At 69.0% G+C, this 57,671-nt stretch carries 49 protein-coding genes and 1 tRNA gene (2 of these 50 only partly in view); 16 read left to right on the forward strand and 34 right to left on the reverse strand.

Annotated features, from left to right (window positions below; genetic code table 11):
- From ABFX18_RS13010 to ABFX18_RS13045, 8 genes are all read right to left on the reverse strand, one after another.
- Positions 1-531 carry the start of a DUF58 domain-containing protein gene (locus ABFX18_RS13010; RefSeq protein WP_090146666.1) on the reverse strand. The gene continues 837 nt to the left of window position 1, outside the view, so 531 of the gene's 1,368 nt are visible here — the first part of the coding sequence; its start codon is at positions 529-531; the stop codon falls past the left edge of the window.
- Positions 528-1,520 (reverse strand): AAA family ATPase, encoded by a 993-nt coding sequence (locus ABFX18_RS13015; protein WP_090146664.1) that lies wholly within the window; start codon positions 1,518-1,520, stop codon positions 528-530. The genes ABFX18_RS13010 and ABFX18_RS13015 overlap by 4 nt, the downstream gene beginning before the upstream one ends.
- 49 nt (positions 1,521-1,569) lie before the next feature.
- The gene (locus tag ABFX18_RS13020) at positions 1,570-7,731 is read right to left on the reverse strand and encodes an Ig-like domain-containing protein (RefSeq protein ID WP_346058546.1); all 6,162 of its coding nucleotides are present in this window, start codon (positions 7,729-7,731) and stop codon (positions 1,570-1,572) included.
- On the reverse strand, positions 7,728-8,864 hold the full coding sequence (locus ABFX18_RS13025) for a protein kinase domain-containing protein (protein WP_090146660.1): 1,137 nt from the start codon (positions 8,862-8,864) through the stop codon (positions 7,728-7,730). Before ABFX18_RS13025 ends, ABFX18_RS13020 begins: the two co-directional genes overlap by 4 nt.
- Positions 8,865-9,051: 187 nt before the next feature.
- Positions 9,052-9,741: a 50S ribosomal protein L1 gene (gene rplA / locus ABFX18_RS13030; protein ID WP_090146657.1), complete on the reverse strand. Its 690-nt coding sequence runs from the start codon at positions 9,739-9,741 to the stop codon at positions 9,052-9,054.
- A gap of 12 nt (positions 9,742-9,753) precedes the next feature.
- Positions 9,754-10,182 carry a 50S ribosomal protein L11 gene (gene rplK, locus ABFX18_RS13035; protein ID WP_090146655.1) on the reverse strand — a complete coding sequence of 143 codons (429 nt, stop codon included), beginning with the start codon at positions 10,180-10,182 and terminating at the stop codon, positions 9,754-9,756.
- A gap of 187 nt (positions 10,183-10,369) precedes the next feature.
- The gene (locus ABFX18_RS13040; protein ID WP_428833685.1) at positions 10,370-10,963 is read right to left on the reverse strand and encodes a molybdopterin-dependent oxidoreductase; all 594 of its coding nucleotides are present in this window, start codon (positions 10,961-10,963) and stop codon (positions 10,370-10,372) included.
- A 398-nt stretch (positions 10,964-11,361) separates the two neighbouring features.
- Positions 11,362-12,303 carry a GlxA family transcriptional regulator gene (locus ABFX18_RS13045; protein ID WP_087136509.1) on the reverse strand — a complete coding sequence of 314 codons (942 nt, stop codon included), beginning with the start codon at positions 12,301-12,303 and terminating at the stop codon, positions 11,362-11,364.
- Between the two features lie 107 nt (positions 12,304-12,410).
- Here ABFX18_RS13045 and ABFX18_RS13050 point away from each other — a divergent pair, with 107 nt between their 5' ends.
- Together ABFX18_RS13050 and ABFX18_RS13055 are read left to right on the forward strand one after the other, a co-directional pair.
- The gene (locus ABFX18_RS13050) at positions 12,411-12,722 is read left to right on the forward strand and encodes a putative quinol monooxygenase (RefSeq protein ID WP_033107114.1); all 312 of its coding nucleotides are present in this window, start codon (positions 12,411-12,413) and stop codon (positions 12,720-12,722) included.
- A 107-nt stretch (positions 12,723-12,829) separates the two neighbouring features.
- On the forward strand, positions 12,830-14,155 hold the full coding sequence (locus ABFX18_RS13055; protein ID WP_346058547.1) for an ISL3-like element ISPfr2 family transposase: 1,326 nt from the start codon (positions 12,830-12,832) through the stop codon (positions 14,153-14,155).
- Here the strand turns inward: ABFX18_RS13055 and ABFX18_RS13060 are convergent.
- The 4 genes from ABFX18_RS13060 to ABFX18_RS13075 all read right to left on the reverse strand — a co-directional run bounded on the left by ABFX18_RS13060 (position 14,121) and on the right by ABFX18_RS13075 (position 16,517).
- Positions 14,121-15,191, reverse strand: coding sequence for a molybdopterin-dependent oxidoreductase (locus ABFX18_RS13060; RefSeq protein WP_346058548.1), 1,071 nt, complete (start codon positions 15,189-15,191; stop codon positions 14,121-14,123). The two genes, ABFX18_RS13055 and ABFX18_RS13060, sit on opposite strands and share 35 nt — an antisense overlap.
- 67 nt (positions 15,192-15,258) lie before the next feature.
- A complete protein-coding gene (nusG, locus tag ABFX18_RS13065; RefSeq protein WP_090146651.1) occupies positions 15,259-16,071 on the reverse strand; it encodes a transcription termination/antitermination protein NusG in 813 nt (270 codons plus the stop codon).
- Positions 16,072-16,117: 46 nt separating this feature from the next.
- Entirely contained in the window at positions 16,118-16,390 is a 273-nt protein-coding gene (gene secE / locus ABFX18_RS13070; protein ID WP_090147422.1) for a preprotein translocase subunit SecE, read from the reverse strand.
- A gap of 51 nt (positions 16,391-16,441) precedes the next feature.
- Positions 16,442-16,517, reverse strand: a tRNA-Trp gene (locus tag ABFX18_RS13075).
- 242 nt (positions 16,518-16,759) lie between these two features.
- Between ABFX18_RS13075 and ABFX18_RS13080 the strand changes: the two genes are divergently transcribed.
- The gene (locus tag ABFX18_RS13080) at positions 16,760-17,962 is read left to right on the forward strand and encodes an aminotransferase class I/II-fold pyridoxal phosphate-dependent enzyme (protein WP_090146649.1); all 1,203 of its coding nucleotides are present in this window, start codon (positions 16,760-16,762) and stop codon (positions 17,960-17,962) included.
- A gap of 30 nt (positions 17,963-17,992) precedes the next feature.
- On the opposite strand, the gene ABFX18_RS13085 is transcribed toward ABFX18_RS13080, so the two are convergent.
- On the reverse strand, positions 17,993-18,778 hold the full coding sequence (locus ABFX18_RS13085) for a lytic murein transglycosylase (RefSeq protein WP_346058549.1): 786 nt from the start codon (positions 18,776-18,778) through the stop codon (positions 17,993-17,995).
- A 99-nt stretch (positions 18,779-18,877) separates the two neighbouring features.
- Here ABFX18_RS13085 and ABFX18_RS13090 point away from each other — a divergent pair, with 99 nt between their 5' ends.
- The 3 genes from ABFX18_RS13090 (at position 18,878) to ABFX18_RS13100 (ending at position 21,364) form a co-directional block, all read left to right on the forward strand.
- Positions 18,878-20,065 (forward strand): CE1758 family FMN-dependent luciferase-like monooxygenase, encoded by a 1,188-nt coding sequence (locus ABFX18_RS13090; RefSeq protein ID WP_346058550.1) that lies wholly within the window; start codon positions 18,878-18,880, stop codon positions 20,063-20,065.
- Between the two features lie 85 nt (positions 20,066-20,150).
- On the forward strand, positions 20,151-20,606 hold the full coding sequence (locus tag ABFX18_RS13095) for a MarR family winged helix-turn-helix transcriptional regulator (RefSeq protein WP_211650064.1): 456 nt from the start codon (positions 20,151-20,153) through the stop codon (positions 20,604-20,606).
- 47 nt (positions 20,607-20,653) lie between these two features.
- A complete protein-coding gene (locus ABFX18_RS13100; protein WP_346058551.1) occupies positions 20,654-21,364 on the forward strand; it encodes a CE1759 family FMN reductase in 711 nt (236 codons plus the stop codon).
- A 286-nt stretch (positions 21,365-21,650) separates the two neighbouring features.
- Here the strand turns inward: ABFX18_RS13100 and ABFX18_RS13105 are convergent, their stop codons facing one another.
- The 15 genes from ABFX18_RS13105 to ABFX18_RS13175 all read right to left on the reverse strand — a co-directional run bounded on the left by ABFX18_RS13105 (position 21,651) and on the right by ABFX18_RS13175 (position 38,130).
- A complete protein-coding gene (locus tag ABFX18_RS13105; RefSeq protein ID WP_346058552.1) occupies positions 21,651-23,093 on the reverse strand; it encodes an ATP-binding cassette domain-containing protein in 1,443 nt (480 codons plus the stop codon).
- The gene (locus ABFX18_RS13110) at positions 23,086-23,970 is read right to left on the reverse strand and encodes an energy-coupling factor transporter transmembrane component T family protein (protein ID WP_346058553.1); all 885 of its coding nucleotides are present in this window, start codon (positions 23,968-23,970) and stop codon (positions 23,086-23,088) included. The genes ABFX18_RS13105 and ABFX18_RS13110 overlap by 8 nt, the downstream gene beginning before the upstream one ends.
- A 2-nt stretch (positions 23,971-23,972) precedes the next feature.
- Positions 23,973-24,827, reverse strand: a complete 855-nt coding sequence (locus ABFX18_RS13115; RefSeq protein WP_346058554.1) for a histidine kinase — start codon at positions 24,825-24,827, stop codon at positions 23,973-23,975.
- Positions 24,811-26,001, reverse strand: coding sequence for a nucleoside hydrolase (locus ABFX18_RS13120; RefSeq protein WP_346058555.1), 1,191 nt, complete (start codon positions 25,999-26,001; stop codon positions 24,811-24,813). The genes ABFX18_RS13115 and ABFX18_RS13120 overlap by 17 nt, the downstream gene beginning before the upstream one ends.
- Before the next feature lie 62 nt (positions 26,002-26,063).
- Positions 26,064-27,428, reverse strand: a complete 1,365-nt coding sequence (locus ABFX18_RS13125; protein ID WP_346058556.1) for an MFS transporter — start codon at positions 27,426-27,428, stop codon at positions 26,064-26,066.
- Positions 27,429-27,452: 24 nt separating this feature from the next.
- Positions 27,453-27,914: a MarR family winged helix-turn-helix transcriptional regulator gene (locus ABFX18_RS13130; RefSeq protein WP_336661190.1), complete on the reverse strand. Its 462-nt coding sequence runs from the start codon at positions 27,912-27,914 to the stop codon at positions 27,453-27,455.
- A gap of 156 nt (positions 27,915-28,070) precedes the next feature.
- Positions 28,071-29,393, reverse strand: a complete 1,323-nt coding sequence (locus ABFX18_RS13135) for an aldehyde dehydrogenase family protein (RefSeq protein ID WP_346058557.1) — start codon at positions 29,391-29,393, stop codon at positions 28,071-28,073.
- A complete protein-coding gene (locus tag ABFX18_RS13140) occupies positions 29,390-31,048 on the reverse strand; it encodes a thiamine pyrophosphate-dependent enzyme (RefSeq protein ID WP_346058558.1) in 1,659 nt (552 codons plus the stop codon). Before ABFX18_RS13140 ends, ABFX18_RS13135 begins: the two co-directional genes overlap by 4 nt.
- Positions 31,049-31,111: 63 nt before the next feature.
- The gene (locus ABFX18_RS13145; protein ID WP_346058559.1) at positions 31,112-32,224 is read right to left on the reverse strand and encodes an ABC transporter substrate-binding protein; all 1,113 of its coding nucleotides are present in this window, start codon (positions 32,222-32,224) and stop codon (positions 31,112-31,114) included.
- 66 nt (positions 32,225-32,290) lie between these two features.
- The gene (locus ABFX18_RS13150; protein WP_090146621.1) at positions 32,291-33,139 is read right to left on the reverse strand and encodes an ABC transporter permease; all 849 of its coding nucleotides are present in this window, start codon (positions 33,137-33,139) and stop codon (positions 32,291-32,293) included.
- Entirely contained in the window at positions 33,136-33,972 is an 837-nt protein-coding gene (locus ABFX18_RS13155) for an ABC transporter ATP-binding protein (protein ID WP_346058560.1), read from the reverse strand. Before ABFX18_RS13155 ends, ABFX18_RS13150 begins: the two co-directional genes overlap by 4 nt.
- Complete coding sequence (locus ABFX18_RS13160) at positions 33,969-34,964, reverse strand: dipeptidase (RefSeq protein ID WP_346058561.1); 996 nt, start codon at positions 34,962-34,964, stop codon at positions 33,969-33,971. Before ABFX18_RS13160 ends, ABFX18_RS13155 begins: the two co-directional genes overlap by 4 nt.
- Positions 34,965-34,979: 15 nt before the next feature.
- A complete protein-coding gene (locus ABFX18_RS13165; RefSeq protein ID WP_346058562.1) occupies positions 34,980-35,675 on the reverse strand; it encodes a hypothetical protein in 696 nt (231 codons plus the stop codon).
- Positions 35,676-35,704: 29 nt separating this feature from the next.
- Positions 35,705-36,451, reverse strand: coding sequence for an IclR family transcriptional regulator (locus ABFX18_RS13170; protein ID WP_090146613.1), 747 nt, complete (start codon positions 36,449-36,451; stop codon positions 35,705-35,707).
- Positions 36,448-38,130, reverse strand: a complete 1,683-nt coding sequence (locus tag ABFX18_RS13175) for a hypothetical protein (RefSeq protein ID WP_346058563.1) — start codon at positions 38,128-38,130, stop codon at positions 36,448-36,450. Before ABFX18_RS13175 ends, ABFX18_RS13170 begins: the two co-directional genes overlap by 4 nt.
- 119 nt (positions 38,131-38,249) lie before the next feature.
- Here ABFX18_RS13175 and ABFX18_RS13180 point away from each other — a divergent pair, with 119 nt between their 5' ends.
- Both ABFX18_RS13180 and ABFX18_RS13185 read left to right on the forward strand, forming a co-directional pair.
- Entirely contained in the window at positions 38,250-39,704 is a 1,455-nt protein-coding gene (locus tag ABFX18_RS13180; protein WP_346058564.1) for an FAD-binding oxidoreductase, read from the forward strand.
- 22 nt (positions 39,705-39,726) lie between these two features.
- Positions 39,727-40,122 (forward strand): RidA family protein, encoded by a 396-nt coding sequence (locus ABFX18_RS13185; protein ID WP_346058565.1) that lies wholly within the window; start codon positions 39,727-39,729, stop codon positions 40,120-40,122.
- 77 nt (positions 40,123-40,199) lie between these two features.
- Here ABFX18_RS13185 and ABFX18_RS13190 read toward each other — a convergent pair whose 3' ends face one another.
- Together ABFX18_RS13190 and ABFX18_RS13195 are read right to left on the reverse strand one after the other, a co-directional pair.
- On the reverse strand, positions 40,200-41,588 hold the full coding sequence (locus ABFX18_RS13190; RefSeq protein WP_200330149.1) for an aspartate aminotransferase family protein: 1,389 nt from the start codon (positions 41,586-41,588) through the stop codon (positions 40,200-40,202).
- 13 nt (positions 41,589-41,601) lie between these two features.
- Positions 41,602-43,086 carry a CoA-acylating methylmalonate-semialdehyde dehydrogenase gene (locus ABFX18_RS13195; RefSeq protein ID WP_346058566.1) on the reverse strand — a complete coding sequence of 495 codons (1,485 nt, stop codon included), beginning with the start codon at positions 43,084-43,086 and terminating at the stop codon, positions 41,602-41,604.
- Between the two features lie 184 nt (positions 43,087-43,270).
- On the opposite strand from ABFX18_RS13195, the gene ABFX18_RS13200 reads away from it, so the two are divergent.
- Complete coding sequence (locus tag ABFX18_RS13200) at positions 43,271-44,965, forward strand: PucR family transcriptional regulator (protein ID WP_346058567.1); 1,695 nt, start codon at positions 43,271-43,273, stop codon at positions 44,963-44,965.
- 15 nt (positions 44,966-44,980) lie between these two features.
- Here ABFX18_RS13200 and ABFX18_RS13205 read toward each other — a convergent pair whose 3' ends face one another.
- On the reverse strand, positions 44,981-45,628 hold the full coding sequence (locus tag ABFX18_RS13205; protein WP_090147413.1) for a Maf family protein: 648 nt from the start codon (positions 45,626-45,628) through the stop codon (positions 44,981-44,983).
- Positions 45,629-45,978: 350 nt separating this feature from the next.
- Between ABFX18_RS13205 and ABFX18_RS13210 the strand changes: the two genes are divergently transcribed.
- The 6 genes from ABFX18_RS13210 to ABFX18_RS13235 all read left to right on the forward strand — a co-directional run bounded on the left by ABFX18_RS13210 (position 45,979) and on the right by ABFX18_RS13235 (position 53,010).
- Positions 45,979-46,251, forward strand: a complete 273-nt coding sequence (locus ABFX18_RS13210) for a GlsB/YeaQ/YmgE family stress response membrane protein (RefSeq protein WP_090146600.1) — start codon at positions 45,979-45,981, stop codon at positions 46,249-46,251.
- A gap of 71 nt (positions 46,252-46,322) precedes the next feature.
- Complete coding sequence (locus ABFX18_RS13215; protein ID WP_346058568.1) at positions 46,323-47,669, forward strand: class I SAM-dependent RNA methyltransferase; 1,347 nt, start codon at positions 46,323-46,325, stop codon at positions 47,667-47,669.
- 70 nt (positions 47,670-47,739) lie between these two features.
- The gene (locus ABFX18_RS13220) at positions 47,740-48,696 is read left to right on the forward strand and encodes a LysR family transcriptional regulator (RefSeq protein ID WP_090146598.1); all 957 of its coding nucleotides are present in this window, start codon (positions 47,740-47,742) and stop codon (positions 48,694-48,696) included.
- A gap of 89 nt (positions 48,697-48,785) precedes the next feature.
- A complete protein-coding gene (locus tag ABFX18_RS13225) occupies positions 48,786-50,216 on the forward strand; it encodes an MFS transporter (RefSeq protein ID WP_090146597.1) in 1,431 nt (476 codons plus the stop codon).
- A complete protein-coding gene (locus ABFX18_RS13230) occupies positions 50,213-51,499 on the forward strand; it encodes a M20 family metallo-hydrolase (RefSeq protein ID WP_346058569.1) in 1,287 nt (428 codons plus the stop codon). Before ABFX18_RS13225 ends, ABFX18_RS13230 begins: the two co-directional genes overlap by 4 nt.
- A 17-nt stretch (positions 51,500-51,516) precedes the next feature.
- Positions 51,517-53,010 (forward strand): amidase, encoded by a 1,494-nt coding sequence (locus ABFX18_RS13235; RefSeq protein WP_346058570.1) that lies wholly within the window; start codon positions 51,517-51,519, stop codon positions 53,008-53,010.
- A 16-nt stretch (positions 53,011-53,026) separates the two neighbouring features.
- On the opposite strand, the gene ABFX18_RS13240 is transcribed toward ABFX18_RS13235, so the two are convergent.
- From ABFX18_RS13240 to ABFX18_RS13250, 3 genes are read right to left on the reverse strand one after another with little or no spacing between them, the layout of a single operon-like run.
- Positions 53,027-53,413 carry a cupredoxin domain-containing protein gene (locus tag ABFX18_RS13240; protein WP_211650037.1) on the reverse strand — a complete coding sequence of 129 codons (387 nt, stop codon included), beginning with the start codon at positions 53,411-53,413 and terminating at the stop codon, positions 53,027-53,029.
- A 12-nt stretch (positions 53,414-53,425) separates the two neighbouring features.
- Complete coding sequence (locus tag ABFX18_RS13245) at positions 53,426-54,865, reverse strand: NAD(P)H-quinone dehydrogenase (RefSeq protein WP_090146593.1); 1,440 nt, start codon at positions 54,863-54,865, stop codon at positions 53,426-53,428.
- A 39-nt stretch (positions 54,866-54,904) separates the two neighbouring features.
- Complete coding sequence (locus tag ABFX18_RS13250) at positions 54,905-55,399, reverse strand: SIP domain-containing protein (protein WP_346058571.1); 495 nt, start codon at positions 55,397-55,399, stop codon at positions 54,905-54,907.
- Between the two features lie 222 nt (positions 55,400-55,621).
- On the opposite strand from ABFX18_RS13250, the gene ABFX18_RS13255 reads away from it, so the two are divergent.
- A protein-coding gene (locus ABFX18_RS13255; RefSeq protein ID WP_346058572.1) for an aminotransferase class I/II-fold pyridoxal phosphate-dependent enzyme crosses the window boundary here: on the forward strand, positions 55,622-57,671 show its 5' portion. Its footprint extends 761 nt past the window's final position; only the first 2,050 of its 2,811 coding nucleotides appear in the window; the start codon lies at positions 55,622-55,624; its stop codon lies beyond the right edge, outside the window.

Raw genomic sequence — 57,671 nt, forward strand, 5'->3', positions numbered from 1 at the left:
CACCGGCACCGCTGCGGTGGCGTGCGGCCCGATGAATGGGATCGGAATCTCGCGGAGCGCTTCTCCGACGGGCAGTTCAGCCGTGGCCGGCAGCGCAGGGCGCGCACCGGCGTTCTCGACCTCCACGCGAAGCGCGACCTCGCCGCCCACGACCACTCTCAGCCGATCGACGGTGATGCGGATCAGGTAGGCCCGCGAACCGAGGAGAAACGGCAGGCCGACCAGCAGCAGCACGCCGAAACCGATCGCGACGAACCAGGCCTCGACCCAGCCGAGCGTCGCGCCGAGCACCGCCGAGAGCACCGCGACCCCGAGCACGAAATAGCCCGTCGGCGTCACCGTCTCACGCACGCGGCGCCACTGACGGCGAAGACGACGGCGATTGCGACGCCACCAGCGTCGGGCCGCGCGACGCCGACGCGTGACACCGCGGCCGGTGCCCTGCACGGTGTCGCCGAACCGCGTGGCGGTGCCGCCACGCGTTCCCGTTCCGGTGTTCGAAACCGGGGCGCGCGAGGTGTCGAGGCTCACGCGGTGCCGTTCTCCTGGGGCGCTGCGATATCGAGCATGATCTGACCGAGAATCTGGGCCGCGGTGACCCCGTCGAATTCGGCCTCCGGCTCGAGCACGAGGCGATGGGTCAGCACCGGCATCGCGAGATCGCGCACGTCATCGGGCGTGACGTAGTGCCGCCCACTCGCCGCCGCCCACGCGGAGGCGAGGCGCACGAGCGCCAGCGCTCCGCGCACGCTCGCGCCGAGACGTACCTCGCTCGCTCGCCGCGTCGCCTCGACCAGACGCACCGCGTAGTCGGCGACGAGCGGGCTGACGTGCACGCGACTGATGAGTTCCTGCGCCTGGGTGACCATACCAGTGCTCACCACCGGCGCAAGCGGGTGCTGCTGCAGGCGATCACCCTGCAGGATGCGCGTCATCGCGGCCTGATCGGGGTAGCCGATCGAGGTCTTCACCATGAAGCGGTCGAGCTGCGCCTCCGGCAGCCGATACGTGCCGGCCTGCTCGACCGGGTTCTGCGTGGCGATCACCAGGAAGGGACTGCCGACGTCGTGACTGGTGCCGTCGACGGTGACGCGCCCCTCCTCCATCACCTCGAGCAGCGCCGACTGCGTCTTCGGGCTCGCCCGGTTGATCTCGTCCGCGAGCACGACGTTCGCGAAGATAGGACCGGGATGGAACTCGAAGGCGCCCACGCGCTGGTCGAATACGGTGATGCCGGTGATGTCGCCGGGCAGCAGGTCGGGGGTGAACTGCACCCGTGAGGTGGTGCCCTGGATCACTTGACCGAGCGCTCGTGCGAGCGCCGTCTTTCCCGTCCCGGGCACGTCTTCGAGCAGCACATGGCCGCCGGCGAGCGCGCAGGCGATCACGAGCTCGACCACCCGGCGCTTGCCATGAATCGCCTGTTCCATCGCGTCGGCCGTGGTGGCGAACAGCTGCGCGACCCACTGCGCCTGATCGGGCGTGATGGCGTGGGTTGAGGTCTGCGGCTGGGAGGTCATGCGGCTCCTTCGGCGGGGCGGGTCGAAACGTGGTGCGTGCGGACGAGAACTACGGGGTCTGCGGCGGAGTCTCCGGGTCGGGATCGCCGCCCGGGTCCGGCGGTGTTGGCGCTGCGCATATTGGGACGTTGATGGTCGCTGCGTTGAGCTGGTAAGGATTGCTCCAGCCGCCCCAGGAGATTGCGACAGGCATATTCGTGCCCGTCGCGGTGCCCGCCTGCGGCCGGGCGTACTGCTGGTCTGCACCGGTGAAGGTGAACATCTCGCGCAGCTCTGATTCGTTCGGCGGATTCGACGCGTCGTAGCAGACGCCCGGGTCCGGCTTGAGCTGAACAGTGATCGGGTTCGGCGCATTCCGCCACTGAACTGCGGAGCTCGACGAGCAGCTGCCGCCGTCGTTCGGGTCACCGGCGCACTGCATCACGGTCATCCCGGGTTCGAAGACGAACCTCGCATCACCCGTGTTGCTGAAGCGCAGTTCGGCTCCATCAGCTTTCGTGATCTCGAGCGCGATCTCATCTCCGTTCTTCACGAAATCGTACGTCGCCGTCGTACCGCTCACCACCGGGTCCTGAGCGATGGTGAATCGCACCGTGGGGGCGTCCAATTCGCGACCGATGATCGTTCGGCCTGTCTCCGCGACGCTCACTCCGTATTCGCTCTGCATGCACACTCTCGCGTGGTACCAGCGATACTTCTGCAATCCCGTGAAGTTCGGGGAGTTCTGGCCGCCGTCCGTGCAGCTGCCGATGCTCTGCGACGCCCGCGCGATCGCATATTTCGTGGTGACGGCTTCTCCGGTGTGCGCACCGGCCGCGTCGACGCCGACGGCGGCGGACGTGTCGCCGGTGCTCGTGAGAGTGGCGCTGTTCAAGCGCGGAGCACCGATGACGAACCCGTCGCCCTGCGCCGCGGCGCCCGTGTTCGATCCGCCGCCGATCTCGGGAACGTCGAACTTGGTCGTCGGGGTGACCGTGAACGAGATCGGCCCGACCGAGAGCCCGGGGTAGTCCCGGCTCCCCTGCGAGCCGTCGATCGTGCCGCCGTCGACGCCCCGGTATGAAACGGCGAACTGCCTGGTGTCGTTCGAGCCCGAAACCGAGAGTCGCACTCCACCGGTCGACTGATCCTGGTTCCCCGGGTTCTTGATCGACTCGACCGTGACCTTCGGGGCGGCAGGGGCTGCGTACGCCCACGCGGTCACCGAGGTGGATGCTGCGGACGAGCCGACGCCGTTCACTGCGACGGCGGTGAACTCGTGCTTCTCGCCGTTGGCGAGCCCGGTGGCGACGCACTGGAACGAGGAGCCGCCGACCGCGTTGCAGCTCGTCGAGCCACCGCCCGAGAGGGTGACGCCCGACACGTCGGGGTGCGCCGCCCTGCCGCCGAGCGTCACCGTGAAGCTGGCGCTATCGGCCGTGTATCCGGTCTGCTGGATGCTGGGCCGGCTCGGGATCCCCTGCGCGTCGAACTCGATGACGCCTTCGCCGGTGCGCCCCTGGGCGTCCACCACGGTGAAGCCGACGCGGCACGTGCCGCCGATCTCGGGGCCTCCCGGCCACGACACCGAGACGCCGGAGTCGCCGACGCGCGTGAAACTGCCGTACGAGCACCCGGCACCGCTCACTGCGGCCAGTTTGAGCCCGCCGCCGCTCTTGCCCGCGAAGGGGTCGTGCTCCCCGGAGACGCCGACGAGCTCGGCGCGGCAGTCGCTCCCGACGGTGCACTGCAGCGCGACGGTCGCGCCCCTCGGCAGATCGCGCGGCGCCTGACCGACGCGCAGCGTCAACGGGGCGCGCGATTCTCCGGCGCCGCTCACCGACACCGAGAGCGACTCCTGACTCCCGGGGACCGCGTCGGCACGGGCCTCGACCGCGAGCGATGCCCCGCTCTGCGACACCGTGAACAAGGAGCTGCCGCCCGACACGTCGAATTTCAGCTTCGACACGTCGCCTTCGCGGCCGCCCTGCCACGTGATCATGTCGGCCAGTTCGATCTTCGCATTCGCGCCGGGGTCGATGGTGCGCGTCAGCGGCGCTGCCTGCACCGACGGTTCGTCGGGCACGACGACGACGGGTACGGGCAGCGTCGTCCACGCTTTCTGTCCGACGAGTCGCGCCTGCATGAGACACGTGTCATTCCACGGAGCTTCGCGACCGGCCGAGTATCGCAGGCGGTCGCTCGATACCGCCTCGCAGGTGGCCTGCGCACGCCCCACAGCGAACGGCTCGCGGCGCAGCTCGACGCGATCGCCGGATCCGATGTCGACGAGGTCGCCGACGGCGGCCTCCCGTTGCTCGTTCTCATCGACTTTGATGGGCTGCAGATCGGGCTTGAGCGTGAGCCGCAGCTCGTCGAGCGGAGGCATGATGAGGAGCCCGTACGATGCGACGTCCTGGCCGGTCGCGTCGGTACCCGACAGTTTGAAGACCACCGTGTCACCGCTCGCCCGGTACTCGCCCGAGATCTTCGAACCCGAGACCCGGTAGCCCTCACCAGAGCCAGCCCACAGCGACATCCGCAGGGTGGACACGTCGCCGGTCGCCCAGCGCACCTTGTCGGTGATGACGTCGACGCCGCCGGCCGCGAGCTCCGCGCGATCGCGCACGTTCAGCACCGTGTCGCTGATGGTCGGCGCCTGCGCTCCCACGCGTTCGGACGTGTGCACGACGATGAGACCGTCGGCGGTGCTCTTCGTGGTCTCCGAGCGAATCGTGTACCGGTAGGAGACGGCGCCCAGATCGTCGCCGGGCTGCACGGATACGCGCCCCTCCGAGAGCTTCGAGAGGTCGAGTCGTTTGGCCAGCTGCTTCGCTTCGCTGCTGTTCGCGCCGCCTGCGACATTGGGCACGACCGACTCGATCGTGAGCTTGCCGCCGGACGGATCGATGTCATTGTCGAGCGGTCGCACCACCGCTGGGTCGCTCTTCGGTGTCAGACGGAGGTAGTCGGTCGACGCGACGATCGCGCTGGATTCCGCGGACGGCACGATGATCACCGTGAGCACGCCGGTGCCAGATCCTCCCTGCGCATCACGGACGGTGTACGAGAGCTGCGCGGAGCCCGCGGTCGCACTCGCGAGCGCCGCGATGTCGAATCCGTTGCCCGCCGAGTTGACGGTCGCCGATACGGCGGCCTCGGCGTCGGTGTCGACCGCGACGAGACGCACTCGGTCTGCGTCCGGGTCGACCCCGGAGAGCGGCACGCGCACCTGCGTCGTCGAGCCAGGGCTGACGCGCGCCTTCACCGCGGCGGGCTCGGGATCGCGGTTCGAGCCGTCGGGCAACACTGTCACGATCACAGAGCCCACGTCTCCTGCAGCCGGATCGCTCGCCCCGTACGCGGTGTAGCTCAGTCGATAGGTGCCCGGCTGCTTCGGTGCGAGATATCGCAGCACGTTGCCCGAAGCGAATGCGAGCTCCCCCTTCGTTCCAGACCCGACGATCTCGGGGTCGAGCAGCAGGCGCTCTCCGGGGGCCGCCACGTCGTTGTCGAGCACACGGATGTCGACGACCGAACCGGCGCGGACGGTAGCAGAGTCTGCCACCGCGATCGCACCGGTGGCGCCCGTGTCCGGAACCTGGAACACCGTGAGCTTGCCTTTCGCCCGCGCCTCTCCCTCGGCGACGGTGACATCGACGGAACCGATCCGGCCGGCACCGCCATCCGCGGTGCTGCCCGCGACGCGCACCTGCGCATGATCGATGATGTCGGCCTGCAGGTCGCCGTCGGCGATGTCGGCGCCGGCCACCGAGAGCGACCGAGAGGCGGCACCGGGGATCGCATCGAGTATCTCCACCGTCGCGTCGGTGAGCGGTCGCACGAACGCGCGCAGTGCCGGCAGCGCGAGTGGTGGTCCGGCGGGAGTGGCGGTGACGCGCAGCTGCCCGGTGACCTCGCCGCCGGTAACGGTGTCGCGCACGGTCACGGTGACGGCCGCGGTACCCGCTGCGGCCGCCTTGATCTCGACCGCGCCGCTGGCCGGCTGCGGCGCGACCTGGACGGTGCCACTCGGGTCGGTGGCGTCGAGCAGCGCGAACGAACCCGACCCGCCGGCAACCCGGTCGAGCGGTCGCACGGTCGCGGTCCGGCCCACCTGAATGGTCGTCGCCGTCGCCGTGAACTCGGGTGTCGCACTCGGGTCGACGGCGAGGGTCAGCTCCCGCTGCGCTTCTTCACCACGGCCGTCGCGCACGGTGACGCGCAGGGCGACGTCGGAGGCGCCGGCATTCGGATCCGTGTGCCGAATGCCGAGACGCCCGTCGGCGGTGACGATCGCGCGCACGGGATCCTCCGACCGCGCAGCCTCGGCCGCAGCCAGCGTCATGACATCGCCTTCTGGGTCGACCCAGCCCTCCAGAACGGGGTACACGAGGGTGCCGCCCGGGGCCAGCGACGGCACGCGCCATTCGCGCTGGCAGCCTTCCACCGGGCACCATGCGGGCGCCGTGTTGACGTCTTCGTCTGCGACGGTGAGGGTGACGGTCGCCGGCTCAGACACGAGCCCGCCGTCAGTCACCCGATAGGTGAAGGTCGCACTGCCGCTCGCGTCGGCGGCGGGCTGCACGGTGAGCGACTGCCCGTCCGGCATGAGCTGCAACGCACCGAACGACTCGGGAAGACCCTGCTCGCCGATCGATTCCGGCACAATCGTGAGCACATCGCGCTTGTTCGCATCGAAGTCGTTCAGCAGCACGGGGAGCGGGGCCGGCTCCCCCGCGCGCACTCCGAATGCGTCGTCCACAGCGGTCGGGGGCACCTGCTCGGTCACGTCTTCCACGACGACCGTGCCGCGATCCTCTTTCGGCGGATCTGAGATGGTCCACTGCGAAAGCGGGATCAGCTCGCCTCCTGGCAGCGTCCACAGCATGCCAGTGCGCATCTCATTGAGCACGCCGCGTTCACCGTTCGAGCGGATCACCGGCAGCAGGTCGCCCGATTCCCGTGCCGAATCGTCGAGCACGAGCGGCTTCTCCCCCTCGTCGGTGGTCCAGAGCGCTCCCGAGTTCTGCCCGATCCACGCCGCATAGGCGGTCTCCCCGATGTACACGGGCTGCGCCGGCGTACCGGTGGTCTCGACGACGCGCTCCGCGGCCCCCTCGGTGTCCACCGCGGTGAGGCCGCTGGTGTCGGCGATCAGCACCGTGCGGCCCTCCCGGGTGCCATCGCCACCGCTGGCCTGCAACCTCGCCGAGCCATCGAGCTCGAGGGTCGCCGCCGGGGCGCCCTCGCGCCACAGTTCACCGTTCTCGGGGTCGAGCAGCACCCAGTCCCCGCTCACCAGGGCGAGTTGGGGTGCAGGGGCGTCACCGGCTGCAGCAGGCACTTCGGCTGCACCGCCGACGAACTCCCGACGCGAGACCTCGTATTCCCGCACGGCGTCCTCGTCGCTCGAGAAGAGCGCCATTCGGCCCGAGTCGGTCACGGCGATCGCGGCGGCGCGGTACGACGAGCCGCCGTCGACGCTCTCGGCGTCGGTGTCCGCCTCCGCATCGCCGCCCGCATCGTCTGCTCCCTCGTTCACGAGAGGATCAACGCGTTCGAGCGACGTCAAGCGGGACTCGAGATCGGCGAGTGCGCGGTCATCACCGGAGAGGTCGGCGGCTGAGCCGCCCGGCCCGCCGATCGCGGTCATCGACGGGTCGGCGATGAGCTCACCGGCGTAGACGGCGCCGGATTCGGTGCGCACCGCGACGAACCGCCCGGCGCTCACCACTTCCCGCGTGCCGTCGGGCAGGCGCACCGCCGCTGCCGCGCCCTCCGATGCCGCGTCGTCGGCGGCTTCGCTGTCGGAGACCCGAGAGGCAGTCGCCCCGTCATCGTCAACGCCGGCAGCTTCGGCATCATCGGTCGCGGCATCCTGGCCTGCTCCGGCGCGGTCCCCGAGGTCTACGGGGTCTCCTGCGTCGAGCGGCCACGCGCGACCATTGCCGTGCGACAGCACGGCGGCACTCGCCCCCGACTGCAGCACGCCGCTCGGGTCGGCCACTTTGCGTACGACGTCGATCTCACCCGTGTCGGTGTTGACGCGCGCATACTGCCCGGCCTCGCGAGCCACCCACACGCCGGGCTCTGCGCGAGGGGTCTCACGGGCGTCGTACCCGTTCGCGATCACCGCAACCGTGGCGATGAGCGCGCACGAGACGACGCCGGCGATCCACCACTGCAGCCGCCGAAATCTCTCGCGCCCCTCGCTCGGCGCCGCACTCACCCGGCACCGCCGCTCATCGCCCAGATGACACTCCCGGCGCCGGCGACGACGGCGAGGGCCACTCCGGCTCCGATGAGTCCAGCGCGCCAGGGTGATGCCGGTCGATCGAGGATCAGCCCGTCGTCGTCCGTGCCTCGACGCTGCGCGAGCATCTCAGCGCGCGCCTCGGCGCGCGTCACGCGGCCGACGGTGCTCACGACGGGGCCGCGAGTGCCGGCCGGCACCGCTTCGGCGCGCGGCAGCCAGGCCTCCGCGACGATCTCGAGCGGCGTCACGTCGTAGCCGAACGTGCGCTGCAGCTGCTGCAGTGCCTCACCGAACTCCGCCATCGAGGCGTATCGCTCGTGCGGGTTCTTCCGCAGCGCCTTCGCGATGAGTTCGTCGAAGCGCTCGTAACCCTGCGCACCGGGAATCGCCTGGTACAGCGCCTTCGAAATGCGCTCGGTGAGCTTCGAACGGGAGTTCTGCGAGCGATCCGCGAGCTCGAACGGCGACCGGCCCGCGGCGAACGAGTAGAGGGTCGCGCCGAGCGACCACACCTCGGTCGCGACGCTGCCGGTGCTCTGCAATCCGACCACCTCGGGGGCCGACCAGGGGATCGACATCGCCATCTCCCCGTCGAGTTCGCGCCTGCCCAGTACCTGGGCGATGCCGAAATCGGAGAGCGCCGGGCGGCCGAGCGTCGTGAGCAGCACGTTCGAGGGCTTGATGTCGCGGTGCAGCACACCGGCTCGATGCGCCGTCTCGAGCGCCCCCGCGATGCGCACACCCGCGTCCAGCACGTCGCGGAGTCGCGCCGGCTGCCCTTTGGTGAGCGCCCCCATCGAAGCGGGGCAGAACTCCATGGCGAGATACGGGTGCCCCTCGAGCGAAATGCTCGCCTGGTAGATCGAGACCACCGAAGGGTGGCTGCTCAGGCGTGCCATGACGTCGGCCTCGCTCTCGAAGACCTCCCGCAGTTCTTCGACGGCTGCCGATCCCTTCGCAGCGCCGTTCAGCACCTTCACCGCCACGAGGCGGCGCGGCATGTCCTGCTCGTACAGGAACACCTGCGCGAAGCCGCCCGACCCCAGCGGACGCACATAGCTGAACCCCGGGATCGAGGGCGCGCCGACTGGGGCGCGCTCAGGCACGAGCCGCCCCTGCGGCAATCGGCCTGCACTGCATCGGCGCGCGTCGGTGCGCTGCAGCGGCTGGGGAGCAGTGTGTCACGTGAATATCCTAATCGAGGCGAAGCGCACGGAGGACCTTATCCACAGCGGCGGAGACACGTCAGCCCCCGACCGCTGTGCGGCCGGGGGCTGACGTGAACGGTTCTGCTTACAGACCCGAGACGTCGAGCGGGATGCCCGGGCCGAAGGTCGTCGAAACGGCGCCCTTCTGCACGTACTTGCCCTTTGCGGACGACGGCTTCAGACGCGAGATCTCGTCGAGCACCGAGTTGATGTTGTCAGCGAGCTGCTCGGCCGTGAACGATGCCTTGCCGACGATGAAGTGCACGTTGGAGTGCTTGTCGACGCGGAATTCGATCTTGCCGCCCTTGATCTCGGTCACAGCCTTGGCTGCGTCCGGGGTCACGGTGCCGGTCTTCGGGTTGGGCATGAGGCCGCGGGGGCCGAGCACCTTACCCAGACGACCGACCTTGCCCATGAGCTCGGGGGTCGAGACAGCCGAATCGAAGTCGGTGTAGCCTGCGGCCACCTTCTCGATCAGCTCGTCGCCGCCGACCTCATCGGCGCCGGCAGCGATTGCCGCCTCAGCAGCAGCGCCCACCGCGAACACGATGACGCGCGCGGTCTTGCCGGTGCCGTGGGGCAGGCTCACGGTGCCGCGAACCATCTGGTCCGCCTTGCGGGGATCCACACCGAGCTTGACGGCGACCTCGACGGTCGTGTCGGTCTTGGTGGAACCGGTCTCCTTCGCCAGGGCGACTGCCTCAGCGGGAGTGTAGAACTTGTCTGCCTGAATCTTCTCGGCAGCGGCGCGGTACGCCTTCGACTTCTGTGCCATGTCCGATGCCCCTTACTCGACCGTGATGCCCATGGAGCGAGCGGTGCCCGCAATGATCTTCGCCGCAGCGTCGATGTCGTTCGCGTTGAGATCGGCCTGCTTCTGCTCGGCGATCTGGCGAACCTGCTCTGCGGTGACCTTCGCGACCTTGACGGTGTGCGGAGTGCCGGAGCCCTTCTGCACGCCTGCCGCCTTCTTCAGCAGCTCGGCTGCCGGCGGGGTCTTGAGCACGAACGTGAACGAACGGTCCTCGTACACGGTGATCTCCACCGGAACGATGTTGCCGCGCTGGGATTCCGTTGCAGCGTTGTACGCCTTGCAGAATTCCATGATGTTGACACCGTGCTGACCGAGCGCCGGACCCACGGGAGGTGCGGGGTTGGCTGCACCGGCCGGGATCTGAAGCTTGATCAGACCGGTAACCTTCTTGACCTTAGCCATGATTGTTTCCTTTCCATCGAGCTCGCACGGCAGTGCGAGCTCTCCCGCGAGTCCGGCCGTTCCGGATGCGGTACTCGTCCGCATCGACGCACGCCAGGGGCGTTCGCAGACGCAAACCAGTCAAGTCTACCCGATGAAACAGGATCGCGCACCTGGGGGCGCGGGACGGTTGGGGGAACCACCCGGGTCACACGGTGAACTCGACCGAGTCCCAACCCGTCGCACCGTTCGGTGCGGGCGGCGCCGTTGCCGCGGTCTGCGTGTAGCCCGATCTGTCGGTCGCCCGCACGCGCGCCGTATGCCGCCCCGGGCTCGACGGCCAGGCGAGCGTCCACTGCACCCACGTGTCGTCCGAGATCGCTGAGGCCAGCGTCGCCTGCTGCCACTCGCCGCCGTCGACCTGCACTTCGACCCGGTCGATACCCGTGTGCTGCGCCCATGCCACTCCCGCGATCGCGATGGTATCGCCCGATGCGTTCGCGCCGGAGCGCGGGGTGTCGATGCGCGACGCCGTCTTGATCGGCCCCAGTTCCGACCAGCCGCGCGGGGTCCAGTACCCTTCCGCGTCGGCGAACCGCGTCACCTCTAGACGCGTGACCCATTTCGTCGCGGAGACGTATCCGTACAGGCCGGGAACGATCAGGCGCGCGGGGAACCCGTGCTCGGCCGGCAGCGGCTCGCCGTTCATCCCGACCGCGAGAAGCGCATAGCGGTCGGGGTCGGTGAGCGTCTCGAGGGGCGTGCCGGCCGTGAAGCCGTCCGGCCCGGAAGACAGCACCATATCGGGCTCTTCCCAGATGAAGGTGTAGGTCGGTCGGGCGCGTCGGTCCGCAGATAGACGTCGAGGTCTCCCGACGATGGAGGTTCCTACGCCATCCATCGGTAAGACCTCGACGTGCCCGACGCTACCCCGCCGGCCGGCTTCGGCCGCCCTGACCTAACCGCCTTCGTGGCTCATCCCAATCGGCTCTGATCGGGTCTGCTGACCCTCTCGACGAGAACGCAGCGACATCACAGCCACCCAACCCCGACCGTCCGGGAAGCCGGGGCACGTCACATGGGCTGTGCTGCGGGCGTGTCGAGTGGGTAGTCCAGGGGCGACGCAGGAGCGTCGACGCGACGTGCTGAGAGGTGGTTCCAACCGAGCGCTAGGACACAAGGTACAGGCATGGCGATAGGTCAGGAACGGCGTCGCTCCCTGCGCAGGAGGGAGCGCAGAGTCTCGGCGTTTGCGTAGCCGACCCGTAGCGCGATCTCGGCGGAGGTGAGGTCCGTGGTTGCTGAGAGGTGTCGAGCTCGTTCGGTGCGAAGCCGTTGGACGAAGCCGAGCGGAGTGAGGTTGAGCGCCGCACGGACTCGTCGTTCGAGGGTGCGCCGGCTGGTGCCGAGCGACTGCGCGACGAAGGCGACGTTGAACGGTTCGTCCAGGCGGGCGCGCACGAAGCGTTCGAACTCGACGACGATCGGGTCCTCGTGCCGGAGATGTTCGTAGGCGACGAAAGCCGCCTGCGACGGGCGCTCGTCGATGATGAGGAGCTTGGCGACATGTTGGGCCAGGTCGGGGCTGATCGATCGCACGAGTGAGAGCGCGAGGTCGATGTGGGCGAAGGCGGCGCCGGCGGTGACGAGGTTCCCGTCGACCACGACCATGGTGTCGAGATCGAGGGCGACGGTCGGATAGCGCTTCCGGAACTCCGGCCCCAGGAACCAGCTGGTCGTCGCCCGCCGATGATGCATCCGTCCTGTCTCGGCGACGGCGAACACGCCGGTGCACGCCGCGGCGATCCGGGTGGTCGCGTCGTCGAGGCGCCCGAGTGAGGCGATGACCGAACGAGCATCTCGACTCTGGAGGGCGTCGTGGGTCGCGGCGGCCGTGAGGGTTCCAAGCGCAGGGACGACGACCACGTCGAACTCTCCGGACTCCGGCAGCGGGTGGTCCACCGACAGGGTCATCGATGCCGTCGTGGTCACTCGCCGTTTCGGTCCGAGGATGGCGAGTTCGATCGGGTCGATCCGCGGGTCGACATCGCCGCGGGCTCCGTCGGCCACCCGCACGATGTCGATGATCGACGCGATAGCCGAACCGAAGCAGCCGTCGATCGCGATCAGTCCGATACGCATGACGTAAACAATAGCAATACTGCCGTATACGCCACTCCCCACCGGCCCTCGCTCGTCATACGCTGAACTCGTCCAACGAAGAACCCCGACGTCAAGGAGAACCCCTCATGTCCACACCCGCATCACTTCCGTATGCCTTCGTCGCCAAGATCGTCGCGGCCGATGGACAGCACGACGCGGTCGCCGATCTGCTCGCCGGCGCTGTCGCACTCGCCAACGAAGAAGTAGGAACGATTGTCTGGTTCGCGGTCAGGACCCACGCCGACACCTTCTGGATCTTCGACGCATTCCCCGACGAAGCCGCTCGCGACGCCCACGCCAACGGCGCCATCGTCGCAGCCCTGATGGCCAACCAGCACCTCCTCGGCGCAGCACCCGAGATCCTGGCGGCCGACGTCCTCGCGTCCAAGCTCCCGTAGTCCGCCAACGCACGAGACGATCGCGCCCCGCCGAGTCGGTCCGCAGATAGACGTCGAGGTCTCCCGACGATGGAGGTTCCTACGCCATCCATCGGAAAGACCTCGACGTGCCCGACGCTACCCCGCCGCCCGGCTTCGGCCGCCCTGACCTGACCGCCTTCGCTCGACTCGACGGCCTCGGTCTGAGCGTGATCGGGCAACGACTTGAACCGGATCGTGCGGTCCTCGCGTGCCGCGTGGTGGAACCAGATCAGTGGTGCCGACGGTGCGGCAGCGAAGGCGCCGCTCGTGACACCGTGATCCGGCGGTTGGCCCACGAGCCGCTGGGCTGGCGACCGACCGTGCTGGAAGTTGTAGTGCGCCGCTACCGCTGTGCAGACTGCGGACACGTGTGGCGCCAAGACACCAGCGCCGCGGCGGAGCCACGCGCGAAGCTCTCGCGCACCGGGCTGCGGTGGGCGCTGGAAGGGATCGTGGTCGCACACCTCACCGTCGCCCGTGTCGCCGAGGGACTCGGGGTCGCGTGGGACACCGCCAACAACGCGGTCCTGGCCGAAGGCAAGCGGCTGCTGATCAACGACCCCACGCGGTTCGAGGGCGTGAAGGTGATTGGCGTCGATGAGCACGTCTGGCGCCACACCAGGCGTGGCGACAAGTACGTCACCGTGATCATCGACCTCACCCCGGTCCGCGATGGCGCCGGCCCAGCAAGGCTGCTGGACATGGTCGAGGGCCGGTCGAAGGCGGCGTTCAAGACCTGGCTCGCCGACCGCGACGACGCCTTCCGTGACGCGGTCGAGGTGGTCGCGATGGACGGCTTCACCGGGTTCAAGACCGCCGCTGCGGAGGAGATCCCGGACGCGGTCACGGTGATGGATCCCTTCCACGTCGTGCGCCTGGCCGGTGACGCCCTCGACAGGTGCCGGCGCCGGGTCCAACTCGCGATCCACGGGCACCGTGGGTTCAGGGACGATCCGCTCTACAAGTCGCGGCGCACGCTGCACACCGGCTCGGACCTGCTCACCGACAAGCAGAGCGACAGGCTACGCGCGCTGTTCGTTGATGACGCTCACGTCGAGGTCGAGGCGACCTGGGGTGTCTACCAGCGGATGATCGCCGCCTATCGCCACGAGGACCGGCAACGCGGCCGCGAGCTCATGGAGAAGCTGATCACCGACCTCAGCGCCGGCGTCCCCAAGGTGCTCACCGAGCTCACCACCCTGGGCCGGACCCTGAAGAAGCGAGCCGCCGACGTGCTCGCCTACTTCGAACGACCCGGCACCAGCAACGGGCCGACCGAGGCACTCAACGGACGGCTCGAACACCTGCGCGGCTCCGCACTCGGGTTCCGCAACCTGACCAACTACATCGCCCGAAGCCTGCTCGAGACCGGCGGCTTCAGACCCCAACTCCTACACCCCCGATTGGGATGAGCCCCATATCGGCGTCGCGCGAGACCCCCGCGCGTTCGAGGAGCTCGCGAATCGGATACCCGAGCCACGTCGCCGTGCCGATGAGGTCGCCGCCGACGGTGTTCGACACGCACGCGATCGTGGTGATGTGCTCCTCGAGCGGGAGCGCGAGAAGCTCGTCGTAGGTGATGGTCATCGGGGTGTCGACGAGGCCGCTGATCTCGAGCCTCCAGGCGGAGGGGTCGATCCTCGGCACCTGCAGCGCGATATCGATGCGATAGAAATCCGCATTCGGAGTGATCAGCGGGCTGATTCCTGGTACATCGAGTTGCGCGCCCGCCTGGACCGCCGGGGCCGCCGTTGCCGGGGCCGGAAGCCTGATCGCCGATCGCGCCGCGAGATATGCGGCGCTGCCGGCGTTCTTCACCCGAGCACCGACGCCGACGATCAGGGCGGCCGCCGAGGTCGCGCCGACGAAGACCAGGAAGCTGCGCCTCTCGAACTTCGCACTGCGCTGCTTCGGGTGCACGACTCCGGCCGACCGATGCGGCCCCGGCTCGTCTCGCAGGGCAGCGGGCGCCGATTCGGCGTTCCGGGAGACGACTGCGGCGCGCCACGCGACAGCCTTCGGTCGGCCGCGATGCAGCACCCAGAGTCCTGCGATCGTCCCGAGCCCCGTCGGCAGCGCCCACAGCGGCGTGGCCTCCGCGCGCGTCAGAATCGCCAGCAGCGCGACGGCGGAGACCCCGATCAGGACCACCATCCCGAACCCGCGCCAGGCCACCTCCACCGCACCTGCCACGATGGCGAGCACCAGCAGCACGACGCCGAGGATGACGAACAGCGCCACCTTGTCGGCGGTGCCGAAGAGGGAGATCATGCTGTCTTTCACCCAGCTCGGCGCGAGGTCGATCGCGAGCGACCCGACGGCGAACACGGGTGACGAGCGGGGGTTCACGAACGCGGCGACGAGTTCTGCGACGCCGAGCACGGCGAGCGCCGCTGCGATTCCGAGCACAGCGCCGCCTGCCCGTGTTTCAGCTCCGCCCGTGTGCATGGGCTCACCGTAACGAGGCAACATGCAAAAAGCCCCGCCGAAGCGGGGCTTTCCTGCAGTTTGGGGGTTAGACCATCTTGGTGACCTGATCGAAGCTCAGCTCGACCGGGGTCTCGCGCTCGAAGAGCGAGACGAGCACCGTGAGCTTCCCAGCAGCGGGGTTGATCTCACTGATCGTGCCGGGCAGCCCCTCGAAGGAGCCCGACTTGATCGTGATGGTCTCGCCGACCTCGAAGTCGATCTCGACGTTGCCCTGAGCTGCGGCGTTCGCGGCGGCCTTGCCCTTCGCCGTGGCGGCGGGCTCGAGCTCGACGGTGCTCTTGAGCATCTCGAACGCTTCGTTGATGCGCAGCGGGACGGGGTTGTGAGCGTTGCCGACGAAGCCCGTGACCCCGGGGGTGTGGCGCACGACGGACCACGTGGTCTCGTTGAGATGCATGCGAACGAGCACGTAGCCCGGGATGCGCACGCGCGTCACCATCTTGCGCTGGCCGTTCTTGACCTCCATGACCTCTTCCATGGGGACCTGGATCTCGAAGATGTCGTCGACCGCGCCCATCGTCTCGCGACGGTTCCAGAGGTTCGACTTCACCTTGCGCTCATAGCCGGCGTAGGTGTGGATCACGAACCACTTCCCGGGACGGCGGCGCAGATCCTTCTTGAAGGCCTTGTAGGGATCGACGGCGGTCTCGCCGTCTTCATCGGTCTCTTCTTCCGACTCCTCGTCGACGATCGCGCTGGCGGCAGCCTCGGCCTCTTCAGCGCTATCGATGTCGAGCGCGTCCTCCACGGCAGCGTCCACATCGGGGTCCGTCGACTGCACCAGTGCGTCGAGTGCCGCGTCGAGGTCTGCCTCGGGGGTATTGTTCTCGCTCGTCATCTCTACTTGCTTTCCTTGCTCTACGGTCGGTTCGTTCGGCGGCTGATCAGCCGAGCGTCGTTCCGAATAGGAAGACCGTCACGAATCCGAACGCCTGGTCGAGTACCCACACCAACGCCATCATGATCAGCACGAAGGCGATCACGACGAGGGTGAAGTTGATGAGTTCTTTGCGGGTCGGGGTGACGACCTTCTTCAGCTCGGCGATGACCTGCTGAATGAACAGAATGATGCGGCTGAACCAGTTGCGCTTCGCGGCGCGATCGGCTTTGGCGCGCTCGACAAGGCCGCCGCTCTCCTCAACTTCGGTGCTGCTCACTCGCATGTCCTTTCCGTTGCCCCCGTTCGGCGCTTTCGCGCCGAACGGGTTTGGCAGGGCAGACAGGACTCGAACCTGCAACCTGCGGTTTTGGAGACCGCTGCGCTACCAATTGCGCCACTGCCCTATGGTGTGTTCAACCCAATCTCCCAGCCCTGGCGGCATAGGAAATTTTGGCAGAAGTCAACTACCGAGAAACACTCTACGCGATCCGCCTGGCGCTGTCGAACCGAGCGGGGTGCTCCCGGGCGCGTCGTGGCTCGGGGCTGCGACTCGCCGGACCGGCACCGCGTTGCGGCGCGGGCGGGCGATCCTCCGCATCCCGTGGGATCGCACCCGCACGGCGCCGCCCGGGGATAGGATCGAATCGTGAGCCACATCTCCCGTTTATCAAAGAAGATCTCCGCAATCGCCGAGTCGGCGACGCTCAAGGTCGATGCGAAGGCGAAAGCCCTGCAGGCCGAGGGTCGCCCCGTCATCAGTTACGCGGCAGGTGAACCAGACTTCTCCACGCCGCAGCACATCGTCGACGCGGCCCGCTCCGCACTCGATGATCCGAAGAACTTCCGGTACACCGCAGCTGCGGGCCTTCCCGATCTCAAGCGCGCGATCGCCGACAAGACCGCGCGCGACTCCGGCTGGGCGGTCGAGCCCTCCCAGGTCGTCGTCACCAACGGCGGGAAGCAGGCCGTCTACCAGGCCTTCCAAGTGCTGCTCGATCCGGGCGACGAGGTGCTGCTGCCCGCACCGTACTGGACCACCTATCCCGAGGCGATCCAGCTCGCCGACGGCGTTCCCGTGGAGGTCTTCGCAGGAGCGGAACAGCACTACAAGGTCACGGTCGAACAGCTCGAAGCGGCGCGCACCGAGCGCACGAAGGTGCTGCTCTTCGTATCGCCCTCCAACCCGACCGGCGCCGTCTACTCGCCGGAGGAGACGCGCGCGATCGGCGAGTGGGCGCAGGCCAACGGGCTGTGGATCATCGCCGATGAGATCTACCAGAACCTCACCTACGACGGCGTGCGCGCGGTCTCCATCGTCGAGGCCGTCCCCGCGCTGCAGGATCGCGCGATCCTCGTCAACGGTGTCGCGAAGACCTACGCCATGACGGGCTGGCGCCTCGGGTGGATGGTCGGCCCGGCCGACATCGTCAAGGGCGCGTCGAACCTGCAGTCGCATCTGACCTCGAACGTCAACAACATCGCGCAGCGCGCTGCGATCGCGGCGCTCACGGGTCCGCAGGAGCCGATCGAGGCCATGCGGCAGGCCTTCGATCGTCGGCGCAAGCTGATCGTCGCCGAGCTCAACGAGGTCCCCGGATTCCACTGCCCGACGCCCGAGGGTGCGTTCTACGCCTACGTCGACGTCACGTCGGCCCTCGGCAAGACCTATCGGGGCGTCACGCCCGAGACGTCGCTGGAGCTCGCGGACCTCATCCTCTCCGAAGCCGAGGTCGCTGCCGTTCCCGGCGAGGCGTTCGGCCCGAGCGGGTACCTGCGCTTCAGCTACGCACTCGGCGACGAGGCGCTCGTCGAGGGTGTCCGCCGAATTCAGGCGCTGCTGAGCGAGTAGAACGGCCGCCCGCGCGCATCTCAGCAGCCGCTAGCCGAACTGCGCGTAGTACTCGGCGGCGTCTGCCACGTCGTTGTTGTACGACGCGCTCGGGTTGTAGCCGTCGAGTGCCGCGATCCAGTGCTCGCCGACTGTGAGGTCGAGTCCCGGGTCGCACAGCAGCGCTGCAGCTGACAGAGCCGCGTCATCGATCTGGTCGATCTCGATGCGCCCGTCGCCGTTGCCGTCGCGGCCGAACACGTCCCACGTGCTCGGAATGAACTGCATCGGCCCCACCGCGCGGTCCCACTGCGCATCTCCGTCGATGGCGCCGCCGTCGGTGTCGGGGGTCGCGAGAAAATCGGTGCCATCGAGCGGCACGCCGATGATGCGTGGCGTCGTCTCGCCGCTCGGCAGCAGCCTCGCGCCGTCGATGCTGCCGTGCTCGGACTCGATCTTGCCGATGCCTGCGAGCATGTTCCAGCCGAGCCGGCAGCCCGGCTGCTCGTCTGCGAGCGTCAACGCCGCCATCGCGTATGCGCGGAGGGCTCGCTCGGGAATGTCCGCTGCGCCGGAGACCCGCTGGAGCCACGCGGCATCGGCAGCCGGCAGCGCGCTGCCCGCCGCAGTCGGGGGCGGGGCGGGCGACGGGGGCGACGAGTCGGTCACGTGCGCCGGCGACGGCCCTCCCCCGTTCCCCTGGCCCGTCCCGACGAGGACGGCCGCGCCTGCAGCGACGATGAGCGCAGCGAGAGCGACACCGCCGACGGCGTAGCGGAGAGTGCGACGGCCACGCGATTCTGCGCGGGCAGCGGCGCCGCGATCCGTGTCATCCATTGCCTCCAAGATATCGGGAATGAACCAGCATCTCGCGTGTTACATTTGTATGCAGGCGCATATAAGTGGCGTAGAAGACGAGACACACAGGAGCACATCATGGAATTCGGGATCTTCTCGGTCAGCGACGTCACCCGCGACCCGGTCTCGGGCGAGACGCCGAGCGAGGCCGCACGCATCCAGGGACTCGCGGAGATCGCCGTACACGCCGAAGAGGTGGGCTTCGACGTCTTCGCCGTCGGCGAGCATCACAACGCGCCCTTCTTCTCCTCGAGCCCGACGACGTTCCTCGCCTACATCGCGGCGATGACGAAGACGCTGAAGCTCTCCACGAGCACCACGCTCATCACCACCAACGACCCGGTACGCATCGCCGAGGAGTACGCGATGCTGCAGCACCTCGCGAAGGGCCGTATGGACCTCATGCTCGGACGCGGCAACACCGCGCCCGTGTACCCCTGGTTCGGCAAGGACATCCGCTCGGCGCTGCCCCTCGCGCTCGACAACTACAACCTCCTGCACCGTCTGTGGCGCGAGGACGTCGTCGACTACGACGGCAATTTCCGCACCCCGCTGCAGGGCTTCACGAGCACGCCGCGCCCGCTCGACGACGTGCCCCCGTTCGTGTGGCACGGCTCGATCCGCACCCCGGAGATCGCCGAGCAGGCCGCCTACTACGGTGACGGATTCTTCTCGAACCACATCTTCGCCCCCTCCGAGCACTCCCTCCGCCTCGTCCGGTTCTACCGCGAGCGCTTCGAGCACTACGGGCACGGAACGCAGAAGCAGGCAGTCGTCGGCCTCGGCGGGCAGGCCTTCATGGCGAAGAACTCGCAGGACGCGATGTCGCAGTTCCGCCCCTACTTCAACGAAGCCCCCGTGTACGGCCACGGGCCGCGGCTCGAGGACTTCGCCAGCCAGACGCCCCTGACCGTGGGCAGCCCGCAGGAGGTCATCGATAAGACGCTCGGATTCCGCGATGTCTTCGGCGACTACCAGCGTCAGATGTTCCTCATCGATCACGCAGGCCTCCCCACGAAGACCGTGCTCGAGCAGCTCGACCTCTTCGGTTCGGAGGTGCTCCCGGTGCTGCGCGCCGAGATGGCGAAGGACCGCGGCCCAGAGGTCGCAGAAGCCCCGTCTCACGCCGACCTCATCACCGCCAAGTACGGCGACGCGGCGCCGCGTCAGCCCCGCCCGAACGCGAACCGGGGGGACAATGTCACCGGGGGTTCTCCGTACCAGGATTCACCCGCGAAGCGGGGAGCGGCGTTCGGGGTCGCCTGATCCCCCGTCCGTTCGCGGAGGGGCGCTGCTGCGGCAGCACCCCTCCTCTACCCGGTCAGACCCGCAGGATGAAGGAGAACGCGAGATGGAACAGCCCACTCGTATCGATGTGCGCCTCGCGAACGAGGCTTGGGAATCGGTGATGTCGGCGCACGCGGCGCTCATGCACACCTTCGCCGCCGAGCACATGTGGTCGGAGATCAGCATGCGCGAGTACGACGTGCTCTACACGCTCTCCAAACGCGGTGAGCCCATGCGCATGTGCGATGTGCAGGGCGGCGTACTGCTCAGCCAGCCCGCGCTCTCACGCATGGTGGAGCGCCTCGCCGCGCGGGGGCTCATCGCGCGTGAGCCCGATCCCCAAGACGGCCGCGCCGTGCTGCTCAGCCTCACCCCCGAGGGGGAGCGCCTGCAGCAGCAGGTCGGGCGGGCGCACGCGAAAAGCGTCGCACGGCAGCTCGGCTCCGCTCTCACCGCCCCAGAGCTGAACGATCTGCGCCGCCTCGCCGGCAAGCTCGTCACCGGCGACGCACCCGACTGATCGTCTCTCACCCTGTCATTCCCACCGCGTTCCTTGAGGAGCACCCCATGAACACACCATTTGAAGGATCAGCCGCTCCCTCGCCAGAGGCTTCGACCGCTCACCCGCGCACCCTCGCCGTCGTGAGTGCCGGCACCAGCGACCCGTCGACCACGACGATGCTCGCGAACCGCGTCGCAGAAGCCGCAGCGAAGCTCGCAGCGCAGCGCGGCATCGAACTGCGCGTTCGCTTCGTCGATCTCCGTGCACTCGCCGAAGACGTCACGACGGCGCTCGTCACCCAGCACGTCTCCCCCGCGCTGCAGGCGGCCAGCGACGTCATGCGCGACGCCGACGCGATCGTCGCGTCGACCCCCGTGTACAAGGCCGGCGCAAGCGGGCTCTTCACCGCCTTCTTCCAGGTGCTCGACAACGACCTCCTCATCGGCACGCCCGTCGTGCTCGGAGCGACGGCCGGCAGCGCCCGGCATGCGCTCGTCGTCGACGACCAGCTGCGCGGGCTCTTCGCGTACCTCCGCACCATCACCGTGCCGACCGGCCTCTTCGCGGCTCCCGATGACTGGACGAGCCGCGACTTCGGCAAGCGGATCGAGCGCGCTGCGACGGAGCTCGTCGCCCTCGTGGACGGCGGATTCCGTGAAGCGGTGCGCGGCGAGACGTGGGGCGCCTATCAGCACTCCTACGGCAGTGCCGGGGGAACCGAGCTCGGCATCGACTTCGACAGCGACCTCATGAAGCTTGCGACGGGCGGGCGCTGAGCTCGAACGCAGCGCGTTCGGGCACCGCGCCCGGTGGCGCCACAGCGCCAGCCCACGGAGCGCAGCGCGGGGTGGGGCGCTGAGCTCGAACGCAGCGCGTACGGGCACCGCGCCCGGTGGCGCCACAGCGCCAGCCCACGGAGCGCAGCGCGGGGTGGGGCGCTGAGCTCGAACGCAGCGCGTTCGGGCACCGCGCCCGGTGGCGCCACAGCGCCAGTGCTTCGGTGAGGGATCCGGCTTCGGTGAGGCCGATCCCGGTCTCTGGGTCTCACCGAAGTGGGATCTCTCACCCGAGGCGCACGGTGCGCGCGGCGACGCGCCCGGCCCACCGCAGGTCGTGCGTCGTGACGACCACGGCACCTCCCGCGGCGGAGAAATCGCGAATCACGCGCTCCAGACGGCGCATCCCGGCAAGATCTCGCCCGAGCGTGGGCTCGTCGAGGAGGAGCACCTCGGCCCGCAGCAGCAGCGCCGATGCGATGACGAGATCTTTGCGCTGCGCCGGCGCGAGGTCGTAGGGATGCTCGCCGGCGTGCTCGGCGAGCCCGGTCCGCTCGAGCACTCGGCCGACCGCCGCTGCGCGATCCGATCGAAGCTGCGCGCGATCTCGGCGCCGGTGAGGCGGCAGCGGCACGGCGCGCTCGAGTTCGGTCTGCACCGTCGCGGACGAGAGCTGCGCTCCGGGATCCTGACCCACCCAGCCCACCCACCGCGCGCGCTGGTGCGCCGGCAGGCCGTGCAACTCGGTGCGACCGACGTGCACCTCACCCGCGATGCGCACCGTCGGGTCGGCGTCGAGCATCCCGGCGATGGCACGGAGCAACGTCGATTTTCCGGTTCCGTTCGGGCCCACGATCGTCGCCACCTCGCCGCGAGCGACGCCGCAGTCGAACGATTGGAACACGGTCGACCTCCCGCGCACCACGGTGAGGCCGTGCACGTGCAGTCCAGGCGCGTCGAGATCGCGCCCAAGGAACGCGGCCTCAGTCGACGGGGGCTCGCGCTCCTCGGAGACGCCACCAGGGCGGGCGATCCCGACCGTGCTCCAGACCCCGTGCTCGGCCAGCAGCGCATCCGTGAGCGATCCGGGGTGCGCACTGTCGACGATGCGACCGGCCCGCAGGAACTGCACGCGATCCGCAGTCTCCGCCAGTTCGTCGAGCTGGTGCCCGGCGAGCAGCACGGCGCCTCCGGATGCGCGGAAGCGTCGAAGCGCTCGCGAGAGCCGCTGCCGGGCATCGGGGTCGAGCGATAGCGCGGGTTGATCGAGCACGAGCAGTGACGGTCCGAGCGTCATGAGACTTGCGAGGGCGACGAGCTGCCGTTCGCCTCCCGAGAGCGTGTCGAGGCGCCGGCCGATCAATCGTTGCATGCCGAACATGTCGAGGGCGGCGCGGACGTCGACGGGGCGTGCACTTCCTGCGAGCCGTGCGGGCAGTCGCACCTCGTCATCGACGTAGCTCGTCATGCCCGTCAGCTGGGCCTCGGGGTCGTCGCCGAGCATCGCGACGCTGCCGCCCACGGCTCGGGAGCCCGACGTCGCCCCGCGATCGCCGAGGAGCGCGGCCGCGAGTCGGCAGAGCGTCGAGGTGCCCGCACCCTGAGGTCCGAGCACGGTGAGCATCTCGCCCGGGCCGATACTCAGATCGACGCTCGCCAGCGCGCTCGTTTCGGCGCCGTGGAACGCGAAACCCGCCCCCGTGAGCGACAGCACCGGGGTGTCAGCCACGGAGCACCCCCAGCAGCTCGGATGCCGTCGGCGCCTGCAGCACGCCGCCGAGCGCGGCGGCCACCAGCAGTATCGTCGAGATCGGCGCCCCCCACCGGAGCGCGCGCTGCAGCGCGCCGTCGGCGTGATCCTGCAACTCGGCCGGCCGCGGGGATCGCCCGAATCCCCGCTGCTCGAGGGTGTCGTGCCGCTGGTCGAGCTGGACGAGCGAAGCCGTCAGCAGGCCACCGATGATGCCGGGCATGAGGCGCACCCGCGTGCGGAGCCGGGCGGTGTTCCAGCCTCGGGCCGCTCTCGCCGAGAGCGCGTGCGACACCTGATCGCGCAGCAGGGGAATCAGGCTCAGCGCGGTCGCGCAGACGTACGCGATGCCGAGCGGCAGGCGCAGACGGATCATGCCGTCGAACGTGCGCGCCGAATCGGAGCCGAACGCGAAGAGGGCGCAGACGGCGATCATCGCCGCGACCCGCAACCAGAGCTGCAGAGCGACGGAGAGCCCTTCGACGGTGAGCGCTGCCGCACCCCAGCGCCACAGCACCTCGAGGTCGTCGCCCGGGTAGAACAGCCCCTGGATGATGCCGACCATGATGAGCATCGGCACGGCCAGAACTGCGACGGTCGCGCTCCAGCGAGCGAAGCGCACACGTGGAGAGCACGCAGCGATCGTGGCGGCCACGACGAGCAGCGCGGCCGGCACGATCGGAGACGGAATACCGTAGGTGAGCACGAGCGCGCAGGCGAGCAGCACGAGCTCGGTGGCCGGGTGCAGCAGGCTCGCACGGCGGATCCCGGGTCGCCCGTTCGCCGCACCGATCGGGTCGGGCGGGGCGCTGCCCGCGTTCACGACCGGGTCAGCGGCGAACGGGCGATCCTCCATGGTCAGCCGGAGACGCCGGTCGTCGTCGCGCGCCTGGCGGAAAGCGAGCGCATGGCGAGCGGATATCTGCTGACGATGCGCTTCGGCAGGGTGCGCAGGACGAGGAAGGCGAGCAGGAAGATGATCGCCTTGTCCGCGGTGTCGGAGGCGAGGCTCTGCACCGTGGTCGCGTTCAGCATCTCGAGCCCTGCCGCTTGCAGCGTCGCGACGATGCCGCCGGTGCCGACGCCGAGGCCTCCGCCGAACACGAAAGCTGCGACGGGAGCGCCCAGTGCGCCCCCGGGAATCCCAGCGATCGCTCCGGCGAGCACGGCCCACCATGCGGCCCGGAATGCGCCGAGCCGGGCGGCCCAGCCGGCTGCGGCGCCGATGAAGGCGGCACCGGCGGTGAACGCGATGACTGTGGGGTTGATGGTGACGCCCCAGATGAGATTGCCGAGCACGCCTGTCAGTGCCCCCGCTGCCGGGCCGGCGAGCACGCCGACGATGACAGAACCGAGCGAGTCGAGGTAGAGCGGGATGGGAGTCAGTGTGCCGACGATCTGCCCGACGGTGATGTTCAGGGCGATGGCGATCGGCATGAGCGCGAAGATGCTGCGCGGAATGAGCGGCAGCGTGCCGGCGGCGATGAGCGCTGCACCGGCGAGATAGCCGACCATGACCCAGAGGGTGGTGTTGCCGAGGTCCTGCCCGAGCGTTGCGGGCTGCGTGACGAGCACCGCGACGTAGGTGGCGATGATCACGACCGCGCCGGCGGCGGTGAGGAGGTACGCCCACTTCGGGGCGGTGGGGCGGGCTTCTCCGGGACTCATCGTGGTGATGAGCCCCTGCCCAGAGACGCTATCGCGTGCGGTCATGCTGCGGTCCTTCCATCAGGGTGTCAGTGAGGTGGTCGAGAAAGCGTGCGGCGTCGACGCGACGAATGATCTCCGCATTCGCGGGTCGGTTCCATCGACCCAACCAGTCGGCGATGGTCTCGCCGCGCGTCAGCGTTCCGGTCAGTTCCACATCGACCGGAGCGATCGCCGTCTCCGCCCAGGGAATTCTGCCAGCCGTCGCCGATCCGCGCGATTCGGCCTGCACCTCGGCCGGGTCGCGCGGGGCACCCGCACCGCGGATCGGCGGCACGGACGCTGCCGCGCTCCGCGCCCAGTGCACCGCCGTCGCCGCGACGTACGGGTCGTGGATGTGCGCGAGGTAGCCGTGGCCGTCCTCCTCGTGGAACTCGAAGTAGAACCGCAGCGCTTCCCCGATCTCGTGCAGCAGCGCACGCCATCGAGGCGACGCGCGGTGCGCGCCATCGACGATGCGGCTGAGGCGCTCGGGCGTCATCTCGACCATCTCAGTGGCCTCGATCGGCCCGATCACCGGCGGGAACGGGGCCTCACCAGCGACGTAGGCCTCGCCGAACGCGGCGAAGACACGGGCGGCGGCCTCCGGATCGTAGCTCACGTTCCATTCCGTCGTCGGGTGCGTGTTGCCGCGGTAGTTGAAGGCTCCGCCCATCACGAAGAGCCGCTTCAGCAGCCGGGGCAGCTCGGGCGCGATCTCGAGGGCGAGGGCGAGGTTCGTGGCGGGGCCGATCATCACGCCGATGAGTTCGCCTGGGCGCGCTCTCGCCGCATCGACCCAGGCCTGCGCAGCGCTGGCGTCTCGTGTGGCGCTGGTCGGCTGCGGAAGCGTCGCGTACCCCGATCCGGTATCGCCGTGGGTCACCTCCGCGTACTCCGGGTCCGCGGCGGCGTCAGACGAGGCGCGGGCGCCCGTCGCCGCTTCCGCCTCCTCACGCGCGGCCGTCGCCGTCCGCGCGAGGGGGTGCACCGCGCCGCGGAAGACCGGCAGGTCGGTGCGCCCGGCGAGGGCGAGCCAGCCGTGCGTATTGCGCACGACCTGCTCTGTCGAGACGTTGCCGCCGCTCGCGGCGATCCCGACGATCTCGACGTCGGGCTGGCACAGCAGATAGGCGATCGCTATGGCGTCGTCGATGCCCGGGTCGCAGTCGAGGAAGAGCGGGATCGCGGTTTCAGCCATGCCTCTATTGTGGCGGACGCCGCCGACACCGCCGATAACCGGGGGCGCCCGGTGCACCTCGGCTACGCGTCGCCCGACGTGATGTCTTGCGCTTCCTCCACCGGGGTCTCGTGCGGGCGACCGATGTGGGCGATGTGACGACCCGCGATCCCAAGCATGATCATGGCGATGCCGGTCGCCGCGGCGCCGAACCAGTAGGGCGCACCGGCGCCCAGGGCTTCCGAGATCGGCCCTGCGACCGCAGGCGCGACGGCGCCTCCCATGAATCGCACACCCGAGTACGTCGACGATGCCACGTTCCGGGGCAGATCCGTCGCTTCCATCACGGCCTCGGTCAGCGCAGTGTTCATGACGCCGAGCAAGAGCCCGCTGACGATGACCACCACGACGAGTCCGGTCAGCGACCCGGTGAAGCAGCCGAGCAGCACGAGGCAGACGGTGAGCCCGCTGAGCATCGAGAACAGCACGGGTCGAAGGCCGAAGCGGCGAGTCAGCGCCGGGGCCACGAGCACGGAGGTGATCGCGAGCGCGAGCCCCCAGCCGAAGAAGACGAGGCCGAGCTCGTGCGCACCGAATTCGAGCCCGAGCGAATGCGCTGCGGCCTCCATCGGGTAGGGGCTGTAGGCGAGCAGCACGAAGAATCCGAAGTTGTAGAACAGCGCGACGAGCGCGAGCGATCGCAGCGCAGGATTGCGCAACGCCTGGAAACCGGCGAGGATCGACACCCGCTCGGCGGGCGGGGCCGCGTCGGCTGGCGGTGCCGGCTTGGGCTGACGCAGCAGCACGAGGATCGCGATGAGGGCGACCCCCATCAGCGCCGCCGTGCCGAAGAACGGTCCGCGCCACGACACCGAGCCGAGCACTCCGCCGACCAACGGTCCGACCGCGAGCCCGACGCCGAGGGCTGCCTCGTAGAGCACGATCGCCTGCCGAGCGCCGCCGGAGGCCGCGCCGACGATCGCGGCCAGCGCGGTCGAGATGAAGAGCGCGTTGCCGAGGCCCCAGCCTGCGCGGAACCCGATGATGGCGTCGACCGACGCCGATGCCCCGGCGAGCGCGGCGAAGATGACGACGAGCACCAGCCCGGCGAGGAGCGTGCGCTTCACGCCGAGGCGGCTCGACACCCAGCTCGTGAAGAACATCGCGGCGCCCGTGATGAAGAGGTAGCTCGTGAAGAGCAGCATGGTCTGGCTCGGGCTCGCGCCGAGTTCGTGACTGATCGCGGGGAGGATCGGGTCGACCAGCCCGATGCCCATGAACGAAACGGCGCATGCGAAGGCGATCGCCCACACCGCGGTGGGCTGGCGCAGGATCGATGTCTTCTGGGCGGGTGACGATACGGGTGTGGACTCGGTGCCCGGTCGTGATTCAGCGGTGGTGGACGTGATCTGCTCCTGGTGGTCTGGCGCGCTCGGCGCGCGGTTCATGCGGTGATCGGGACGGGAGACGGGTTAGCCCGGGCGGGCGTCGATGCCGTCGCCGATCTGCTGCATGAGCTCCGCGGCGCGCGCGAGCGTGGCCCGGTCGAAGTCGGACAGCGCGTCGAGGTGCGGGCGCACCCGTGCTGCGGCGGCCGCCCGGTACTCCTCGAGGGCTTCCACTCCAGCGGGCGTGACGGAGACGAGCGTGGCGCGCCCGTCGGCGGGGTCGGGGGCACGGCTCACCCATCCCTCGCCTTCCAGGCGCTGCACGAGACCCGTCATCGAGGGCTGCGCAACGTGCTGCTGATGCGCGAGGGCGCTGACGCGCATGGGGCCCGCCTGCTCGAGCTCGGCGAGCACGCGCCACGCGATGAGCGAGAAGCCGCCGCCGGCGACGCGGCCGGCCACGCGGGCGAATCGCCCGGTGACGCGGGTGAGATCGAGAGCAAGCGCATCGGCACCTGAACCATTCTCGGAAAGTTTCTCACTCACGAGAGAGACAGTAGCACGTATTACATCGGACTGCGATGCATGTGTATGTGCGCCGCCCCGGTGAGACCATCCAGCACGAAGTTCACTCACCGAAGCCGAATCACTCACCGAAGCCGAATCACTCACCGAAGCCGGCGGCATTCGCGCCTCGAGCCGCTACCCCCGGTCGATCACCACCACTTTCTGATTCGAGAACTCCCGGAGCCCCTGCGCGCCCAGCTCGCGCCCGAACCCGGAGCGCTTCACCCCGCCGAACGGCAGCGCGGGGCTGCCGCCCTTCAGGCGATTGATCGATACCATGCCGGCGACGATCTCGGTCGCGCACCGCTCGGCCGCCTCCGACGTATCCGCGAACACCGTCGCACCCAGGCCGTAGGGCGAATCGTTGGCCAGCTCGATCGCCTCGTCGATCGTGTCGGCGCCGACGATCATCGCGACGGGGCCGAACAGCTCCTCATGCCAGACCGGCAGCTCGCGGAGCGGCTCGAGCAGCACGACGGGAGCGAAGCGGCGCGGATCCTCGTCGTCGCGCTCGAACGACCCCCGCACCTCGGCACCCTGCTGCTGCGCCGCTCGCACCGCGCCGCGCAACTCGTCAGCGGCCGTCTCGTTCGACAACGGACCGAGACGGGTCTCGCCGTCCAATGGATCCCCGGGGAGCGCGGAGAAGAACTCCGCGGTGAAGTCATCGACGAACTGGTCGAGCAGATCGCGTCGCACGATGATCCGCTTGGGCGAGACGCACGTCTGCCCGGCGTTCGAGAGCCGCATCGTCGCGGCGAGCCTCGCGAGTTCGCGTGCGCGCGACGCATCGAACACGATGAACGGGTCGCTGCCGCCGAGCTCGAGGACGACCTTCGTCAATGCGGCTCCCGCCGCCTCCGCGATCGCTGCACCCGCACGTTCTCCGCCGGTGAACGAGACGCCGGAGACGAGCGGATGCGCGATCGCCGCGAACACCTCCGCATGCGTGAACCCGGTGTCGCGCACCAGACCGCGCGGGGCCCCGGCATCGATGAAGAGCGCCTCGACCAGCGCCGCGCTCCCCCCGCAGATCGATGCGTGCTTGAACGCGACGGCGTTCCCGAGCAGCAGGTTCGGCGCGATGCACCGGATCAACTGGTAGTGCGGGTAGTTCCACGGCATGACCCCGAGCACGACGCCGATCGCCTGCAGTCGCACCTCTGCCTGGTTCCCGTCTTCGTGCGCGATGAGGTCGGGTGCGAGCAGGTCGGCGGCGTTGTCCGCGTAGTACGAGAGGATCGCGATGCACGATCGCACCTCCGCGAGACCCTGCGCGATCGGCTTTCCCATATCGAGCGCCATCTGCTCGGCGAGGGCGTCGGCGCGCTCCTCGTAGAGCGTCGCCGCGCGCGCCAGCACCTGCGCTCGCGCGGCGACGCTCTGCCGGTGCCAGTCGGCGAAGGCTGCATGAGCGGCGCCGAGCACGTGCTCGACCGACGCGTCGACGGCGTTCATCCGCGCACCCCCGACGGCTGCTCGCGACCACCGGTCGGCAGCGCGGCACCGGTCGGGACGGGCGGCAGCTGCACCCAGAGCAGGGTCGATCCGTCGGCGGCGAGCGCGCGTCGAAGGGCCGGTCCGAAGTCGGCGAGATCGCTGATCGCGCTCGCTTCGATGCCGTGCGCGCGTGCGAGCAACGCGTAGTCGGGATTCGTGAGCGACGTCCCTGCCGGACGACCGGGGAAGTGCCGCTCCTGGTGCGAGTGGATCGTGCCGAAGCCTGCGTTGTCGAAGACGATGATGATCGCCCGCCCACCCGTCGCCTGGAGTGTGGCGAGTTCCTGACCGTTCATGCCGAAGCACCCGTCTCCCGCCAGCGCGACCACGGTGCGGCCGGGGTGCACGTGCGAGGCCGCGACGGCGGCCGGAACGCCCATCCCCATCGCCCCGTTCCTGGGCCCGATGAAGGTGCGCGGGTGCTGGTGGTGCAGGTATCGGAGCGCGCCGATGACGTAATTGCCCGCGCCGACCGTGATGATGGCGTCTTCGGGGAGTTGGCGCTGCATCTCCCCGAAGACGGATCCGCGCCACTCGTCCTCCCCGGTGCGCTCGGCCGCCGGAGTGCTCCATTCGAGATAGGCGGCCCGTTCGCGCTGCAGGCGATCGATCCGCGCCGGAGTCGCCGCGCGCACCGACGTCAGCGCTCGCAGCCAGTCCTGAGGGTCGGCGACGTACTGCAGTGAGACCTGGCCCTCGTGTCCGAGCAGGTCGGCGTCCGGGCTCACCACGATCGTGCAGCTCTCGTCGCCTCCGAGCGTGTACTCGTCCGAGAGCACATCCCGGCGCACCGTGCCCAGGTAGCACACGAGGTCTGCCGACCCGTAGGCTTCCGCCGCTCCGGCGTTGCGGCCGAAGCCGAGGCTGCCCACCCACGCTGGGGACTCGTGCGGAAACGCGTCGTGAGCGCGGAAGTCGGAGACGACCGGAATGCCCGCCTGCTCGGCGACGCGGCGCAGAAGCGCCGCCGCTTCGGCGTTCCAGCCGTCACCGCCGACGACGAACACGGGGCGCTCGGCGGCATCGATCGCACCGGCCGCTGCGCTGACCGACGCCGCGGTGAGCGCGAGCGGCGGCCGCTCGGTCCGCGGTACCGGGACCACGCCTGGGGCGCGCTGCACGAGCACCTCCTCCGGCAGTCCGACCACCACGGGGCCGGGTCGGCCGGACTCGGCGATCTCGAAGGCCCGCGCCACGCGTTCGGCCGCGCTCGCGGGATGATCCAGGATGAACACGGCCTTCGCGGTGCTCCCGAACCAGGCTTTGAGGTCGAACTCCTGGAACGATTCGAGGTCGCGCACATGGGTCGAGATCAGCCCGACGAAGACGACGAGCGGGGTGCAGTCCTGATAGGCGGTGTGGATCGCGATCGACGCGTTGGCGGCGCCCGGCCCGCGCGTCACCGCGACGACGCCCGCCCGGCCCGTGAGCCGGGCCTCTGCAACGGCCATGAACCCGGCCCCGCCCTCGTGGCGAGCGGTGATCAGGTCGATGGGCGAGTCCCGCAGGGCGTCGAGGAGCCCGAGAAAGCTCTCCCCCGGCACCTGATAGACGCGGGGCACCCCGCGACGTTCGAGCTGCGTGACAATGGTGTTCGCGACGAGGTCGGACATGCGCACCTTTTCGATGTGTGGGTTGCGGAAGAGGGATGCGCGCCGGTCACGCGCATCCCCGCATTACTCGGCCGTGTATTCCTTCGCTTCTTGTCGGATCGCCTCGGGATCGAAGTCGTTGATCTGATCCGTCAGGTCGTGGTTGAACAGCGTGGCGACGTCGTAGTCGGCAGCCTCGCCCTCGATCACGCCGTACTCGGTCAGGAGATCGACCATCTGCTGCAGGTCCTCGTCGGTCTGCAACCCGTACTGGCCCGAGTTGCCCTGACCGCCGGTCAGTTCGAGACGCGTCGAGAGCTGCCGCACCGCGAGCGCGAGCTGCTCCTCGTCAGTGCCCTCGGTCGGCTTCGCGGAGGGGTAGCGCTCCCAGTGCAGCTTGATCGAAGCCTCAGGGTTCTCCTCGGCGAAGACCGCGCCCTTGTAGAACGCGCGCCAGATCCCCGCGATCATCTCCGGGTCGTTCTCCACGGCCTCGGTGGAGCAGACGAACGTGGATGTGCCGTTGAGGTCGTTCATCACGGAGTCGAGATTGACGAGCTCTTCATCGAGCAGCGACTCGACGACGAGGTTCGGGCTGTCCCACGCCGAGTACGCGTCGATCTCGCCCTGCTGGAACGCGAGCGCTGTCTGCGCGCCGAACCCTACGGGCAGAAACTGGTCCTTCGACGCGCTCACACCGGCGGCTTCCATGCCGCCGATCGCGTAGTTGATGCCCGTCGCCGTCGCCGAGTTGCTGCCGATCGTCTTGCCCTCGAGATCGGCGACCGACGTGAATCCCTTCGACTTCGGTGCGACCACTCGGAACATGTTGCCCGCCGTCGATCCGACGATGGTGATCGACGGATCGCCGGCCACCGTGGGAAGCGCCGTGGCGACGGACGCGTACGTGCATACCGAGTTGCCCGCGACGACGGACTGCACACCCGAGAGCGCGGTCTCGACGGGCTGCATCGTGACGTCGAGTCCCTCGTCTGCGAAGTAGCCGAGATCGATCGGCACGGTCGCGTAGCTCGCGGTCGCGGCCGAGAGCGTCTGGTCGGTGACGGCGAAGGTGATCGGCGTCAGGTCCGCCGCGCCCTCGGTTGATGCGCCGCCCTCCGACGATGCGCAACCGGAGAGCGCGAGGGCTGCGACCGCCGCGAACGCCGCGGCTCCGGTGATCCTGTGTTGCTTCATGCTGGTGTTCTCCTCTATGAGATGGCTACATTGCCTGTGGATCGAAGTGGTGCAGAGTGCCAGCGCTTATCGCTGGTACTTGCGCAGAAGGAAGTTGAGCGCCGCCATGGTGAGCCAGATCGCGACGCCGAAGCATCCGAGCACGAAGAGCAGCGCGAACGTCGTGCCGACCGAGCCGGTCTGCACGGCCGCCTGAATCGCGAATCCCATTCCTTCGCGCGCGGAGACGAACTCGGCGACGATCGTGCCGATGAGCGCGAGCACCGCGGCGCTGTTGAGCGCCGGGAGCAGGTAGCTGATCGCATTCGGGATGCGCAGTTTGCGGATCACCTGCCACTTCGACGCTCCCACCGACCGGAAGAGGTTCACCTGGTCGCCGTTGATGTTCGTCATGCCGACCAGCGCATTCACGAGAATCGGGAAGAAGGCCATGAGCGCGGCGAGGATCACCTTCGGTGTCGTGCCGTATCCGAAGCCCGCGATGATCAGCGGGGCGATCGCGACCTTCGGGAACGTCTGGATGATGATGAGCATCGGGTAGACGGCTTTGCGCAACGACTCGGAGAAGACGAAGAGAAAGCTGATCAGCAGCGCGAGGACGATGGCGATCGTCAGTCCGAGGATCGTGATCTGCGCCGTCGCCGCGAGGTTCGTCCAGATCGTGCCGTCCGAGAACATGCGCGCGAGGGCCTCTCCGACCGCCTCCGGCGGAGCCAGCAGCAGGGGTGACACCCAGCCGCGTTCGGTGCTCAGATTCCAGAGCCAGAAGCCGCCCCCGAAGATCACGAGCACGATGATCACCGCGCGCACGTTCGTCGAGGCGAGGGCGCTCCGCAGGGTCGCCTCGCGGCCGGTCGTCTTGCGCACCTCGTCGCCCGAGAGCACGGGCATCAGTTCCGTCTTCGTCGCACTCATGACTTGCCACCTGCTTCTGCATCGTTCGCCGGTCCGCCGGCCGCCTTCGCGGCTTCGAGGCTCACGCGGCCCCGCCTGACGAGTTCGTTGAATTCGGGAGAGGTCCTCGTTCGCGCGGAGCGCGGCCTCGGGAGGTCGACGTCGATGACGTCGACGATGCGACCGGGGCGGGCAGACATCACGACGATCCGGTCGGAGAGGAACACCGCCTCCGAGATGCTGTGCGTGACGAAGATCACGGTCTTCGGTTCGGCTCCCCAGAGCCGGAGCAGCTCTTCGTTGAGGTCTTCCCGTGTGAACTCGTCGAGCGCGCCGAACGGCTCGTCCATGAGCAGCAGCTCGGGGCGGGTGATCAGCGATCGCGCGATCGCGGCGCGCTGCTCCATCCCTCCCGAGAGCTCGCGGGGGTAGTGCGACGCGAAATCCTGGAGCCCCATCATCTCGATCAGTTCCGACGCGTACGCCCGGTCGGCCTTCGTCGGCCGTCCGCCCCGGATCTCGATCGGCAGCAGAATGTTGTCGGTCACATTCCGCCAGGACAGCAGGGTCGGCTTCTGGAATGCGACACTCGCCGTCGGGAGGGTGCCCGAGACGACCTCTCCGCCGACGCGCACCTCACCGCTCGACGGGGAGTCGAGACCGGCGATGAGCTTCAGCAGCGTCGACTTGCCGCATCCGCTCGGCCCGATGAGCGAGACGAACTCGCCCTGCTCGAACTCGGCGCTGGTCTCGGAGAGCGCATGGATCTCGAGGCGCTTCCGTCGGAAGATCTTCGATACGCCCTCGACGCTCACTCCCCCCAGTCGCGTCCGCTCTGCTAGTGACGCACTCATGCGACCCCTCCCATCTGCTTCTCCCGGACGTCATCGATGACCCGGGTGTAGAAATTCATCCAGTTGCCTCCGAGCACGAGTTCGCGCTCCTCCCGGCCGAGCCCGCGTGCTTCGAGGGCGGCTCCGAGACGGCCGAAATCCTGCGGGCCGCTGAACCAGTCAGGGCGCTCGGACGGCGCCACCCCCGGCGGCGGCGATGCTCCCAGTTGCGGCTGACGGCTCCAGCGGCCGCGGCGCATCCATTCCCGGTACTCGTCGGTGCCGCGCTGGTTCGCATCGGTCCCGATGCCGACGGCGGTGAGTCCGAGCAGATCGATGGAACGCGCCACCATCTCGGACCACAGCTCCGGAGTCGCGATCCGGCCCCGCGTGAGGTTGTGGTAGGTCGTGAGACCGATGACCCCGCCGCGTTCGACGAGCGGCCGGAGCACTTCGAGCGGCTTGTTGCGCGGGTGCTCCACGAGCTCGAAGATGTTCGCGTGCGTCACGGCGACCGGCACGCTCGAAGCGTGCACGGCGTCGAGCGAGGTGCGGTTGCCGACGTGCGAGAGGTCGATGACCATTCCGGTTCGGTTCATCTCGCCGACGACCTCCGCACCGAAGCGGCTGAGGCCCGAGTCGTGCGGGTCGTAGCAGCTCCCCCCGATGTCGTTCTGGATGTTGTAGGTCAGCTGCGCGACACGCACACCCACGTCGGCGAACACCTCGACGAACCCGAGGCGCCCCTGCAGGAAGGAGCTGTTCTGGAATCCGAGGACGATGCCGAGACGCCCCGCGGCCCTGGCCTCGCGCATGTCCGCTGCACTCGCGACGATCTGCGCGATGTCGCTGTTCGCATCGGCCAGCTCGCGCCAGGAGACGACCGCATCGAGGGATTCGATGGCGTCCTCCCAGAATCCGCAGGTCACGGTGACCGCGTCGACACCGCCCGCCCGGATCTCTTCGATGCCCCGGCGGTCGAGCCGGGAGCAGATCAAACTATCGACATTCATGGTTCCCCCCGGGGTTCAGACCGAATAGTGGAGGAGCGTTTCGCTCACTCCGGTGTGCGTGCGCGAAAGCTCGGACTCGACGCTCAGCGCGAAGTTGGACGGCTGGTAGATGCGCCACCACTGCTCGCCCGAGACCTCGACGCCGTCGCGCAGAAGCTGGACGACGTCGGCGTCGCGGTCGGCGTCGCAGCGCTCGATCGAGACGCGAAGGGTGCCTGCGTCATGGTCGGCCTGCGAGGTCAGCGCGTACCCGTGATAGCGCGCTCGCACGTCGAGCCCGGCATACCCGATCACCGATGCGAGGCCCGTCACGACGAAGGGCTTCGCCGGATCGTCGGCGGCCGAGGCGAGGAGCGCATTCACGATCACGTCCCCGGCGAGCAGCAGGCTCTCACCGCCGGCGTCGATGCCGTCCGGGGTGAGACGAGCGCTCAGCCAGGAGCGCCCCGGTTCACGAGCCGCGATGGCGCGTTCGAATTCGTCGACCCCAGCAGCGCCGGTGACCGCGATCGTTTCGAGCACGAAATCGCGCACGCCGGGCCACATCCCCTGCGGGCAGTCGAGCGCCATGATCAGTCGCTCGACGATCAGCGAGAGCTCGCGGCGAGACATTCGGATGCGCGCCGGAATGTGGTCCGTGTTCGGGAGGGTATCCGGATCGTCGTGAGCGAAGGCCGAGAGAACACTTCGTTGTTGTACTTCGAGAGCCACTGCTGCCATTCTCCTTATTCGCTGCTCCGCTACGCGGCGAGGTCGTTGTTGATGCGCTTCGCAGCGCGCTGCATCGTCGTGATGAGGGTGTCGTCTGGCAGGATCCCCTGCTCCGTGATCACGCTCAGCGCCCCGACGCACGCACCGCCCTTCATGATGGGAACCGCTACGGCGGTGATGAGATCGCCGAGCCACTCGGAGTGCACGATCGCGTACCCCTGTCGTCTGACGCGCTCGTACACCGAATCGTCGAGCACTTCCGCCTCGCGGGCGACCGCCCGGTAGACGTCGTCCGAGAATCCGAGCAGCACCTGGCCGGAGGCGGACGACCTCGGGGAGACCCTGGCCTCGTACCCGCGCCTGATGAACTTCGCGCGGACCGGTTCGACGCGCTCGACGATCACCGGGCTGCTCTGCTCCATCACGGCGAATGAGACGGGGGCGCCGAGCTCGGCGACCGCCTCCTGCATGACGGGCAGCAGCACCGGCCTCAGCTCCTTCGCCGGGTTCACCTTCGTCGCGAGCTCGGCCACGTGCAGGCTCAGATGGTACATGGCGCTCTCATCTTGAAACGCCCATCCCGCCGCGACGGCCGTCTGCAGATACTGATGCGCGGCGGCGCGCGCCCACCCCATCCGCTCGGCGAAGACGGAGACCGTGGTCCCGTCCTCCGATTTGGAGAGCATGTCGATCGCGGCGAGCATCTTCATCCCCGTCTGCAGCACCGGAGTGCCGGCCTTCTGGCGTCCCTGCGTCTCGCCGGCCTCCGCGTTCATGCGCTGACCGCCCAACGCCAGTCACGTGCCTCGAGACCGAGATCTCTGCTGAAGTGGGCGTTCTCGAAGATCAGACCGCGGAGATTGCGCTGGTGCACGTCGCGGGTCTTATCGAGTCCGTAGCAGAACGCGTTGAAGAGCCGGATGATGTAGGCGGGCACGAATCGGTCGTCGCGCACGTCCATGTGCGGCGTCGCATAGGGCAGGTCGGCCGTCGCCTGCACGTAGCCGACGATCTGGCCGAGCTGCGGATGCCTCGCGAGGAATCGCCCGATCCGCTCGCTCGGTGCCGCGTCGCTCAGCGCGTGCTGCAACTCGCGAACGCCGCCGATCAGGTCGATCGCAAGATCGTTCGTGCGGTCGGGCACCTCCGCGACCGGGCCGCTGCGCGGTTCCTCCGAGTTGCGGGATTTGTACCAGATGCGGGAGCGATCCTCGTGCGGAGCGACCGCGAACTCCGAGACCCACGCGTAGCCGCGCGATATCTGCGCGGAGAGGTCGGCGACGGTGGCCGTCGGGTCGGCTTGCTTGCGCTCGTCGACGATGAGCGCGCGGGTCGCCTCGATCACCTGCTCGACGGGTGCGAGCTCGAGGAGGAGGGAATGGAACATCTCCTGCGCGTCCGGGGTCACGGTGGTCGGAATCGACCGCGACACTTCGCCGAGTGTCATGGCGATTCCGGCGGCGTGCGCGCCCTCCGCTTTGCGCAGCATGCGTCGGATGAGGGCGAGATCGACCGCGACCGCCTCTCCCGACGGGAAGACGCCGTAGTCCGTGCGATCCTGCTCTTTGAAGGTGATCGCCTCGCGCAGCAGCTCGTCGACTCGTGCGAAGACGTCCGGGGTGATGCGCTGCTCGAGCACGTCGGCCAGCAGGCCCTCGTAGCCGCTGATCCACGCATTCACCAGCTGCGGACGATTCATCGTGAGGAGGACGAGCCCGAGCGCCGAACCGTTGCCGACCGCGAGGCTTCCCCGCGTCGTGACGTCCGCTTCGACGGACTCCGCACTGCGGGCGCGGGCGATGAGGTTCACCAGGTCGAGGGAGATCTCGCGCATCATGTACGCGGTGAAGAGCTGCGCGGAGTACGGGATCGCCAGCGGGTGCTCGGGGCCGTAGTTCTGGAAGTCCTTCGTGCCGAAGGTGCCGTTGCCGTCGAGTCCGGTGTTGCGCAGCAGGTACCCGACCTCGGCGATGCGGTCGACGTCGGGCTGCTGCCCCGCCGCCAGTGCTTCGACGACGTGATCGAATACGCGGATGCTGCGGTTGGCGCGGAACCAGACGAGTGTCTCGGGTGTCGCCCGCCCGGCGTAGAGCCGCGGAATCGCCGTGCGGGTGTCCTCCAGCTCGGCGTCGCTCACCTCTCCGTCGATGAGCGCTCCGACGATGTCCCAGCTCGAGCCGATGATGCGCGGGCTCCGGTCCACCATCTGGGGCTCTTCCGAGAACGCCACGACGTGCATCACGTGACCATCGGCTTCGATGCGGTAGAGCACGCGGCCGGAGCCGACGCGATCGATGTCGGCCGAGACGAGCTCGATGCGCCAGTGCTCCCGGATCATCTTCGCGTACAGACTGCGCGCCGCGCTCAGGCGGCCCGGCTGCAGCGCCCCCAGGCGGCGCGGGTTCATGACGATCTCGGCTGCGCGGCCACGGGTCTCGACCTGACGGTTCTTCATGCACTTCCTCGGGCTCGGTGGCTGCTGTCTTGTATTAACAGACGCCATCTTGTTCTGCAATACGGGCGATGCTAGCATGCGATGCATCCGATGCCAAGAAGAACAGGGAGAAGCCGACGATGCACGCCACCGCAGCAGCTCATGCGGTGCTCGCGCGCCTGCTCGATGCGATCACCTCGCACGCACCAGAGCTCGGCTCCCGTGCACGGATCGCCGCACGCATCGAGGAGCTCGGAGACGAGTCGCCGATCACGTCGGCGCCCGCCAGTCTCGTGGTCGAAGCGCGCTGCGCCGCAGAGGTCCAGACGGCGGTCGCCCTCGCCGCCCGGCACGGTCTTCCCGTGGTGCCGCGGGGCGGCAGAACCGGGCTCGTCGGCGGCGCCGTCCCGGTCGTGCCATCCCTCGTGATCGACGTCTCCGGCATCCGCTCCATCCACGAACTCGACATCGCCGGCCGCTACGCGCACCTCGGTCCGGGGCTCACCGTTGCAGAAGTCGGCGAGATGCTCGCACCGCACGGCATGTTCTACCCTCCCGACCCAGCAAGCGTCTCCCGGGCGACACTCGGGGGCACGGTGGCGACCAATGCGGGCGGCTTGCGGTGCGTGAAGTACGGGGTGACCGAGCGGTGGATCCGCTCACTCGACGTCGTGCTCGCAGACGGGCGGCTCGTCACTGTCGGGCATCGCGTCATCAAGGACGTCACCGGCCTGGACCTCACGCACCTCATGATCGGATCGGAGGGCACGCTCGGCGTCATCGTCGGCGTCGGCATCACCTTCTGCCCGATCCCCGTCGAATCCCGCCTCGCGCTCGCAGCCCTCGGCTCGGCGAATGAAGCGATCGCCCTCGCGGGCCGCGTGCTCGACACCCTGACGCCGAGCATGTGCGAGCTGCTCGACGCGGGCGCGCTCCTGGCGCGAGACACCGGGCCCCTCTCGCCGCTGCTCGGCCCGGTCTCGGAGTGGGGCGCCGACCCGACGCTGCTCATGATCGAGGTGGACGGCTCGGCCGTCGAAACGGAGCACGCAGCGCTCCTGGACCTGCTCGCAGCCGCCGGCGCACGCACGCACACGGTGTCGCCGGACGATCTCGACGGCGTGCTCTCGGTGCGCCGCGGAGGATCAGCCGTGCGTTCCGCAGGCACCCCTCCGACGGCCGAGGCGCTCGTCAGCGCATCGGGCGCTCGGCCCGTTCTGCCGCAGGACGTCTCCGTGCCGCTCCCCCGCCTGGCGGAAGCCGTGGCCGGCATCCGCTCGATCGCCTCGGGGTTCGAACGCACCGGCAGCAGGATCGCAGCCCACCTCGGAGACGGGAACCTGCACGTACTGCTCGTCGACGAAGTCGGCGACGCGGATCACGACGAGGCGCGCGAGCGATTGCAGACGGCGATGGCGGCGATCGTCGACACGGTGCTGTCGCTCGGCGGCACCGTCTCCGGCGAGCACGGCATCGGCTCGCTGAAGCGCGCGTACGCAGCGCTCGACCTCGGCGAGGACGTCATGGAGATGCACCGCAGCATCAAACTGGCACTCGATCCGCACTCGCTCATGAATCCCGGAACCGCGTTCTGACATCCCACCAGCAAGGAGCATCGTGACCACAGCAGCAGCACCTCTCATCCGCATTCCCGAAGACACGGGGGCGGCGCTCTCCGCTCAAACGACGGTCATCGGGGATCTCGCCTTCACCACCGCGATTCCCGTCGACGCGAACGGGGAGGTCACCGGGGACATCGACGCGCAGAGCCGGCGCGTACTCGCGCGCCTCGAGGCCAAGCTCGCCGCGGTCGGATCCGGGCTCGACCGCATCGCCCACCTCACCATCCACCTGTGCGACATCTCGGCGAACCGCGATGCGTTCAACGCCGTCTACCGAGAGATGATGCCGGAGGGCACCCGCCCGGTGCGCTGCCTCGTGGGGGTCGCCGCGCTCGCACGGCCGGAGATGCTCGTCGAGGTCACCGCGATCGCGGCAGCGCGGGCTCGCTGAGCAGCCCGGCGCCAGGAGGGCCCGCACGCAGCAGCGCCCGCCGCCCCGGCCGGGGCGGCGGGCGCTGCTGTTTCGAATTACTCGCCGACGTACCCGTCGGCCACGTTCAGCGCCTCGTCGATGATGTCGAGACCCTTCACGAGATCTTCCTCCGAGATGATCAGCGGAGGAGCCACCTGCAGTCGGTTGCCCGCCGCGAACGGCCAGAGACCTGCCTGCTTGCACGCCGCGACCACCGCGTTGAACGGAGCGGCAGCCTCACCCGCCGCGTTGAACGGGATGAGCGGTTCGCGGGTGTCGGGATCCTTCACCAGCTCGATCGCCCAGAACAGCCCGGTGCCGCGCACTTCGCCGACCGAGGGATGCTTCTCCGCGATCTCGCGCAGGCGGGGCCCGACGACGCGCTCTCCGAGGTCGCGCACGCGCTCGAGAATGCCCTCCTCCTCGAAGATGTCGAAGGTCGCAACGCCGGCAGCCGCGCCCAGCGGGTGTCCGCTGTAGGTGAGCCCGCCGGGGAACGGCTTCTGGTCGAAGGTCTGGTGCACGGCCTCCGAGATGACGACGCCGCCCAGCGGCACGTAGCCCGAGTTCACGCCCTTCGCGAAGGTCACGAGGTCGGGGTGCACGTCGAACGCCTGGAAGGCGAACCAGTGGCCCGTGCGACCGAAACCGGCCATGACCTCATCGGCGATGAGCAGGATGCCGAACTCGTCGCAGAGGGCGCGCACGCCCGCGAGGTAGCCGGGCGTCGGGATGAGGATGCCGTTCGTGCCGGTCACGCTCTCGAGGATGATCGCCGCGATGGTCGCGGGCCCCTCGAGCTCGATCGTCGCACGCAGGTGCGCGAGCGCCCGCTCCGTCTCCTGCTCCGGCGTCTCCGAGTAGAAGACCGAGCGGTAGGGGTAGGGCCCGTGGAAGTGGACGACGCCGGCGTCGAGCGTGCCGTTCGCCCAGCGGCGCGGCTCGCCCGTCAGCGTGATCGCCGTCGACGTCGACCCGTGGTACGACCGGTACCGGGCGAGCACCTTCTGGCGCCCCGTGTGGTGGCGGGCCATGCGCACTGCGTACTCCACAGCATCAGCGCCGCCGTTGGTGAAGAACACCGACCGGGCGCCCTCGAAGGAGTGCTCGACGATGCGCTTGGCGAGCTCGCCGCGCACGTCGTTCGCCATGGCGGGCTGGATGGTCGCGAGGCGGCCGGCCTGATCCTGGATCGCCTTGACGAGCCCCGGGTGCTGGTGGCCGAGGTTCAGGTTGACGAGCTGCGACGAGAAGTCGAGGTATTCGGTGCCGTCGTAGTCCCAGAACCGCACGCCCTCGCCCTTCGCGATCGGCAGCGGGTTGATCGCGCCCTGCGCCGACCACGAGTGGAAGACGTACTGGCGATCGTTCTCGCGCACCTCGCGCTGCGCCTCGGTGTCGCCGAAGCTCTGCTCGGCGCCGTTGAGGTCGATGTAGTCGCTCATGAAGAACCGCTCCTTAGTGGTTGCTCGGGAAGCCGAGGTCGATCTTCGACTGGTCGGGGTTCGGCCAGCGCGTGGTGACGACCTTCGAGCGCGTGTAGAAGTTGATCGACTCGGGGCCGTAGATGTGCGAGTCGCCGAAGAGCGAGTCCTTCCAGCCGCCGAAGGAGAAGGCGCCGACGGGCACCGGAATCGGCACGTTGATGCCGACCATGCCGGCCTCGACCTCGAACTCGAACTGACGAGCGGCACCGCCGTCGCGGGTGAAGATCGCGGTGCCGTTGCCGAACTGGTGCGAGTTGATGAGCTCGAGGCCCTCCGCGTAGCTGTCGACGCGCACGATGGCGAGCACCGGCCCGAAGATCTCCTCCAGGTACACCTTGCTGTCGGTCTTGACGTGGTCGATCAGCGAGACGCCGGTGAAGAATCCGTCGCCCTCGAACTGCGCCTGACGGCCGTCGACGACGACGGTCGCCCCCTCGGCCTCTGCTCCGGCGACGTATCCCTCGACGCGCTCCTTGGCCTCGCGGGTGATGAGGGGTCCCATTTCAGATGCGGGATCCGTGCCGTTGCCGATCGTGAGGTTCGCGATGCGGCTGGTGAGCTCGGGGATGAGGCGATCCGCCACGTCGCCGACCGCGACGACGACCGAGACCGCCATGCAGCGCTCGCCGGCGGAACCGTACGCCGCGGAGATCGCGGCGTCTGCGGTGACGTTGATGTCCGCGTCGGGCATGACGAGCATGTGGTTCTTCGCACCGCCCAGCGCCTGCACGCGCTTGCCGTTGGCGGCTGCGCGCTCGTAGATGTACTTGGCGATGGGGGTGGAGCCAACGAAGGAGACGGCCTTCACGTCGCTGCTGTCGAGCAGGGTGTCGACCGCGACCTTGTCGCCGTGGACCACGTTGAGCACACCGTCCGGCAGGCCGGCCTCGCGGAAGAGATCCGCGATGAAGACCGAGGCCGAGGGGTCGCGCTCGGAGGGCTTCAGCACGACGGTGTTGCCGCAGGCGATGGCGCTCGCGATCATCCAGAGCGGCACCATGACCGGGAAGTTGAAGGGGGTGATCGCTGCGACGACGCCCACTGGCTGCTTGATGGAGTGCACGTCGACGCCGGTCGAGACCTGCTCGTCGCGCTCGCCCTTGAGCAGGTGGAGCAGCCCCGATGCGAACTCGACGTTCTCGAGGCCGCGCGCGATCTCGCCTGCAGCGTCCGAGAGCACCTTGCCGTGCTCGCTGGTGACGATCGCAGCCAGTTCCGGGGTGCGCTGCTTGAGCAGCTGACGCAGGTTGAAGAAGACGTCTGCGCGCTTCGTGAGGCTCGTCCGGCGCCACTTCGGCAGCGCTTCCTGCGCCGCTGCGATGGCCTGCTCGACGGTCTCGACCGACGCGATGCTCAGTTCGTGCTGCGCTTCGCCCGTCGCCGGGTTGTACACCGGCTGGGTGCGCTCCGCGGTGTCGACCTTTTCGCCGCCGATGACGTGGGGGATGCGTGCCATGCGTTCGCCTGCTTTCTGCTGAGTGCACCCGCGTCCGCGTGTGCCGCTGTGTGAGTGATCACCGCGTTCCGGGCAATCTGTTCGGAATCCAGGACTCCGCCACGACCCAGTGTGACAGCACCGCTCGTCGTGATCGACGGCATTCCATCCACGATTTCGCTCGCTCCCGTACAATCTGTTCGATATGACAGAGACACGGACGGACGCGACCCCGGTGACGGTCGCGGATGCGCTCGCGCTTCCCGAGCTGCAGGCCGGCGCCCCCGAGCTCGTCGCGGGCCGCGCAGGGCTCGATCGCTCGATTCGCTGGGCGCACGTCGTCGCGGGCGCCGGCGCCATCGCACTGCTGGAGGGCGGCGAGCTGATCCTCACGACCGGGGCCGGATGGCCGACCGATCACGACGCACTCGACATTCTCGCCCGGGCGGTGGTCGCGGCCGACCCGGCAGCCGCCATCCTCGAGCTCGGAGCCCACTTCGACGCCGCGCCGGCCGAGCTCGCGAGCGCGTGCGAGCGCCACGCCATCCCGCTGATCGTGCTGCGCCGCGAAGTGCGATTCGTGCAGATCACGCAGCGCGTGCATCAGCGCGTGCTCGCGGCGCAGACGGAAGCGCTCGCGGCGCGCGCGGATGTGCACACGATGCTCACGGAGCTCGGCTTGAATCGCAGCCCGGTCGATTACGTCGTCGAGCGTCTCGCCGAGACCCTCGACGCTCCGGTCGTGCTCGAGGATTCCGCTGGCCGCGTGGTCGCCTGGGCCGGGGGCGAGCTCCTCCCCCAGGCGGCGCTCGCCCCGTGGGCCGCGACGCGTCCGGAGGCGCTGCCCGCGGGCGCCGATTCCGTCGCCGTCGAGGCGCAGGGAAAGCGGTGGGGCCGCCTCTCCGCACTCCCCGGGCCGCCGCACGCAGCCGGTCGACGCACCGTGCTCGAACTCGGAGCGTTCGCGCTCGCGCTCGGCAAGCTCGCCGACCCCGACGGGGAGCAGTGGTTGCGATTGAGCTCCAAGCGCCTCTTCGACGCTCTCCTCAACGGTCGCTACCGCAGTGACACCGAACTCGCGACGCAGCTCGCGGCTGCCGGTCTCCCGATCGACGGGCGAGTGCTGCTCGGCGCGACTCTGCGCGGCACCGAGGATTTCGGCGGTCACTCCTCGCTCGAACGCGCCGTGCTCGAGACGGCGCTGCGACGCGCGGTCGCCCCGGAGGGCCGCGTGATCCTCGTCCCCGATCCGACCGACGACGCGGCGCCCTCTGCTGGTTCCCGCACCTCCGCAGGCGAACACGATCGCACTCCGCTGCTCGCGCTCCTCTCGTTTCCCGCCGACGACCCCCGCATCTCGGCTGTCGCCGAGTCGGGATCCGCACCGCCGCTCGCCGTTCGGCTGGCGCGCGAACTCGACATGCTCATCCCTTCCCCGACGCCCCCGGGGTGGCGCGCGCACCTCGGTCTCGGCGCCTCCGGCCGAGGCGTCCGCTCGCTCATCACGTCGCTCGAACGCGTGCGGGCCGCCGGGCGTCTGAGACCGACTGCCGCGGCCGGCAGAGTCACCGTGCAGCAGGCCGAACGGCAGGCGCTCGCCTACCTCGTGCGCGGACTGTCGGCGACGCCGGAGGTGCAGGAGTTCGCCTCCGAAGCCCTCGGCCCCGTCATCGCGCATGATTCCGGCTCCGGGCCCGGGCACAGCGGCGATCTCCTGCTCGTGCTGCGGGCGTATCTCGCGCACCCGACGAATCGCTCGCTCGCCGCGCAGCGCGCGAGGTTATCGCGATCCGTCTTCTACCAGCGCCTCGCGCTCATCGAAGAGCTGCTCGGCGTCGATCTCGCCGACGGCACGACGATCGCGGCGCTCACCGTCGCGCTGCTCGCGCGCAGCGACTAACCGAGCGCGACCGCCTCAGTCGCGCCACAGGCCGGGGTATTCGTGCCCGAGTTCGATGACGAGCCGGCGCAGCGCCGGGAGCGAGAGCCCGATCACGCAGCTCGGAGCCCCTTCGATGCGCTCGATGAACGCTCCGGCGAGGCCGTCGATCGCGAAGCCGCCTGCGAGTTCGAGCGGTTCTCCCGTAGCGACGTAGGCTTCGAGCTCGGCGTCGGCGAGGTCGCTCGCCAGTGTCACGGTCGCCGTGTCGACCGCGCCGGCCGCGGCTCTCGTTGCCCCCGCGGTGCAGTCGATGAGCCAGTGCCCCGAATGGAGCACGCCGGTGCGTCCGCGATGCTGCTTCGACCGTGCGAGCGCGACTTCTGGCCGGTGCGGCTTCCCGAGGATCTCGTCGTCGAGCAAGAACATCGAATCGCCGCCGAGCACAAGGCCATCGATCTCGCCCGTGCCGTCGGGCCCGTGACGGCGCACCACGTCCTCGGCCTTGAGCCGGCCCAGATGCTCGGTGAGCTCGGGGGCCGTGAGCGCCCTGCCGAGTTCCGCCTCGCGGGCGGCGACCTCGGCCTCCTCATCGACGTCGGGGGCGAAGCACACCGGCTCGATGCCCGCGCCGCGGAGCACGGAGAGTCGGGCGGGTGAGGTGGACGCGAGATAGAGACGCATGCCCTGCAGTTTAGAGCTCGCGCCGGTCGCATCCGCGGCGCGAGCCGAGGCCCGCCGGTGGGCGCACCACCGGCGATGACCGTCGCGCAGGGGATCTCCAGGGCGCCCTGCCAATTCCCGAGATACGCACTGTACACACTCAGATCCCCTGCATACACTGCGGAGGGAGGAAGGAATCGGCCGCTGGAAGCCCGAGGCACCGCGTGGGAGCGGACCCGAGGGCTGATATACGTGCGCGCGCTACACCAGCACCTTCGGCGACGACAACCCCCTATTCGATGTGCCCGGAACCGACGTACCTTGTGCTCATGGGGATGCACCGTGCCTCCCCGTGAACGGAAGGAGTTCTCATGGGTTTCCTCGGATTTTTGCTGCTTGGGCTGATCGCAGGGGCTATCGCGAAGGCCATCCTGCCGGGTCGTCAGGGCGGCGGCTGGATTGCCACCCTCATCCTGGGCGTCATCGGCGCACTCGTCGGAGGCTGGCTCGGAAGCCTGCTCTTCGGCGCTGACCTCGGTGAGTTCTTCTCAATCGAGACCTGGCTGGTCGCAATCGGCGGCGCAATCGTCGTGCTGCTGATCTGGGGCCTGATCACCGGTCGCAAGGGCAACCGCGCGGCGTAATTCCGCCGCAGCATGGCGGCGCGCACGCGCCGCGGCACGAGGTCGGCCTCGCGCAATGGGAGAATGAAGGCATGACTGCATTGCACAGCTCAGCCCCGCTCGAACCCGGCGCAGAGGTCGACCTCGTCGTTACCGGCATCGCTCACGGCGGTGTCGGTGTCGCGCGTCATGAGGGTCGCGTCGTCTTCGTGGCTGACGCCATCCCGGGCGAACGCGTCCGGGCCCTCGTGACCGACGCGAAGAAGAAGTCGTTCGCTCGCGCGACGACCGTCGAGGTGCTCGACGCCTCAGCCGATCGCCGTGAGCACATCTGGGCCGAAGCCTCGATCTCCCGAGCTCCAGAGGATCGCGCAGGTGGCGCGGAGTTCGGCCACATCTCGCTCGAACGCCAACGATCACTCAAAGCCGAAGTCCTCGCGGATGCGATGAGCCGCTTCGGCGGCGTCGAGTTCGCGGCCGAGGGCGACGATGATCTGGCCAGCGCACTCGCCGAGATCGTCGAACCGCCCCCGTCGTTCATCGACGAAGAGACCGACGAACCAGAGGCCGATACGGGTCTCGGCTATCGCACGCGCGTGCGCTTGCACGTGGATCCCGAGACCGGGGCCGTCGGCCCGTACGCTGCGCGCAGCCGTCGCGTGATCCCCGTCGAGTCCCTGCCGCTCGCCACCGAGGGCGTCAACCAGATCGCGCCGCTCGCCGACCTCATGCCGGGCGTCGAGACCGTCGATCTCGTCGACCCGTCGGGCGACGATCCGCGCATGCTCCTCACGCTCAGCGGGGAGAGTCAGCGCTCCGGCGCGAGCGATCCGATCCACGAGTGGGTGGAGGATCGCGGATTCCTCGTGCGCGCCGGAGGGTTCTGGCAGGTGCACCGCGCGGCACCGGCGGTGCTCTTCACGGCCGTGCGCGATGCCGTCTCCGATCTCATCGCCGACGGTCGATTCGAGCCGGGAGCTGGCAACCTCGACCTGTACGGCGGTGCGGGGCTGCTCGCCGCTGCCGTTGCCGAGGCCGCTGGAACCGGTGTGAAGATCGCAACGGTCGAGTCGGATGCCGCCGCGACCGAGGATGCTGCAGAGAATCTGTCATCCCTCGTCGGCGCACTCGCGCACACCGCCAGGGTCGATCGGCACCTCGCGGACCTGCTGAAGGCGTCAGCACCGGTGCGAGATCGCCTGCGGCGCGGAACCGTCGTGCTCGACCCGCCCCGCTCCGGCGCGGGCAACGGCGTGACCGCGCAGCTCGTCGAACTCTCACCGATGAACATCGTCTACGTGGCCTGCGACCCCGTGTCCCTCGCCCGCGACACGAGATCTTTGCGCGACGCCGGCTACGAACTGACCGGACTCCGGGCCTTCGATATCTTCCCGCACACGCATCACTTCGAGTCGCTGGCGGTCTTCCAGCGAGCCTGACCGCCGTCGCGCACCCGGGCATCCGCTCGACCGCAACCGCGCTGAAATCGTTCGCTGCGATCATGGGAACATGACGACGGCGTTCACACTGGTGCAGCTCTCCTATTTCAGCGCGGTCGCGCGCCTCGAGAACATGACGGCGGCGGCCTCCGAGCTGAGCGTGACGCAGTCGACGCTGTCGAGCGCCATCTCGCAGCTCGAGCGCGAGCTCGCCGTCGAGCTCTTCACGCGCGACCGAGGGCGCGGGCTGCAGCTGACGCCGGCCGGGCGGGCGCTGCTCGCTCGCGGCCCCGCGCTCCTCGAGGAAGCCGAGATGCTCGCGACGTCCGTGCGTTCGGCGAGCGAAGCGCTCTCCGGCGAGCTGACGGTCGGCATCTACGCTCCGCTCGCCCCGTTCCGAGCCCCCGAGATTCTCGACCGGTTCGAGGCCGCGTACCCCGAAGTGCAGCTCACCTTCTTCGAGGGCGACCAGGGCAGCCTGCAGGAGGCGCTGCACGACGGCCGCTGCGAGGTGGCGCTGATGTACGACCTCGGCGTGGACGACCGATTCGCGCGCACCGTCATCGACCGTGTGCCGCCGCACGTCATCGTGCCCGAAGCGCGAGCGCAGGCGCTCGCGGGGCGATCCGTCGTTAGCCTGCGCGAGTTCGCCGCAGATCCCTTCATCCTCCTCAATCTGCCGCACACCGGCGACTACTACCTGCGCCTCTTCAGGCAGCTCGGCCTCGAACCGCGCATCAGGCACGTCTCGCTCGGATACGAGACCGTGCGCTCGTACGTCGCCCGCGGTCACGGGTACTCGATCCTGAACCAGTGGCTCGACCAGAGCCTGACGTACTCGGGCAAACGCGTCGTCCCGCTTCGGCTCTCCGACGAGTTTCCTCCCACCGAAGTCTCGCTGGTGCAGCGACGCGACATCTCCTCGACGCGCAAGGCCCAGGCCTTCATCGAAGTGTGCCGGGATATCTACCAGGGTCGTGCGCAGACATCGACTCCGTCGATCGGCGGCAACGAAACTTCCCATTAGACGCGGCTTGCTCGGTCTTCGAGGATTGGGGCACCCGGTCACCCACGCTGCGGCGAACTGACCCGGCCGGGACATCCATGGAGGACGCAATGACGCTGAATTCCGACCCAGCACGCCCCGTCGCGACCGAGCGCGCATCAGAACACGCCACCGCCCTGCCCCCGACCGACCCGGTCAATCTGCCGACCGGCCCCCTTCCCGTCGCGGAACGCCGGCAGCTCGACAAGAAGCGCCTCCGCGTGCTGCTCGCCGGCAGCGTCGGCCAGTTCATCGAGTTCTACGATTTCAGTCTCTACGGCCTGTCCGCGCTCACGCTCGCGACCCTGTTCTTCCCGAGCGACAACCCCGCCGTCGGCCTGCTCTCGACGTTCGCGGCCTTCGGCGTCGCGTTCTTCATCCGCCCGCTCGGCGGCCTGTTCTTCGGAGCCATCGGTGATCGCTACGGACGACGCCCGGTGCTCTACATCACCCTGCTGACCATTGGCGTCGCCACCGCCGGCATCGGCCTCCTGCCCACCTACGCTCAGATCGGTGTCGCCGCGCCGATCCTGCTCGTACTCTGCCGACTGCTGCAGGGGTTCTCGGCGGGCGGCGAATCGGTCGGTGCGCCAGCGTTCGTCTTCGAGCACGCCCCGAAGCATCGCCGCGGGCTGTGGCTCAACATCACCCTCGCAGCGACCGCGCTGCCCTCCGTCATCGGCGGGGCGCTGATCTTGACGCTGTCGCAGAGCCTGCCGGCCGACGCGTTCGAAGGTTGGGGCTGGCGTGTGCCGTTCCTGCTCGCGCTGCCGCTCGCGGCATTCGGGCTCTGGATCCGCTCGCGCACGGACGAGTCGGAGGCGTTCAAGGAGGTGCAGGCCGAGCAGCAGCAGAGCGAGGAACGACTGACTCCCATCCGCGACGCGTTCCGCGAGAACTGGCTGAAGATGCTCCAGGTCATCATGGTCATGGGCCTCACCGCGATGGGGTTCTACTTCCTCTCCGGCTACTTCGTCTCGTACGTGCAGACGGCGGGCGACCTCTCTCGCGAGAGCTCGTTGCTCGCCAATGCCGCTGCGATGCTGCTCTACGCGCTGCTCCTTCCGGTGGGCGGGATCATCGGCGACCGCGTCGGCCGCAAGCCGATGCTGATCGCCGGAGCCGCCATCATCGCCGTGATCGCCGTGCCTGCGTTCATGCTCGTGACGTCAGGATCACTGCCCCTCGCGATTCTCGGCCAGTTCCTGTTCGTCGGCGCCGTCTGCGTCTACGGCGGCGGGTGCTACACCTTCTTCGTCGAGATCTTCACGACCCGCACGCGCTTCACGTCGGCGGCCGTGAGCTACAACGTCGGCTACGCCATCTTCGGCGGCACCGCGCCGTTCATCGGCACGTGGCTGGTCGAGACCACCGGATTCGGCGCGAGCCCTGGCATCTACATGGCGGCGGCCGCCGCCATCGTGTTCCTCGTGCTCGTGCTCACACGAATTCCCGAAACCCACCCGCTGAAGCGGAAGCCCGCGACAGGAGTTGCCCGATGACCGACACCGCGTTCCTCGAAGATTTTCACGCCGTTTCCCGGATCGGCGCGACGCCGGCGAACGGCGTCGACCGCCAAGCCGCGACCCCCGCCGACCGCGAGACCCGCGAGTGGTTCCGCGCCTTCGCCGAGCGCCGCGGCTGGGAGACCCGCGTCGACGGCATCGGCAATCAGTTCGCGCTCGTCGAGCTCGTCCCCGGAGCGCCCTACGTGCTCCTGGGGTCGCACCTCGACTCCCAGCCCCTCGGAGGCCGGTTCGACGGCGCGTACGGCGTCATCGCCGGCCTGCACGCAGCGGCGCGGATCGCGGACCGGGCCGCAGCCTCCCCGGCAGCCGGTTCCACCGGCCCCGCTTACAACGTCGCCGTGGTCAACTGGTTCAACGAAGAAGGCGGACGTTTCGCCCCGTCCATCATGGGGAGCTCCGTGTTCGCCGGCATCAAGCGCGAAGACGAGATGCTCGAAGTGCGGGATCTGGGGGGCACGTCGGTGCGCGAGGCGCTCGCCGGCATCGGCTACCTCGGCACCGATGCGCGACCGGAGATCGCTTCGTACGCGGAGATCCACATCGAGCAGGGCCGCATTCTCGAGCGCGACGGCATTCCCATCGGAGCGGTGGATCGCAGCTGGTACACGCAGAAGCTCGACGTCGAAGTGCTCGGAGAGCAGTCGCACACCGGTGCGACTGCCATGGCGGATCGGCACGATGCGCTGCTGGGGGCCGCGAAGGTGATCGCCAAAGTGCACGAGGTCACCGAGCACTTCGAGCCGGAAACCCTCGTGTCCTCGGTGGGGCAATTGATTCTGGAGCCGAACTCGCCCATCGTCGTGGCCCGCCGAGTGCACCTGGTCGCCGACCTCCGAGCCGACGACGCCGACGTGGTGCTCGCCGCACGCGACCGTCTGCTCGCCGACATCGCCGATATCGCCGACGCCTACGGTCTGAGGATCACCGCCCGCGACTTCGATGTGCGCGACAACCAGCACTACCCGGAATCCGGCCTGGCACTCGCCGAAGCCGCCGCCGCCGAACTCGGGCTCGGCGCCCGCCGCATCCGCACCATGGCCGGGCACGACTCGGTCGCGATGAACCGCATCGCACCGACGGTGATGCTCTTCATCCCATCGGTCGACGGCGTCAGCCACTGCGAGCGCGAGTACACCCGGGACGAAGACATGATCGACGGCGTCGCGATGCTGGCCGAGGTCGGCTGGCGACTGGTGCACGGAGCGCTGCAGGCGGAGTTCGTCGCGGCCCCGGCCTCCGCGCCTGCGAACGCGTGAGTGGACGGAGCACGACCATGGCACCGACCGCTCTCGGCCGAGATCTCGATCTCGCATACATCGACGCGCACACCGCCAGGCGACGCTTCATCAGCGGCGACCTCACGCCGAGCGAGCTGCTCGAGGCGACGCTCGCCCGCATCGAGGAGGTGAACGGCGACGCGACGCACGGCGGCGTCAACGCCTTCACCGAGGTGCTCGCCGACTCCGCGCGGAAGGCGGCGCGAGCGGCTGACGCGGCGTACGCGGCCGCGGCGCCGGGCGATGCGCTCCCCCCGCTCCTCGGGGTTCCCATCGCGACGAAGGAGAAGCACGGGATCGCGGGACGCTCCCTCGTGCAGGGCCTCGAAGCGTGCCGTGGCGCCGTCGCCGACGCGCACCACCCCGTCGTTGAGCGGATCCTCGCCGCGGGAGGCGTGATCCACGGTCGCACGACCTCGCCCGAGTTCTCATGCGCGACCACGACGCATTCGCCCATGTGGGGCGTGACGCGCAACCCGTGGAACCTCGATGCCACTCCCGGCGGTTCGTCTGGTGGCGCCGGAGCGGCGCTCGCCGCCGGCATGGCGGTGCTCGCCACTGCCTCCGACATCGCGGGGAGCACCCGCATCCCGGCAGGGTTCACGGGCACCGTCGGATACAAGGCCCCGTACGGCCGCATTCCCGCGATCCCACCGCTCTCCGCCGATTGGTACCGCGGCGACGGGCCCATGGCCCGCACGGTGGCCGACGCTGCGTTGCTCGCCGAGGTGATGAGCGGCCGCCACATCGCCGACCACGGCTCCTGGGGGCGCCAGGGCGATGGCGAGCTCATCGCAGCACTCCGGGGCGCCGAGGGCGCCCGCGGGCTGCGCGTGGGGCTCTCGCTGACGCTGGGCGACTATCCGGTCGCTCCCTCGGTCCGGGTGCAGACGCTGCGCGCAGCCCGGGCCCTGGAAGCTGCGGGCGCCGACATCGTCGAGGTCGCGCTGCCCTGGTCCACCGAACGGTTGCGCCGCACGGCGTTCGTTCACTTCGGCCACATTCTCGGGCCGGCGATGGCGCAGCTCACCGCGGGTACCGAATCACAACTCGCCGCGTACACTCGCCGGTTCATCGCCGACGCGGAGCGGGCCGCGACCGGGGTGAGCCTGCCCGACTCGCTCGCGCTCGACGCGGCGGTGCAGGCCGAACTCGCCGCGGCCATGCACGGCCTCGACGTGCTGCTGACCCCGACGCAGGCCGTGGAGATGCTCGACGCCGACGGCGATTACCTCGACGGCATCGACGTCCCCGATGGCGATGGCTCCACCCGGCACCTCGAGCACTACTGGGAGGCGCACCTCACCAGCCCGTTCAACATTGCGAACCGGGTGCCCGTGCTCTCCGTACCCGCAGGAGTCTCGCCGTCGGGAGTGCCGATCGGCGTGCAGATCGTCGGCCACCCATTCGCCGAGGCGTCGGTGTTCCGAGCAGGGTCGGCGATCGCGGAGCTCGTCACGATGCCCCCCTACCCGCGGGCGATCGGGTGACCCCCGGCTCCCGCCCCTACGGCGCGACGACCCGGACGACGCCCTGCATCTCGGGGTGGATCGAGCAGAGGTAGGCGTACTCGCCCTCCTCAGAGAACTGGTGCGTGTAGCTGCCCTCGACGAGGAGCTCGCTCACGAAACTGCGATCCTCAGCGACGACATCGTGCTCGTTCGGCCCGACGAACTCCCATCGCACCGCCTGACCCGGGGCGATCTCGACCTCGGCCGGCTCGTACCGGTTGTCGGAGACCGTGACGGTCACCTCGGCCTGCACGTCGTCATCCGAGGCCACCGGCTCCGGCGAACCCACCGGAGCGCACGCGGCGAGCAGCACGGCGGCGGCCCCGCCGAGAACCCCCGCGGCCCCGCTCAGCAGGCGTCGCCGTGAGATATCGTGCGTCATGGCGCGCCCCGATCAGTGCTGGTGCAGCGCGCGGGCCGCATCGGTGATCGCGCCGGTCATCGACGGGTAGACGGCGAAGGCCGAGGCCACCTGATCGACGGTGAGCCGGTGCTCGACGGCGAGCGCGAGCGGGAAGATCAGCTCGCTGGCGCGGTGAGCGACGACCACCCCGCCGATGACGGTGCCAGACGCCTTCCACGCGAACAGCTTCACGAAGCCGTCGGTGAACCCGATCATCTTCGCCCGCGGGTTCACGCTCAGGGGAATGGTGTGCGAGATGGCCTTCGCGACATCGGATGCCTCGGCGAGCGAATTCTCATTCCACCCGACCGTCGCGATCTCGGGATAGGTGAAGACGTTCGCGGCGACGTTGCGCAGATCGATCGGGCGCACGAAGTCGCCCAGCGCGTGCATGATCGCCGTGCGACCCTGCATCGACGCGACCGACGCGAGCGGGAAGAAGTCGGTGCAGTCGCCCGCCGCGTAGATCGAGGGCACGTTCGTGCGCGCGACCTTGTTCACACGGATGTGACCGCTGTCGGTCAACGAGACGCCAGCCTCGGCGAGGCCGAGACCCGCAGTGTTCGGGATCGAGCCGACCGCCATGAGGCAGTGCGTCGCCTCGATGGTGCGCCCGTCTTCGAGTTCGACGAGCACGCCGTTCTCGGTGCGGGTGACGGAGGTGGCGCGCGACTTCGACATCACCTGCATGCCCAGCCGGGTGAACTCGCGCTCGATCACGCCCGCGGCGTCACGGTCCTCGCCGGGAAGCACCTGATCGCGGCTCGAGACGAGCGTCACCTCCGAACCGAGGGTGCGGTAGGCGTTCGCGAACTCGGCGCCGGTCACACCCGAGCCGACCACGACGAGGTGCTCGGGCACGCTCGGCAGATCGTAGAGCTGCTTCCACGTCAGAATGCGCTCGCCGTCCGGCTTCGCCGAATCGAGTTCGCGCGGGCTCGAGCCGACGGAGACGACGATGGTGTCGGCCTCGATGCGATCGAAATCAGTGCCGCCCCCGCCCGCAGCCGTCGAGATCACGACGGCGTTCGGGCCGTCGAGACGCCCCTCGCCCTGCACCACGCGCACGCCGGCGTCTTCGAGCGAGCGCAGCATGTCGACTGATTGCGCCCCGGCCATAGCGAGGAGACGCTTGTTGACCGCCGCGAGATTGACGGCGATCTCCGGGCGGACCGGCTTTCCGTCGCCACCGGGGACGAACGCCTGCACGCCGAGCTTGCCGGAGTCGCGCACGCTCTGCGCCGCGCTCGCGGTGGCGATGAGGCTCTTCGACGGGACGACATCGGTGAGCACCGCAGCTCCGCCGACACCGGCTCGCTCGATCAGGATCACTTCCGCCCCGAGCTGGGCTCCGGCGAGTGCCGCTTCATAGCCCCCGGGGCCTCCGCCGACTATCGCGATCCGATGCTTACGTTCATTCGCTTTCGCCATAGTGCAAGTCTACGCAGCCGCGCGGCACGGGGCCGCCGATCAACCGGGGTACTCGCCGCGCTGGCACTCCGAACGGCATTCGCGCTCGCAGTAGCCGGGCCAGCGCTTCTCGAGCCGACGATCCAGTCCCATCCAGTAGGTCTGCATGACGGAGCTCGTGCGGGCGCCCATCCACAGCTGGATGTTGCGCACGGCCTCTCCATCGGCCCACAGCCACTCGTCGAACCAGGCATCCACCGCGCCCGCGAGCGCCTCGCCGCGTCGTCGGCCGAGACCGGGCCGGGTGCTCTGCTCGCGCTGCTCGCGGCACAACCAGGTCACGCCGACGTTCGGCGGCGCCGGGAGATCCTCGATCTGGATCTCGGAGAAGACCTCGACGAACACGCGCCCGTACGCCGTCTCGGGAAGGCCGCGCAGCCACTCGCCGAGCTGCGGCAGGTCAGATGCATCCCCCGCTGCCAGTACGCAGTCGATGCCCTCGGGATCGACGACCGAGACCGCCTCGGGGAAATCGAATGGTTCGGAGATGTTCACGTCTTCATCTTAGGGCGTCCTAACCTTGATCGGAAGATCTCACAGCGAATTCGACGCCCCGCGACGAGCGCACCCGGCGGTGGTCATCGCGAGTCACGTGGCCGACCGCGCATGAGCGTTCGTTTAGGATCGACAGTTGCGAGCCTGCACGCGCGAAGGGATCACATCCGCCGCATGCGCACGCGCCGTCACCATACGATGAAGTTGGAAGGACCGCCACACATGACGAGGATCGACTCCTCCCCAGCAACCGCGTTCGACGGCATCACGGGCAAGGATTCGATCGGAGGCGGCATCCCGATTCCGACGCTCCGCTCGCGCACCGCCTACGCCCCCGCCGCCCTCGAACGAGACCCGGGGATGCCGGCATCGTCGTGGCGGTTGCGGAGCGACGCGTGGGAGTACCTCCGCTTCGCAGTGAAACGGCTCGCCACAGAGTCCGACACCGCCGACGCACTCGCCGCCGACGGGGAGGTGCACCGCAACCTGCGCGCACTCGAAACGATAGAGCTCTACTGGGCGGGGTTCGGTCAACGCTACGTCGCGGCGATCGGGGAACTCCTCGAAGCCGGGGACTACCGCACGGCGCTCGACCGCATCGGACGCGTGGTGAACCGGCTGCGGCACGACACCGTGCCCGACGAGCCCCGCGACGAGTTCCTCGACGAGCAGGAGCGCGCAGAATTCACCATCGACTCCGACCCGAGGCCGCGGTTCGAGGTGCTCGTCGTCGATGAGACGACGAGCCAGGATCGAGACGGTCTGCGCACGGAGGCGCTGCGCCTGCGCGGCCCGGCCGACGACTTCGTCTACGACTACGTCGTCGTGCCCTCCGCCGACGACGCCGTCGCGGCCGTGCTCACCAACCCGAACATCCTCGCCTGCGTCGTGCGCCCCGGGTTCAGCGAGCACACCCGGCAGAAGCTGAGCCGAGATCTGCAGGAGGCGATCCGCCTCGCCCGCGCCGAGGTCGTGCCGGGCGCCGCGCCGGCGCGGAGCTCGCTCGCCTCGGTGCAGCGCGTGCTGGGTCTCGCCGATACGCTCGCCGCGATCCGCCCCGAACTCGACCTCTACCTGATCGCCGGAGCGCACATCGAGGATCTCGCCGGCGCGCTCACCCGGCGCTTCCGCCGCGTGTTTCGGCGGGAGGATCAGCTCGAGCTCCATCTGACGCTGCTGCGGCGCGTCTCCCACCTCTACGACACGCCGTTCTTCTCGGCCATCCAGGACCACGCGCGGCGCCCCGTCGGCGTCTTCCACGCCCTGCCCGTCGCCCGCGGCGGCTCGGTCGTCGGGTCGAAGTGGATCCGCGACCTCGCGGACTTCTACGGCCTGAACCTGCTGCTCGCCGAGACGTCGGCCACGTCGGGCGGACTCGACTCGCTGCTCGCCCCGACCGGTGCGATCAAGAAGGCGCAGGACCTCGCCGCCCGCGCGTACGGGGCGAAGCACACCTTCTTCGTGACGAACGGCACCTCGACCGCGAACAAGATCGTGCACCAGGCCCTCATGGCCCCGAACGACGTCGTGCTCGTGGACCGCAACTGCCACAAGTCGCACCACCACGCCGTGATGCTGACCGGCGCGCGCCCCGCATATCTCGAGGCCTACCCCCTGAACGATTTCGCCTTCTACGGCGCGGTGCCCATCGACCGGATCAAGCAGCTCCTGCTCGACTACCGCGCCCAGGGCCGCCTCGACGAGGTCCGCATGATCACGCTCACCAACTGCACCTTCGACGGCATCGTGTACGACCCCGAGCGCGTGATGGCCGAATGCCTCGCGATCAAACCCGATCTCGTGTTCCTGTGGGACGAGGCCTGGTTCGCCTTCGCAGCGTTCCACCCCGTGACCCGGCGGCGCACCGCGATGGCGGCAGCGAAACGCCTCGAGCAGCAGCTCGGCACCTCGGCGCACGCCGCCGCATATCGCGCCCAGCGGGAACGGCTGTTCCCCTCGGGCGGCGAGACCCCCGGCTCCCCCGCCGCCGACGACGTCTGGCTCGCGGAGCGCCTGATCCCCGCGCCCGACGCGCGCATCCGCGTGTACGCGACGCAGTCGACGCACAAGACCCTGACCGCCCTCCGGCAGGGATCGATGATCCACGTCTACGACCAGGACTGGGTGCGCGACGCCGAGGAGGCGTTCCACGAGGCGTACATGACGCACACGTCGACGTCGCCGAACTATCAGATCCTCGCATCGCTCGACATCGGGCGTCGGCAGGTTGAGCTCGAAGGGTTCGAGCTCGTGCAGCGCCAGCTCGATCTCG

Origin of the sequence: Leucobacter alluvii (assembly GCF_039530485.1) — a bacterium.
Lineage (GTDB): Bacteria > Actinomycetota > Actinomycetes > Actinomycetales > Microbacteriaceae > Leucobacter > Leucobacter alluvii.

Bases quoted from the DNA above. Each gene is read 5' to 3' on its own strand.
- ABFX18_RS13015 (WP_090146664.1), bottom strand. From the start codon at position 1,520: ATGACCTCCCAGCCGCAGACCTCAACCCACGCCATCACGCCCGATCAG.
- rplA (WP_090146657.1), bottom strand. From the start codon at position 9,741: ATGGCACAGAAGTCGAAGGCGTACCGCGCCGCTGCCGAGAAGATTCAG.
- rplK (WP_090146655.1), bottom strand. From the start codon at position 10,182: ATGGCTAAGGTCAAGAAGGTTACCGGTCTGATCAAGCTTCAGATCCCG.
- ABFX18_RS13040 (WP_428833685.1), bottom strand. From the start codon at position 10,963: ATGGTGCTGTCTTCCGGGCCGGACGGCTTCACGGCCGGCACGCCCCTC.
- ABFX18_RS13045 (WP_087136509.1), bottom strand. From the start codon at position 12,303: ATGCGTATCGGACTGATCGCGATCGACGGCTGCTTCGGTTCGGCTATC.
- ABFX18_RS13050 (WP_033107114.1), top strand. From the start codon at position 12,411: ATGTCCACACCCGCATCACTTCCGTATGCCTTCGTCGCCAAGATCGTC.
- ABFX18_RS13060 (WP_346058548.1), bottom strand. From the start codon at position 15,191: ATGCACACGGGCGGAGCTGAAACACGGGCAGGCGGCGCTGTGCTCGGA.
- nusG (WP_090146651.1), bottom strand. From the start codon at position 16,071: ATGACGAGCGAGAACAATACCCCCGAGGCAGACCTCGACGCGGCACTC.
- ABFX18_RS13085 (WP_346058549.1), bottom strand. From the start codon at position 18,778: ATGGATGACACGGATCGCGGCGCCGCTGCCCGCGCAGAATCGCGTGGC.
- ABFX18_RS13090 (WP_346058550.1), top strand. From the start codon at position 18,878: ATGGAATTCGGGATCTTCTCGGTCAGCGACGTCACCCGCGACCCGGTC.
- ABFX18_RS13095 (WP_211650064.1), top strand. From the start codon at position 20,151: ATGGAACAGCCCACTCGTATCGATGTGCGCCTCGCGAACGAGGCTTGG.
- ABFX18_RS13100 (WP_346058551.1), top strand. From the start codon at position 20,654: ATGAACACACCATTTGAAGGATCAGCCGCTCCCTCGCCAGAGGCTTCG.
- ABFX18_RS13110 (WP_346058553.1), bottom strand. From the start codon at position 23,970: ATGGAGGATCGCCCGTTCGCCGCTGACCCGGTCGTGAACGCGGGCAGC.
- ABFX18_RS13115 (WP_346058554.1), bottom strand. From the start codon at position 24,827: ATGACCGCACGCGATAGCGTCTCTGGGCAGGGGCTCATCACCACGATG.
- ABFX18_RS13120 (WP_346058555.1), bottom strand. From the start codon at position 26,001: ATGGCTGAAACCGCGATCCCGCTCTTCCTCGACTGCGACCCGGGCATC.
- ABFX18_RS13125 (WP_346058556.1), bottom strand. From the start codon at position 27,428: ATGAACCGCGCGCCGAGCGCGCCAGACCACCAGGAGCAGATCACGTCC.
- ABFX18_RS13135 (WP_346058557.1), bottom strand. From the start codon at position 29,393: ATGAACGCCGTCGACGCGTCGGTCGAGCACGTGCTCGGCGCCGCTCAT.
- ABFX18_RS13140 (WP_346058558.1), bottom strand. From the start codon at position 31,048: ATGTCCGACCTCGTCGCGAACACCATTGTCACGCAGCTCGAACGTCGC.
- ABFX18_RS13145 (WP_346058559.1), bottom strand. From the start codon at position 32,224: ATGAAGCAACACAGGATCACCGGAGCCGCGGCGTTCGCGGCGGTCGCA.
- ABFX18_RS13150 (WP_090146621.1), bottom strand. From the start codon at position 33,139: ATGAGTGCGACGAAGACGGAACTGATGCCCGTGCTCTCGGGCGACGAG.
- ABFX18_RS13155 (WP_346058560.1), bottom strand. From the start codon at position 33,972: ATGAGTGCGTCACTAGCAGAGCGGACGCGACTGGGGGGAGTGAGCGTC.
- ABFX18_RS13160 (WP_346058561.1), bottom strand. From the start codon at position 34,964: ATGAATGTCGATAGTTTGATCTGCTCCCGGCTCGACCGCCGGGGCATC.
- ABFX18_RS13170 (WP_090146613.1), bottom strand. From the start codon at position 36,451: ATGAACGCGGAGGCCGGCGAGACGCAGGGACGCCAGAAGGCCGGCACT.
- ABFX18_RS13175 (WP_346058563.1), bottom strand. From the start codon at position 38,130: ATGAAGAACCGTCAGGTCGAGACCCGTGGCCGCGCAGCCGAGATCGTC.
- ABFX18_RS13180 (WP_346058564.1), top strand. From the start codon at position 38,250: ATGCACGCCACCGCAGCAGCTCATGCGGTGCTCGCGCGCCTGCTCGAT.
- ABFX18_RS13190 (WP_200330149.1), bottom strand. From the start codon at position 41,588: ATGAGCGACTACATCGACCTCAACGGCGCCGAGCAGAGCTTCGGCGAC.
- ABFX18_RS13195 (WP_346058566.1), bottom strand. From the start codon at position 43,086: ATGGCACGCATCCCCCACGTCATCGGCGGCGAAAAGGTCGACACCGCG.
- ABFX18_RS13200 (WP_346058567.1), top strand. From the start codon at position 43,271: ATGACAGAGACACGGACGGACGCGACCCCGGTGACGGTCGCGGATGCG.
- ABFX18_RS13205 (WP_090147413.1), bottom strand. From the start codon at position 45,628: ATGCGTCTCTATCTCGCGTCCACCTCACCCGCCCGACTCTCCGTGCTC.
- ABFX18_RS13210 (WP_090146600.1), top strand. From the start codon at position 45,979: ATGGGTTTCCTCGGATTTTTGCTGCTTGGGCTGATCGCAGGGGCTATC.
- ABFX18_RS13215 (WP_346058568.1), top strand. From the start codon at position 46,323: ATGACTGCATTGCACAGCTCAGCCCCGCTCGAACCCGGCGCAGAGGTC.
- ABFX18_RS13220 (WP_090146598.1), top strand. From the start codon at position 47,740: ATGACGACGGCGTTCACACTGGTGCAGCTCTCCTATTTCAGCGCGGTC.
- ABFX18_RS13225 (WP_090146597.1), top strand. From the start codon at position 48,786: ATGACGCTGAATTCCGACCCAGCACGCCCCGTCGCGACCGAGCGCGCA.
- ABFX18_RS13230 (WP_346058569.1), top strand. From the start codon at position 50,213: ATGACCGACACCGCGTTCCTCGAAGATTTTCACGCCGTTTCCCGGATC.
- ABFX18_RS13235 (WP_346058570.1), top strand. From the start codon at position 51,517: ATGGCACCGACCGCTCTCGGCCGAGATCTCGATCTCGCATACATCGAC.
- ABFX18_RS13240 (WP_211650037.1), bottom strand. From the start codon at position 53,413: ATGACGCACGATATCTCACGGCGACGCCTGCTGAGCGGGGCCGCGGGG.
- ABFX18_RS13245 (WP_090146593.1), bottom strand. From the start codon at position 54,865: ATGGCGAAAGCGAATGAACGTAAGCATCGGATCGCGATAGTCGGCGGA.